Raw genomic sequence first — 57,671 nt, 5'->3', positions numbered from 1 at the left:
TTGCCGATGCCCTTCTTCGACAGCAGCTCCTCGAAGCCGGCCTGGTCGATGAAGTCACGGCGGACCGGGTCCTGGAGGTCCTTGGTCCAGTCGATCCGGACCGCGTTCTTGATGTGGTTCTTCTCGTACGCGGAGGTGTCCTCGTCGACCTCGACGATCGCGACCTGCGGGTCCTCGATGTGGGCCTCGACCCAGTCGGCGTCTACCAGGACGTCGCTACGGCTCATTGTGTTTCTCCTCCGGGGCAGTCTGCGGCGAGATGATGCGAATCGTGCGTGATGCGGATGTACGGGGCGCGGGCCGGGCCCGCGGGTACAGGCAACATGCGGGATGGCCCCGACGTGCGGTCGAAGGGCCTGGGGAATGCGGGAAACCGGACGTCCCGCTCAGACAGTGCGACAGAGCATGGCGGCGACGCGGCACAGGTCCACTGCCCGCCGCTTCGTGAGATCCGCCTGTCCCCGCTGCGGGAGACCGCTAATAGAGCACTGCATGGGACCGATCGTAGGGACGTACGGGCGGACATGTCACCGCCGTGTCGCATATTGAGACACGATCGTCCGTGATGTGGGATACGAGGCGGATGCACGCAGCTGCCGAGCCGCTCCCCGGGGCACGCCGAAGACCGGCCATCTGCGGACCGGACTCGGCCGTCTCACTATGTGGCGGGCCGCCGGGCGAGAGCCGCCGGCCGGCCCGGCGCGCCTGAGCCCTACCCGGCCACGGGCGGGATCATCCCGCGAGACGTACATCGGTACCCGTCACCGAGATCTCCAGGCCGTCGGAGGTCGGCTGGATCTTCTCCAGCTTCAGGCCGTTCGGCAGCCCGCCGACCTCGCGCTCGAAGTCGGTCTTCTCGCGGACGAGGCCCTCCAGGCCGGGTATGCCCTCGCCCGGCACCTTGTCCGCGCGGACGCGGACGGTGTGGCCGTCGACCAGGGTGACGGAGGACAGGACGCTGCGCGACATCGTGCGCCCCAGGATGTTGACCGCGCCGGTCACCTTCACCTTGCCCTTGCCGCCGTACTCGACGGCGACGCCGTCGCTGGCGGCCTTGGTCAGGTCCTCGTACGAGATGACGGCGGTGCCGGTCGCGTGGGCGGCGGTGGCGCCCGAGAAGCCGTCGGTCAGCCGCACCTCGTGCAGCTCGGCGTTCATCGTGGAGATCCGCAGGGTGCGGCCGGCGGCGGTCGTCTCGATCCCGGTGATCTTCACGTCCACCTCGTCGAGTTCCGATCCGGCGACCTGGGTCAGAAACGGGAAACCCTTGATGGAGATGTCGGTGGAGCCGATCCGCGCCCCGTCCACCTTCACCCGGTCCTCGGCCTGCGACTCGGCGACGTACACCGCCACCCGGTCCACGGCGACGAACACCCCCGCCAGAATCACCAGGACGACGAGTGTCGTTCGCAGTGCACGCATGCCTGTCCTTCCCCCCGCCTGCCCGTCCGTCCGGGCGCTCGGCGCCCGTGAGCCTCCTGCGACCGCACGGCACGTCTCCGCGTGATCGACGTGCGAAAGCCCCCCAACGGTTCCCCGTGGAGGGCTTCGCCATGCGGCTGGGACGGCACCGGTTCCGGTCGCGGCGGCCGCCGTACGGATTTACGCCAGCACCCGGCCGAGCAGATAGACGGCCGGGGCAGCCGCGGTGAGCGGCAGGGCCACACCCGCGGTCATGTGCACGAATCGTGACGGATAGTCATAGCTCGCCACCCGCAGCCCGATCAGCGCGCAGGCCCCGGCGGCGAGGCCGAGCAGCGCGCCCTTCGTGCCCAGGTCGGTGACGGCGCCGGCGGCCGCGCCCGCCCCCGCCGCGACGACCAGCGCCGCCACGACCGAGACCGGTCCGGGCAGCGGCAGCGCCCGGACGAGCACCGCCACGGCCACGGCGACCGCGCCCACCGTCACGGCGTCCGGGACGGCCGCGAGGTGCCCGGCCGCGAGGACCGCGAGCGCGGCGGACGCGACGGTGGCCATCAGCCCCTGCATCCGCTCGTCGGCCCCGGCCCGGCTGCGCAGCTGGAGGACGACGGTGAGCAGCACCCAGACGCCCAGCGTGCCGATGATCGCGGCCGGACCGTTCTCCCGGCCCGCCGCGAGCAGCGCCACATCGGCGACCAGCCCGCCCGCGAACGCGAGCGCGATGCCCTGCCGGGCCGGCCACATTCCGTTGAGCCGGAACCAGCCCGCCGCCGTCACCGCCTGGAGCAGCACCAGCGGTACGGCCAGGGCGTACGAGCCGATGGCCGCGCCGAGCGCGAGCAGCAGCCCGAGCGCGGCCGTGATCGCGGCCGGCTGGATTCCCGGCGCGATGATCGGGGAACGCCCCTCGGCCCGGGCGCGCTGCGCGTCGGTGATGCGCGCGTTGCCCAGCGTGGTGGGCGCGCTGTAGCCGTCGTCAGGGGCCGCCCCGGCGGGGGCGGGGGCGGGCGTGGCCCGCACCTCGGGGGGCAGCGGGTACGAGCCGGTCCCGCCGGGTGCGGAGGCGTGCCGCGGAGGCAGGGGGGCGGGGTCCACGGGCGGCACCGGGGCGGGCCGGTCCGGGGACGGGACGGCCGGCTGGTACTGGGTGTCCCAGGTCTGCCCCTCCCAGGTCTGCGCGGCACCGTGCTCCGGCGACCCGGCCGAGGCATCCGCGTACCCCTGGCCTGTGTGTCCCTGGTCGGCGTATCCCTGACCCGCGTATCCCTGACCCGCGTGCGACGGATCGCCGTACGCCTGCTGGTCGTAGGACTGCCGGCCATAGGGCTGTTGCGGGTGCTGAGGCTGCTGCGGGTGCTGCTGCTGTGCGTGGGAGTACTGCTGCGGCTCCTGCCCGTACGGGTACTGGGGCTGGGCCTGATGCGGGTACGGGTCCGGGTACTGGGGCGGCTGCTCCGGGCCCGGGTAGTACGGCTGCTGCTGATCGCTGTTGCTCATGTTCTGCGGTTCACCCTCCTGCGAACGGCGGGAGCACCTCGACCGTGCCGCCCTCGGCAAGGCGTACGGTCTCATGGCTCCGGGTCCCGACGGGGTCGCCGTCGATGAGGAACGAGCACCTGCGCAGCACGCTGCTCAGCTCGCCGGGGTGCCGCGCGCGCACCGCGTCGAGCGCCTCCTTGAGGGTCGCGGCGGCATACGGCTCCTCCGCGGTCCCGGCCGCGGCCTTGGCTGCTGCCCAGTAGCGGATCGTTCCCGCAGGCATGGCGGCGCTCCTTTCGTTCCGTTCGTCGTGTGCCGGTCGGGGCATCGGCTGCCCATCATGGTTCACCGCCGCACCGCCCATTCGGCGATGCGGGTGAGCAAGGTCTCGTCCGCCGCGTTCTCCGCGTGCCCCATGCCGCGCTCCAGCCACAGGTCCGCCGCCTCGCCCGCGGCGGCGGCGAGCATGCGCGGGTGGTCGAGCGGGAAGTACGGGTCCCGGTCGCCGTGCACGATCAGCAGGGGTGCCGGGGCGATCAGGGCCGCCGCGGCGACCGGGGAGAGCGGGACCGGGTCCCACTCGTCGTGGTGGATGCGCGTACGGAAGCCGTAGCGCCCGACCAGCCGGCCGGTGGGGCGGGTGACCATCCAGTGCAGGCGGCGCATCGGGGCCGTCCCCCGGTAGTACCAACGCGCCGGGGCGCTCACGGACACCACCGCGTCGGCGTACGCCCCCGTACACGCCTCTGTGCGCCCCTCGCGCTCCGCGACGGGCCGGCCGCCCTCGCCGTCCGCCGCCGGGTCCGCGTACAGCGCGCCGTGCCGCAGCACCACCGAGCCGCCCATCGAGAAGCCGACCGTCACCACCCGCCCGTACCCGAGCGAGCGCGCCCAGGACACCGCCGCCGCCAGGTCCAGCACCTCGCGGTCGCCGACCGTGGAAAGGCCGCCGGACCCGCCGTGGCCACGGAAGGAGAAGCTGACCACGGCCGCGTACCGGGAGAACGTCCGCACGGCCCGCCGGACCGCCGGACGGTCGGCCGAACCGGTGAACCCGTGCGCGACGACGATCACCGTGCCCGGGTCCCCGGCCCCGGCGTCATCCGCCGTACACGGGTCGTACACCGCCTCGATCCCGACCCCGTCATCCGCCCGCAACGCGGCTCTCAGCGGGCCGCGCGTGATCGAGCGAACAGAGGAATCCGGAATTCTCCCCTCGGACACAGAACTCATGTGGGTTATTCTCCTGTGAAGAGGATCCGGGCAAAGCAGCCCCCGGGTCCTTTTGTGCTTTCCGGACGTTGTTACGACGACGTTTCGACAAGCTCAGCGGAACACCAGCGTACGAAGCAGAGCCGCATACTCCCCCGGGTCCCACCCGGGAGTGCCCCTCTCGCAGGGAACTGAGGAGGACCGACGTCATGGGCGAGCCAACCGTGCACGATCAGCGACCGATGAACCGAGCAGGTGGGCGGCGATGAGTTCCCTTCTGCTCCTGACGAATGCCCTCCAGCCGTCGACGGAGGTGCTCCCCGCCCTCGGCCTCCTGCTGCACAGCGTGCGGGTGGCCCCCGCCGAGGGCCCCGCCCTCGTGGACACCCCCGGGGCCGACGTCATCCTCGTGGACGGACGCCGTGACCTGCCCCAGGTCCGCTCGCTCTGTCAGCTGCTGCGGTCCACCGGACCCGGCTGTCCGCTGATCCTCGTCGTCACGGAGGGCGGGCTCGCGGCCGTCACCGCGGACTGGGGCGTCGACGACGTCCTGCTGGACACGGCGGGCCCCGCCGAGGTCGAGGCACGGCTGCGGCTGGCCACCGGCCGGCAGCAGATCACTTCCGACGACTCCCCGATGGAGATCCGCAACGGTGATCTCTCGGTGGACGAGGCGACGTACAGCGCGAAACTCAAGGGCCGGGTCCTGGACCTGACCTTCAAGGAATTCGAACTGCTCAAATATCTGGCCCAGCACCCGGGCCGGGTCTTCACCCGCGCACAACTGCTCCAGGAGGTCTGGGGCTACGACTACTTCGGCGGTACGCGCACGGTCGACGTCCACGTACGGCGGCTGCGCGCCAAGCTCGGCCCCGAGCACGAGTCGCTCATCGGCACCGTCCGCAACGTGGGCTACCGGTTCGTCGCGCCCGAGAAGGTGGAGCGGGCGGCCGAGGAGGCCAAGGCGGCCGCGCGCGCCGTCACCCACTCGGAGCAGCCCGGCGTTGCCGAGGTCACGGAAGAACCCCCGGTCCGGCCTGCCAAGAGGTAGGTCCATCCGCGTAGACTGCCGCGCGTGGCCAAGGTGACGCGGGACGATGTGGCGAGACTGGCGGGTACGTCGACCGCCGTGGTCAGTTACGTCATCAACAACGGACCCCGGCCGGTCGCCCCGGCCACGCGCGAGCGGGTGCTCGCCGCGATCAAAGAGCTGGGTTACCGGCCGGACCGGGTCGCCCAGGCGATGGCCTCGCGGCGGACCGACCTCATAGGCATGATCGTGCCGGACGCCCGGCAGCCCTTCTTCGCCGAAATGGCGCACGCGGTCGAACAGGCCGCCGCCGAGCGCGGGAAAATGGTGCTCGTCGGCAACTCCGACTACCGCGACGAGCGCGAGGTCCACTATCTGCGGGCCTTCCTCGGCATGCGGGTCTCCGGCCTGATCCTGGTCAGCCAGGGCCCCAGCGAGCGCGCGGCGGCGGAGATCGAGGCCTGGGACGCCCGGGTCGTCCTGCTGCACGAGCGGCCCGAGGCCATCGACGACGTCGCGGTCGTCACCGACGACGTCGGCGGCGCCCAGCTCGCCACCCGCCACCTCCTCGAACACGGCAACGCGTACGTGGCGTGCCTCGGCGGCGTGGACTCCACCCCGGCGGTCGGCGACCCGGTCGCCGACCACATCGAGGGCTGGCGCCGGGCCATGCACGAGTCGGGCCGCTCCACGGAGGGCCGCCTCTTCCAGGCTCCGTACAACCGCTACGACGCCTACCAGGTGGCGCTGGAGCTGCTCGCGGGCCCCGACCGGCCCCCGGCCATCTTCTGCGCGACGGACGACCAGGCCATCGGCGTACTGCGGGCGGCGCGCGAGCTGCGCATCGACGTGCCGGGCGAGCTGGCGGTCGCGGGCTTCGACGACGTGAAGGAAGCCGGGCTGACCGATCCGCCGCTGACGACGGTCTTCTCGGACCGCCCCGCGATGGCGCGGGCCGCCGTGGACCTGGTGCTCGACGACTCGTTGCGGGTGTCGGGGTCGCGGCGGGAGCGGCTGAAGCAGTTCCCCTCCGCACTGGTGGTCCGCCGCTCCTGCGGCTGCGGGGAGCCCCCGGCGGCGGACCGGCCGCCCCGGTCCTGAGGCTCGCGCCGACGAGCACCGGGCGGCCTCGACCGGGCGGCCTTTATATCGGGCATACGCGGTTCTGCCGGGCTTCTCAGGGCGTACTCACGGTCCTCTCATCTTGGCCGGACAGTCTCATAGACATGACAGAGAGCCAGCGCCCGAGCGGCGAGTACCCGACGTACCCCTCGTACGGCAACGGCGACGCGGCCTACCCGCCGCCGCCGTCATACCAGCCCGTCCAGCCGGTCCCGATGGGCCCCGGAACCACCGTGTGGCCCGCGCCGGCCCCGGCCGACGGGCACTCGGGCGGCGGTGACCAGGGCGGCGGCCTGTACGGTCACGGCCTGCCGCAGCCCGCCCCCGAGCCCCCGGCCCGGCGCCGGGTCCGCAAGCCGGTCGCGCTCCTCGCGGCCGTGGCCATCGCGGCGGCGATCGTGGGCGGCGGCACGGCGACAGTGATCGGCAAGCTCACCGACAACGGCACCGTCACCGCCGCCGGGAGCGGCGTCGTCCCCGGCACCACCGTCTCGCAGAGCAGCAAGGGCACGGTCGCCGGAGTGGCCGCGGCCCTCTCGCCGACGATCGTGGAGATCGGCGCGACGTCGACGGCCGGCCAGTCGACCGGTTCCGGCGTGGTCATCACCGCCGACGGCGAGATCGTCACCAACAACCACGTCGTCGCGGGCGCCTCGGCCATCAAGGTCACGCTGAGCACCGGCAGGACGTACACCGCCGACGTCGTCGGCACCGACGCCGACAAGGACCTCGCGCTGATCAAGCTCCAGGGCGCGAGCGGGCTGAAGACCGCCACGCTCGGCGACTCCTCCCAGGTCGCCGTCGGCGACGAGGTCGTCGCGATCGGCTCGCCCGAGGGCCTGACCGGCACGGTCACCAGCGGCATCGTCTCCGCGCTCGACCGTGACGTCACGGTCGCCAAGGACGGCGACAGCGGCCAGGACCAGAGCCAGGGGCAGGAACAGCAGGGCGGCGGCCGCCAGTGGCCGTTCCAGTTCGGCGGACAGCAGTTCAACGGCGACACCGGCGAGTCCACCACCACGTACAAGGCCATCCAGACCGACGCCTCGCTCAACCCGGGCAACTCCGGCGGCGCGCTGATCAACATGAACGGCGAGATCATCGGCATCAACTCCGCCATGTACTCGGCGAGCTCCGCCGCCGGCTCGGGCAGCTCCGCCGCGGGCAGCGTCGGCCTCGGCTTCGCGATCCCGGTGAACACCCTGAAGGCCGACCTCGACACCCTGCGGGCGGGCAACGGCTCCTGACCGGTCCGGCGCCGGCGGCCGTGCGAGGCTGAGAAGCTGGTGCACGCGCCCCGGCCCGTACCGAACGAGAAGAGGACGAAGCAGCGATGAGCCCCGCCGATGACGATCCGCAGCGCATCCTGATCGTCGACGACGAGCCCGCCGTGCGCGAGGCCCTGCAACGCAGCCTCGCCTTCGAGGGATACGGCACCGAGGTCGCCGTGGACGGCCTCGACGCGCTCGCCAAGGCGGAGTCGTACGCCCCCGACCTCATCGTCCTGGACATCCAGATGCCGCGCATGGACGGCCTGACCGCCGCCCGCCGCATCCGCTCCACCGGCACCACCACGCCCATCCTGATGCTCACGGCCCGGGACACCGTCGGCGACCGCGTCACCGGACTCGACGCGGGCGCCGACGACTACCTCGTCAAGCCCTTCGAGCTGGACGAACTCTTCGCCCGCATCCGCGCCCTGCTGCGCCGCAGCTCGTACGCGGTCGCGGCGGGCGGCCCCGTCCCCGACGACAACGTGCTGTCCTTCGCCGACCTGAAGATGGACCTCGCCACCCGCGAGGTCACCCGCGGCACCCGGCGCGTGGAGCTGACCCGTACCGAATTCACCCTCCTGGAGATGTTCCTCGCGCACCCGCGCCAGGTGCTGACCCGCGAGCAGATCCTCAAGGCGGTCTGGGGCTTCGACTTCGAGCCCAGCTCCAACTCCCTGGACGTGTACGTGATGTACCTGCGCCGCAAGACCGAGGCCGGCGGCGAACCGCGCCTGGTCCACACGGTCCGGGGCGTGGGCTACGCGCTGCGCTCCGGCGGGGGCGAGGGGTGACGGGGCCCCTGCACCGCTTCCGCGCCCTGCCGCTGCGCTCCCGGCTGGCCCTGCTGGTCGCGACGGCGGTCGCGGTGGCCGTCGCGGCGGTGGCGGTGGCCTGCTGGTTCGTCACGCGGGCGCAGCTGGAGGAGCGGCAGGACGAGACGCTGCGGGGGACGCGGGTCGACCAGGACTACCTGGTCGACCTGTACCGGTACTGCAAGCAAGCCACCAAACTGCCGCCCACGCCGTACAGCGGCTTCACCGTCCAGCTCATCGACGGCCAGGGGAACGCTTGCGTGGCCCCCGGCTCACCCGAACTCCCGGTGACCGGTTCGGACCTCTCGGTGATCGGCAGCGACCGCACCGGTCCCCTGCACACGGAGACCGCCTCCGACGGTACGAAGATGCGCGTCTTCACCTACCCGGTGACGGCGACGCGCGTACCGGGACCCGACCAGCCACGCATCGACCTGGGCGTCTCCATCGCCCGCCCCCTGAGCGAGATCGACAAACCCCTCTCCACCCTCGCCTGGGTCCTCCTCCTCGTCTCCGGTATCGGCGTGGTCGGCGCCGGCGCCGCCGGGCTCTGGGTGGCCCGTTCCGGGCTGCGCCCCGTCGACGAGCTGACCGAGGCCGTCGAGCACGTCGCCCGTACCGAGGACCTGACCGTCCGCATCCCGGTCGATGGCGAGGACGAGATCGCCCGCCTGTCCCGGTCGTTCAACTCGATGACCGCCTCGCTGGCCACCTCCCGGGACCGGCAGGCCCAGCTCATCGCGGACGCCGGTCACGAGCTGCGCACCCCGCTGACCTCGCTCCGCACCAACGTCGAACTCCTCGCCCGCAGCGACGAGACGGGCCGCGCGATCCCGCCGGACGACCGCAAGGCGCTGATGTCCTCGGTGAAGGCGCAGATGACGGAGCTGGCCTCGCTCATCGGCGACCTCCAGGAACTGGCCCGCCCGGACGCCGCCAGGACCGGCCCGCTCCAGGTGGTGGCCCTGCACGACATCACCCGTACCGCCCTGCAACGGGCCCGGCTGCGCGGCCCCGAGCTGACGATCACGGCCGAACTGGCCCCCTGGTACGTGCGCGCCGAACCCGCGGCGCTGGAGCGGGCGATCGTCAACGTCCTGGACAACGCCGTGAAGTTCAGCCCGCCCGGCTCCACGATCGACGTGGAGCTGCACCGGGGCCGGCTGACGGTACGGGACCACGGCCCCGGCATCCCCGCCGACGAACTCCCCCACGTCTTCGAACGCTTCTGGCGCTCCCCGTCCGCCCGCCAGCTCCCGGGCTCGGGCCTCGGCCTGTCGATCGTGGCCCGTACGGTCCAGCAGTCGGGCGGCGACATCGCCCTGAGCCCGGCCCCGGGCGGGGGCACGGAAGCCGTGATCAGCCTCCCGGGGGCGCCGACGCCGCCGCCGGACGGGGTGCCGGAGTAGCGCCACCCTCCACGTGACGTTCCACACAGGGAAAGCGTACGGACCGAGAGCAACTGCACTCTTTGCCGATATCTGTCCGCACCCACCGGTCGCGCTTCGTCCGGGATCTGCGGAAAACGCTTTCGTCCGGCTCCCAGGAGCCTCATACGATCTTCACAGCCGCCCGCGTGAGCGAACCGCTGTGGCCGGCGTTCTTTCAGAATTTCTCCGCTTTCCCCCATTTCCGATCCGGACCCCAAGGGCACATGTGAAGATTCGTCGCACTCTCGCCACCGCCGTGGCCGTCGCCATCACCACCCCCGCCGTTCTCCTCTCCGTCACCCCGGCCTTCGCCGACTCCAAGCCGGCCGCGGAATCGCGGGCCAAGCCGACGATCGAGGAACTCGAAAAGGCCGCGGCCGAGGCCCAGAAGGCCTACGACAAGGCCCTCGCCGCGAAGGACGCCGGCTACGAGGAGCTGAAGACCGCCCTCTCCGACAAGGCGCCCCTCGCCGTGGCGGCCGCTGCCGCCCGTAAGGCAGCCACCGAGGCCGCTGCCGCCAAGACCGCCGCCGACCAGGCTGTCACCGACGCCCGGGCGGCCCTCGCCGACCTGCCCGACACCGCGACCGACGCCGAGCGGACCGCCGCCGAGAAGGCCGTCACCGACGCCGAGACCGCCGCCGCCACCGCGGCCACCGCCAAGACCGAGGCCGACACCGAGGCCACCGAGGCCGGCACCGCGTCCGACGACGCCCGGGTCGCCGCCGCCCGCGCCTACTCCGTCCTGCAGAACGCCCTGGCCGACGCCCTCGCCGCCAAGACCGCGGCGGACGAGGCGCTGACCAAGGCCCGGGACGAGGAGAAGGGCGGCCAGGACTGCGTGGGCGCCGACCTGAGGGCCGCCGTGACCGGCATGCCCGCCTCGGTCACCGCCGGCACGACCACCACCTTCTCGCTCCGCGTCGGCAACGGCACGAAGCAGACCCTCGACGCGGTCACCACGTACGCCAACGTGCACACCACCGACACGACCGGCCTCAAGACCACCGACGGGTCCATGCACCTCCAGTGGTCCACCGCCGCCTCCCCGAAATGGCGCGCCGTCCCCGCCGACCACCTCATCAGCGGCCTCGGTCCGCTGAAGGCCGGCGCGCACACCGACGTCAAGCTCCGCCTCACGGCTGACGCCAAGGCCCCGGCCGGCAACGGCGTCGTCCTCACCTCGGCCGACTACGTCAACAAGGACGGCTCCTGCGGCGGCGGCGCCGGCATGGACACGTACGCCTTCACGGTCAAGGCGGCGGGGTCCAAGACCGGGACGACCGGCGGCACGGGCGACGGTGCCGGCACCGGCACCGGTTCCGGCACCGCGGGCACGACCGGCTCCACCGGCGGGTCCGGGCAGCAGGCCCAGGGCTCGGCGTCCGACGACTCGGTGACCGCCGGGGGCGGCCTCGCCTCCACGGGTGCCTCCGACGCCACCGTCCCGCTCGGGCTCGCCGGCGGCGCGGCCGTGGTCCTCGGCGGGGCGGCCGTGCTCGTCGTCCGCCGCCGCCGGGCCGGCGCGGAAGCCTGAGCAGGGCCCATAAAAAAGAGGGAGGGGCTGCGGGCCGGGTGACCGGTCCGCAGCCCCTCCCCCGTTTCGGGTGCTACTGGATGACCGTGATCCGGTCCGTCGCCGGCGGGGCCAGCGGGGCCGAGGCCGTGGAGTGCGCGGCCAGGTAGTCGTTGAACAGGTCCAGGTCGGAGGCACCGACGAGCTTGTTGGTGCCCTCGCCGAGCGCCGCGAAGCCGTCACCGCCGCCCGCGAGGAACTCGTTCATCGCGACGCGGTACGTCTTGCCCGCGTCGATCGCCTCGCCGTTCAGCTTGATGGTGTCGGTGACCACGCGGTCCGCGCCGGACTTCGTCATGTCCAGCGTGTAGGTGAGGCCCTCGGACACCTGGAGGATCTTCGGGCTGGCCTCGTTCGAGCCGCTGACCTGCTGCTGGAGGGCGCTGACGAGCTGCGCACCGGTCAGGTCGACGACGTTCATCATGTTGGTGAAGGGCTGCACGGTGAACGACTCCCCGTACGTGACGACCCCGTCGCCCTCACTGCCCGACGCCTTGTGGACCAGGTCGGCGCGGATGCCGCCCGGGTTCATGAAGGCGACGACCGCACCACCCTTGTCCGCCGGGGCCAGGCCCTCCAGCTGCGCGTCCGCGATCAGGTTGCCGAGCGGCTTCTCCGGGGCCGTGGAGCCGCGGCCGTTGATGTCGGCCGAGATGTAGCCCTGCGGCCGGTTCGAGATCGGCGCCGCGAGGGTGTTCCAGCGGGCGATCAGGTCCGTCATGTCCTTGGCCGGCGTCTGGTCCCGGCTGACGATGTGGTTCGCCGAGACCGGGTTCGACGGGGCGGGGGTGTGGTGCTTGGAACCCTTCTTGGCCGAGCCCTTCACCGCCGTGCGCACGATGTCGTTGGTGCGGCGGTCGTAGGTCAGCGTCGTGTCCGTGTACAGCTTGCCGAACGACGCGGCCGACGTGACCAGGCGCGGGTTGCCCGCCGGGTCCGGGATCGTGCACACGTACGCCTGGTGCGTGTGGCCCGTCACCAGCGCGTCGACCTTCGGCGTGATGCCCTTGGCGATGTCGGTGATCGGCCCGGAGATGCCGTCACCCGCGCCGGGGCTGTCGCAGTCGTAGTCGTACGCCGCGGAGGCGGGCGCGCCGCCCTCGTGGATCAGGGCGACGATGGACTTGACGCCCTGCCGGTCCAGCTCCTTGGCGTACTTGTTGATCGTCTCGATCTCGTCGTGGAACTTCAGGCCCTTGACGCCGTTGGCCGTCACGATGTCCGGCGTGCCCTCCAGGGTCACCCCGATGAAGCCGATCTTGACGCCGTTCTTCTTCCACACGGTGTACGGGCGGAGGATCGGCTTGCCCGTCTTCTCGTCCGTCACATTGGCGGCCAGGTACGGGAAGTCGGCCCCCTTGAACTTCTTGCCCTTCTCGTAGCAGCCCTCGACCGGGTGGCAGCCGCCGTTCTGGAGACGGGCCAGCTCGGTGGCGCCCTCGTCGAACTCGTGGTTGCCGACGCTCGTCACATCGAGGTCGATCTTGTTGAGCGCCTCGATGGTCGGCTCGTCGTGGAACAGCCCCGAGAGCAGCGGGCTCGCCCCGACCATGTCGCCGCCGGCCGCGGTGATGGAGTACGGGTGGCCCTTGCGGGCGGTGCGCAGCGAGGAGGCGAGGTACTCCACGCCGCCGGCCGGGACGGCCTCCGTCGTGCCGTCGGCCTTCGTCTCGGTGACCGTACCGGCGGAGCCCTCCGGGGGCTCCAGGTTGCCGTGCAGGTCGTTGAAGGACAGCAACTGCACGTCGACGGTCCGGGCCGGCGTCTGGTGGCCGTGGCCCTTGCCGTGCCCGTTGCCGTGGCCGTGCCCATTGCCGTGCCCATTGCCGTGCCCGTGACCGTGGGCGCCGGCCGGCGTGGCGGCGACGAGGACGCCCACGGTGACCAGACCGGCCGCGGCGGCGAGCACCCGCCGGGACGCACGTTTCTTCTGCGGTGTCGCTGACATCGGTCCCCTTGTGAGTTCAGCGGGTGGTTCGAGTACGCGTCCGAGGACGCGAGCCGCAGCCTAGAGTCAACGCGCGTAGCGCGACAGATGTTTGCGGTTACGAACTGGTTGCCGCCCGATCGGAACGGGGCCATCCACCCATATGGGTGCGGGGGTGCGCCTCCACCCGGTGGGTGGGGGCGGGGTCCCTCCGGGCAGACTCCTCAAAAATGGCGTGTTCACCCGACGACGCGATGAACCCCGGTCGTACGCCATTTTCTGCGGGGACTCCCCTGCACGCCCCCACCCACGTCCACCTGCGTCTGCACGCCGGTGGTACGTCTGCCGCAGACGCATGACGGCCGGTCCGGGGGCGTGCAGGGGAGTCCCCGCAGGACGACGAACGGATACCCGGGCACGGCTGCGTACCCGCCGAACGTTCGTCGTCTGAGGAGACGCCCCGGAGGGACCCCGGACCCCACCCAGGGCGCACAGGCGTGCTTTCAAGCCCGTCCGGCGATTGAGGACGGAACCCTCCGCCCCGGGACGGGGCAACCGACACCCCCACCCCCGGGCCGGAGGCCCTTACGCTCGTACGCATGACGACTGACGTACCCCTCCCCGCCCCCGGCCGCGAGATCCAGACGCTCGACACCCTCTCCCCCGACCAGTCCGCAGCCGTCCTGGACCTGCTCGCCGAGGCCGCGCGGGCCGACGGCAGGCAGGCCGTCTCCGAGCAGGGGCGGCTGCAACTGCGCGGCGGGGAGCGGGAAGGCGTACGGCACTTCCTGCTGTCCGCCGGGGGCGTGCTCGCCGGGTACGCGCAGCTGGAGGACACCGACCCCGTCGAGGCGCCCGCCGCCGAGCTCGTCGTCCACCCCTCGCACCGGGGACACGGGCACGGGCGGGCCCTCGGGGCCGCACTGCTCGCCGCCACCGGCAAGCGGCTGCGGGTGTGGGCACACGGCGGCAAGGCCTCGGCCCGCCACCTCGCCCAGGTCCTCGGCCTCTCCCTGTTCCGGGAACTGCGCCAGCTGCGCCGCCCGTTGAGCCCACTGAACCTCGCCGAGCCGGCCCTGCCCCCGGGTGTCACCGTCCGCACCTTCGTCCCGGGCGAGGACGACGCAGCCTGGCTCGCCGTGAACAGCGCGGCGTTCGCCCACCACCCCGAGCAGGGCTCCCTGACGCAGCGCGATCTGGACGACCGCAAGGCCGAGCCCTGGTTCGACCCGAAGGGCTTCTTCCTGGCCGAGCGCGAGGACGGCACCGGCGGCACCGAGCTGATCGGCTTCCACTGGACGAAGGTGCACGCCGACGATCGGCTCGGCGAGGTGTATGTGGTCGGCATCCGGCCCGACGCCCAGGGCGGCGGCCTCGGCAAGGCGCTCACCGCGATCGGGCTGCGCCACCTGGCCGCCGAGGGGCTGCCGACGGCGATGCTCTACGTGGACGCGGACAACCCGGCGGCCCTCGCCGTGTACGAGCGGATGGGCTTCGTCACGCACGAGGTCGACCTGATGTACCGCACGGAGTCCTGAGGTCCACGACTCCCCCGGGGGCGGCGTCGCTTGACGCCGCCCCCTTCTTACGCCACCCTTTCACTACTCAATTAGTGAAAGGGTGAAGATGCCCGGGTCCGCAGCAGTCGAGTTCCGCATCGACCGGCGCAGCGGCGTCGCCACGTACCTCCAGATCGTCCAGCAGACCAAGCAGGCCCTGCGCCTGGGACTGCTGGAGCCGGGCGACCGGCTGCCGACCGCGCGGGAGGTGGTCGAGGCGACCGCGATCAACCCGAACACCGTGCTGAAGGCGTACCGGGAGCTGGAACGCGAGGGGCTCGTCGAGGCCCGCCGCGGCCTCGGCACCTTCGTCACCCGCACGCTCGGCAGCGCGGCGGCGGCCGACGACGACTCCCCGCTGCGCGCCGAACTCGCCGGCTGGGCCGGCCGCGCGCGGGCCGCCGGTCTCGACCGGGACGACGTGAGCGCGCTCTTCACCGCCGTACTGGACAGCACATTCGAGGGGGACCAGGACCGATGACAGGTACAGCGCTGGAGGCCGACGGCCTCGGCATGAGGTATCGCGGCAGGGGAGGCGGCTGGGCGCTGCGGAACTGCGGTTTCCGGCTCCCGGCCGGTTCCGTCTGCGCGCTCGTCGGGCCCAACGGTGCCGGAAAGTCGACCCTGCTCGCCCTCGCGGCGGGCTTCCTGCGGCCGCCCGAGGGAACGGTACGGGTGCTGGGCTCGGCGCCCGGCGAGGCCCGGAGCCGGATGGGCTATGTGGCCCAGGACAAGCCGCTGTACCCGCAGTTGACGGTCACCGAGACCCTGTGGGCGGGCGCCGAGCTGAACCCCGCGACCTGGGACCAGGACACCGCACAGCGCATCGCCGAACCGCTCCCGGCCGACGCGAAGGTCCGCACCCTGTCCGGCGGGCAGCGCACCCGCCTCGCCCTGGCCCTGGTACTGGGCAAACGGCCCGAGATCCTGCTGCTGGACGAGCCGATGGCCGACCTCGACCCGCTCGCCCGGCACCAGCTGATGGGAGCCCTGATGGCGGAGGCCGCCGAGCACGGCACCACCATCGTGATGTCGTCGCACATCCTCAGCGAGCTGGAGGGCGCCTGCGACTACCTGCTCCTGGTCGACGGCGGCCGCATCCGCCTCGGCGGCGAGACGGACGACCTGATCAACGCACACGCCCTGCTCACCGGCCCCGTACAGGACCTCGCGCCGCACACGGTGGTCGAGTCCCGCACCACGGGGCGGGTCCGGACCGCGCTGGTCCGAAGGGAGGGCCCCGTGGACCCCGCCGTCTGGCAGACCGCCGAACCGTCCCTGGAGGAACTGTTGCTGGCCCACCTGCGCTCCCCCGAGGCCCCCGCGCTGCTCACCCCGAGCGCGACGGCCCGTCAGGCGGTGGCCGCGTGAGCACGCTCCAGCTGCGCGGCCCGGCACGCGTCGTCGTACGGCAGCAGCGCGGCGCCCTGTGGGCGGCCTGCGCGCTGGTGGTCCTGGGCATCGCCTTCGTGATCGGGCTCCGGATCTGGGTCGCCACCACGCCCGAGAACTGCGCCGACGGCGACACCACGCGCTGCGGCGACAGTACCTACCTGCCCACCTACGCCCGCAGCGCGTCCCAGACCTACCTGGCGGGCGGTGGCACCGCCCTCCTGGTGCTCTCCGTGCTGATCGGGGTCTTCGTCGCGGGCCCGCTGATCGCCCGCGAGCTGGAGAACGGAACGTTCCGCTTCGCCTGGGCCCAGTCGGTCCCGCCCGCCCGGTGGCTGGCGGCCCGGCTCGCCCTGCCCGCTGTCCTGTCGACCGCTGCCATGACCGTGCTGCTGCTCGTCTACCGGTGGGGCCGGACGGGTGTCCAGGGCGACTCGCCCCACGAGCTGCACTGGTCCCAACGCGGGGTCTTCCCCGCCCTCGGCCCGGTCGTCGTCGCCTACGCCCTGTTCGCCGTGGCCGTCGGCGCCCTGTGCGCCGTGCTCGTACGCCGCACCCTGCCGGCCATGGGCCTCACCGCGGTAGTCCTGACCGTGGTCATGTACGGCTTCGGCAAGCGCCGCTACGAGCTCTGGCCCACGGTCCGCGGCCTCGACGAAAAGGGCTGGAGCGACAGTTCCTGGCCCATCGAATCCGGCATGCTCACCCCGTCCGGCAAGGAGCTCTACTGGAAGGACTGCTTCACGCGGGGCAACCCCGGCCCGGACTGCCTGAGGGACCAGGGCGGGGTCACCAACTTCGTCGACCACCATCCCCTCTCCCATTTCTGGCCCCTCCAGCTCGTGGAGACCGGCATCCTGCTCGCCCTCGCGGCCGGAGCCGTCGCGCTCGCCTTCCGTATCCTGCGCCGCCACCACGCCTGAGGCGCGCCCGGACCCGCCCGGGGCCTCCCGCCCCGGGCGGACCGCCACACACGGCCACCCACCGCTTCCTGCATGTCATGTCGTCGTTACCGGGCATTCAGACGCCCTTGCGACCCTCTCAGGATGCAGCCAGCCCTGCCGACCCCCCGCAGCGGGCGGAATCCCGGCGGAATGCGCCCCGCCCGCGCCTCCTCCGCGATCTCGTCCTCCTCCGACGCGCCCCCGGAGCGCTCCGCGCGGAACAATGGGCTCATGAGCCAGCAGCCCAGCTCCGAGGTTCCGGTCCAGCCCGCCGCCCAACCCTCCGTCGGCTCGCTCGCCGCGCACCGGCCGCATGCCGTCGCCTCCTCCTCGTCCCGGGAGAGCCTGTCCACCGCTGCGGATCTCGATCCCGACATCGACGCGGACGCCGACGCGTACGAGCCCGACGCGGACGGGGACGAGCTGCCCCAGGGGCGGTTCCTGGACCGCGAACGCAGTTGGCTCGCATTCAACGAACGTGTTCTGGAACTCGCCGAGGACCCCGCCACACCCCTACTCGAACGGGCTAATTTCCTCGCCATCTTCGCGTCGAATCTGGACGAGTTCTTCATGGTCCGGGTGGCCGGCCTCAAGCGCCGTATCGCGACCGGGGTCGCCACGCGCTCCGCGTCCGGCCTCCAGCCCCGCGAGGTCCTGGACCTGATCTGGACCCGCTCGCGCGAACTCATGGCCCGGCACGCCGCCTGCTACCAGCAGGACGTCGCCCCCGCCCTGACCGACGAGGGCATCCAGCTGATCCGCTGGCCGGAGCTGACCGAGAAGGAGCAGGCCCGCCTGTTCACCTTCTTCCGCCAGCGCGTCTTCCCCGTCCTCACCCCCCTCGCCGTGGACCCGGCGCACCCCTTCCCGTACATCTCCGGCCTCTCGCTCAACCTCGCCGTCGTCGTACGCAACCCGGTCAGCGGCCACCGCCACTTCGCCCGGGTCAAGGTGCCGCCGCTGCTGACCCGCTTCCTGGAGGCGTCGCCGCAGCGCTACGTGCCCATAGAGGACGTCATCGCGGCCCACCTGGAGGAGCTGTTCCCGGGCATGGAGGTGCTGGCGCACCACATGTTCCGGGTCACCAGGAACGAGGACCTGGAGGTCGAGGAGGACGACGCGGAGAACCTCCTCAAGGCCCTGGAGAAGGAGCTGATGCGGCGCCGCTTCGGCCCGCCGGTCCGGCTGGAGGTCGAGGAGTCCATCGACCCGTACGTGCTGGACCTGCTGGTCCGCGAGCTGAAGGTGTCCGACGCCGAGGTCTACCCGCTGCCCGGACCGCTCGACCTGACCGGACTGTTCGGCATAGCGTCGCTGGACCGGCCCGAGCTGAAGTTCCCCAAGTTCATCGCCGGCACCCACCGCGACCTCGCCGAGGTGGAGTCCGCGTCCGCCCCCGACATCTTCGCCGCCCTGCGCGAGCGCGACGTGCTGCTGCACCACCCGTACGACTCCTTCTCCACCTCCGTCCAGGCCTTCCTGGAACAGGCGGCGGGCGACCCGGACGTCCTCGCGATCAAGCAGACCCTGTACCGGACCTCGGGCGACTCCCCGATAGTGGACGCCCTCATCGACGCCGCCGAGTCCGGCAAGCAGGTCCTCGTCCTCGTCGAGATCAAGGCCCGCTTCGACGAGCAGGCCAACATCAAGTGGGCGCGCAAGCTGGAGGAGGCGGGCTGCCATGTCGTCTACGGTCTCGTCGGCCTGAAGACCCACTGCAAGCTGTCCCTCGTCGTCCGGCAGGAGGGCGACACCCTGCGCCGCTACTCGCACGTCGGCACCGGCAACTACCACCCCAAGACGGCCCGGCTGTACGAGGACCTCGGCCTGCTCACCGCCGACCCGCAGGTCGGCGCGGACCTCTCCGACCTCTTCAACCGGCTCTCCGGCTACTCCCGCCGCGAGACCTACCGCCGCCTCCTCGTCGCCCCCAAGTCGCTGCGCGACGGCCTGATCGCCCGGATCGCCAAGGAGGTGACGCACCATCGGGCCGGACTGCCCGCCTACGTACGGATCAAGGTCAACTCGATGGTCGACGAAGCGGTCATAGACGCCTGCTACCGGGCCGCGCAGGCCGGTGTCCCGGTCGACATCTGGGTGCGCGGCATCTGCGCCATCCGCCCCGGCGTCGCCGGCCTGTCCGAGAACATCCGGGTCCGCTCGGTCCTCGGCCGCTTCCTCGAACACTCCCGGGTCTTCTCGTTCGGCAACGGCGGCGAGCCCGAAGTCTGGTTCGGCAGCGCCGACATGATGCACCGCAACCTCGACCGCCGCATCGAGGCCCTGGTCCGGGTCACCGACCCCGCCCACCGGGCCGCGCTCAGCCGCCTCCTGGAGACCGGCATGTCCGACACCACCTCGTCCTGGCACCTGGGCCCCGACGGGAACTGGACCCGGCACTCCGTGGACGCGGACGGCAGGCCCCTGCGGCACGTACAGGAAATGCTCATTGACGCCCGGAGGCGCCGGCGTGCGACGCCCTGACCACCAGACCCAGGCCGGCCCGACCGGCGCGGCCGGTACCACCGGCGTGAGCGCCGGCGCGGTGCTCGGCCCGTATCTGCGCACCCAGGCCGCGGACTTTCTGCGCAGCCTGCGCCTGCACCGCGAGAACACCGCCCCCGCGGACACCGGTTCGCGCTCCGCCGAGCAGGCCGCGGCGGCGCTGCGCCGCTCCTCCCGCCGGATCGGCTCCGCCCTGCGCACCTTCCGCACGGCGCTCGACCCCCTCTGGGCCGAGCAACTCCGTACCGAACTGGCCTGGCTGTCCGGCACGCTGGCCCGCGAGCACGCCTACGCGGACCGGCTGACCCGGCTCCTCGAAGCGCTGCACGGGCTGTCCGGCGCCCCCGCCCTCCCCGCCGCCCGCACCTCGGGGGAGCCCGCGGACAAGGGGCGCCCCGTCCTCGGCGTCGGGGCGGCGCGCGCCGGCGCACTCCTGGAACGGCAGCTGACCCTCGCCCGGACCCGCGCCCACTCCGCCGCCCTCCAGGCCCTCGGCTCCTCCCGCTTCCACGCGGTGGCCGACGCCGTCGCCCTGCTCGCCTCCGACGTCCCGTTCGCCGCCGCCGCGGCCGGCCCCGCCGGCGAGCTGCTGAGCGGCCCCGCGGACCTGGCGGAGCAGCGGCTGCTCGGCGCGGTGGCGGCGCTGCCCCCGGACGAGCCGGCGAAGCCGTACAACGAGGCGCACGACGCGCCCTGGCACCAGACCCGGCTGCTGCTGCGGCTGCACCGGTACGCCCACGAGGTGGTGAGCGGCGCCCCCGATCCGGTCCTGGCCGCCGCCGGGCACGCGCTCGATCTGCACCGGGACGCGGTGGAGGCGGCCGGAGCGGCCGCCGCTGCCGCCCGTACGCCGAGGATCGCCCCCGCGACCGCGTACGCCCTCGGTGTCCTGCACGCCGACCAGCGCCACGAGGTGGAGGCGGCGCGCACGGTGTTCCGCGCGAGCTGGCCGTACGCGGCGACGGGCGCGGCGCGGTCGTGAACGGCACGGTGCGGGCGGCGGGCTGCGTGCTGTGGCGCCGCCCGCCCGCACCCGCTACGGGCGTGGAGCTGTGCCTCGTGCACCGGCCGCGTTACGACGACTGGTCGTTCCCCAAGGGCAAGCTGAAGCGCGGCGAGTCCCTGCGGGACGCGGCGGTCCGCGAGGTCCTGGAGGAGACGGGCCACCACTGTGTGCCGGGGGCCGTGCTGCCCATGGTCCGGTACGTCGCGAACGGCCGCCCGAAGGAGGTCACGTACTGGTCCGCCCAGGCCACGGCGGGCTCCTTCGTCCCGAACCGCGAGGTGGACGGCGTGCTGTGGCTCCCGCCCGCCGCCGCCCGCACCCGCCTGACGCAGCCCCGCGACCGCGACGTGCTGGACGCGGCGCTCAGGACGCTGCCGGGCGCGTAGCGCCGCCGCGCGGTCCCGTCCGGCCCGTGCGTACGGGGCCGGACGGGCCCGGAACCAGGCCGCCCGCCACGGTTCACCCTCCGTTCACCCACCCCCGCAAACCGCTTCACCTGTTCTGCCTAATTTCGGCAGTGCACGGTGCGAGGCACACACCGCACCGGCCCCGACTTCCGCAGTACCCATCCACCACATCGCACGCCGTCGTCGGACGAGAGAACACCTCGGCGGCTTCTGGAAGGAACACCCGAAAGTGAAGCTTCAGCGCATGAACCGGCTTCGTGCCACCGCGCTCGGTGCCCTCGCCGTCTCCGGCGCCCTGGTCCTCACGGCGTGCGGTTCGGACGACAACAGCGGCGACACCTCCACCACCGGCGGCGCCCAGACGAAGGCCGCGTCCAACGTCTCGTGCGACGGCGCCAAGGGGCAGCTGCGCGCCTCCGGCTCCAGCGCGCAGAAGAACGCCATGGACCTCTGGGTCAAGGAGTACATGGCGGCCTGCTCCGGCGTGGAGATCAACTACAACTCCTCCTCGTCCGGCGAGGGCATCGTCGCCTTCAACCAGGGCACCGTCGGCTTCGCCGGCTCCGACTCGGCGCTGAAGCCCGAGGAGGTCGCCGACTCCAAGAAGATCTGCAAGACCGGCCAGGGCATCAACCTGCCGATGGTCGGCGGCCCGATCGCGGTCGGCTTCCACCTCGAGGGCGTCGACAGCCTGACGCTGGACGCCCCCACCCTCGCCAAGATCTTCGACACGAAGATCAAGAAGTGGAACGACGAGGCGATCGCCAAGCTCAACCCCGACGCCAAGCTGCCGGACAAGGCGATCCAGCCCTTCCACCGCTCCGAGGACTCCGGCACCACGCAGAACCTCGGCAAGTACCTGGGCGCCGCGGCCCCGTCCGACTGGAAGTACGAGGCCGAGAAGAAGTGGCCGGCCCCCGGTGGCCAGGCCGCGTCCGGCTCCTCCGGCGTCGCCACCCAGGTCAAGCAGGTCGACGGCTCGATCGGCTACTTCGAGCTGTCCTACGCCACCTCGCAGCAGATCAGCACGGTCGACATCGAGACCGGCGGCTCCGCCCCGGTCAAGGCGTCCTCCGAGAACGCCTCGAAGGCCATCGCCGCCGCCAAGGTCAAGGGCACCGGCAAGGACCTGGCGCTCGACCTCGACTACACCACCAAGGCCGAGGGCGCCTACCCGCTGGTCCTGGTCACCTACGAGGTCGTCTGCGACACCGGCAACAAGGCCGACACCCTCGGCACGGTCAAGTCCTTCCTGACCTACACCGCCTCCGCGGACGGCCAGAAGCTCCTCACCGAGGCCGGCTACGCCCCGATCCCCGAGGAGATCAACGCCAAGGTCCGCGAGACCGTCGCCGGCCTCTCGTAACGAGAACACCCGCGCCACCCGTACGAAGCGACCGGCGGCCGGTCCGGAACACCCCTCCGGACCGGCCCGCCACCCCCAGCCCCATCCGGTGCACCGCCGCACGGGGAGCCCCCCGCTCCCCCACACAGACCGGAAAGACCATGGCTTCCACCACACAGACAGAAACCCCACCGGCCCCGCCGGCCGGGCGGTCCCGCCCCCGGTCCACGGGCCGCGCCGGGGACCGGATCTTCCTCGGCCTCTCCCGCGGCTCCGGCATCCTGCTCCTGGTGATCATGGCGTCGATCGCCGTGTTCCTCAGCTACCGCGCCGCGGTCGCCATCTCCAAGGACGAGGGCAACTTCCTCACCACCTTCGACTGGAACCCGGCCGGTGACCCGCCCGTCTTCGGCATCGCCGTCCTGCTCTTCGGGACCGTCGTCAGCTCCGTCATCGCGATGCTCATCGCGGTCCCGGTCGCCGTCGGCATCGCCCTGTTCATCTCGCACTACGCCCCGCGCAAGCTGGCCGGCGTGATCGCGTACGTCATCGACCTGCTCGCCGCGGTGCCCAGCATCGTCTACGGCATCTGGGGCGCCCTCGTCCTCGTGCCGTACCTGGAGGGGCTGAACCTCTGGCTCGACCAGTTCTTCGGCTGGACGTACGTCTTCGAGAAGACCGAGATCGGCGTCGCCCGCTCGCTGTTCACCGTCGGCATCCTGCTCGCGGTCATGATCCTGCCGATCGTGACGAGCGTCAGCCGCGAGGTCTTCCTCCAGGTCCCGCGCATGAACGAGGAGGCCGCGCTCGCCCTCGGCGCGACGCGCTGGGAGGTCATCCGCCTCTCGGTGCTGCCGTTCGGCCGCTCCGGCGTGATCTCCGCCTCGATGCTGGGCCTGGGCCGCGCGCTCGGCGAGACGATGGCCGTCGCCACGGTCCTGTCGCCGAGCTTCCTCATCTCGCTGCACGTGCTCAACCCGGGCGGCGGGACGTTCGCCCAGAACATCGCCGCGAAGTTCGGCGAGGCCGACGCGTTCGGGCGGGACGCCCTGATCGCCTCCGGCCTGGTCCTCTTCGTCCTCACCCTGCTGGTCAACGGCGCCGCGCGGCTCATCATCGCCCGCCGCAAGGAGTACTCGGGGGCCAACGCATGAGCCACGCCACCACCACCGGCGTCCAGGAACGCCCGACGCCCACACCGCCCGCGCCGGCCGGCACCCTCAGCAGCCGGACCCTGCCCCGCCTCGCCCCGCTCGGCTTCGCCGCCGTCGCCATCGCCCTGGGCGTCGGCGTCAGCCTCGCCGCCGGCTGGCAGAGCCGCGTGCAGTGGGGCCTGATCTCCGCGCTGCTCTTCCTGGTGATCTCGTACGTCACCACCAGCGTCGTCGAGAACCAGCGCCAGGCCAGGGACCGCCTCGCCACCAGCCTGGTCTGGGTGTGCTTCCTGCTCGCCGTCGTCCCGCTCGCCTCGCTGCTCTGGACCACCATCAGCCGCGGCTCGGAGCGCCTGGACCTCTACTTCCTGACCCACTCCATGGCCGGTGTCCTCGGCCCCGAGGCCAGCGGCGGTGTCTACCACGCCCTGATCGGCACCCTGGAGCAGGTCGGCATCGCCACCCTGATCTCCGCCCCGCTCGGCCTGCTCACCGCGGTGTACCTGGTGGAGTACGGCAAGGGCGCGCTGGCCCGCGCCGTCACCTTCTTCGTGGACGTGATGACCGGCATCCCGTCCATCGTGGCCGGCCTGTTCATCCTGTCGATCATGCTGATCGCGGGCCTGGAACCGTCCGGTCTGATGGGCGCGCTCGCCCTGACGATCCTGATGATCCCGGTCGTGGTCCGCTCCACCGAGGAGATGCTCAAGCTCGTACCGAACGAGCTCCGCGAGGCGTCCCTCGCCCTCGGCATCCCGAAGTGGCGCACGATCCTGAAGGTGGTCCTGCCGACCGCGATCGGCGGCATCGCGACGGGCGTCATGCTCGCGGTCGCCCGTATCGCCGGCGAGACCGCCCCGATCATCCTGCTGGTCTTCGGCAGTCAGCTGATCAACACCAACCCCTTCGAAGGCGCCCAGTCGTCCCTGCCGTTCTACATCTACGAGCAGTACAAGATCGGTGAGGCCGCGTCCTACGACCGCGCCTGGGCAGCGGCCCTGGTCCTGATCGCCTTCGTCATGATCCTCAATCTGGTGGCCCGCGGCATAGCCCGCTGGAAGGCCCCGAAGACCGGCCGCTAGGCCCGGCGGAAAGCAGCAGTGATTCAGATGGCCAAGCGCATAGACGTCAGCGGACTGTCGGCCTACTACGGCAGCCACAAGGCGATCGACGACATCTCCATGACCGTGGAACCCCGCTCGGTGACCGCCTTCATCGGCCCCTCCGGCTGCGGCAAGTCCACCTTCCTGCGCACCCTGAACCGGATGCACGAGGTCACCCCCGGCGGCCGCGTCGAGGGCAAGGTGATGCTGGACGACGAGAACCTGTACGGGACGAACGTCGACCCGGTCACCGTGCGCCGCACGGTCGGCATGGTCTTCCAGCGCCCGAACCCCTTCCCCACCATGTCGATCTTCGACAACGTCGCGGCGGGCCTGCGGCTCAACGGCTCGTACCGCAAGAGCGCCCTCAACGACATCGTGGAGAAGTCGCTGCGCGGCGCGAACCTGTGGAACGAGGTCAAGGACCGGCTGAACAAGCCCGGCTCCGGTCTCTCCGGCGGTCAGCAGCAGCGCCTGTGCATCGCCCGCGCCATCGCGGTCGAGCCGGACGTCCTGCTGATGGACGAGCCGTGCTCCGCGCTCGACCCGATCTCCACCCTCGCCATCGAGGACCTGGTCGGGGAGTTGAAGGAACGGTTCACGATCGTCATCGTGACGCACAACATGCAGCAGGCGGCCCGGGTGTCGGACCGCACGGCGTTCTTCAACCTCGCGGCGGTCGGCAAGCCCGGCAAGCTCATCGAGATCGACGAGACGGAACGCATCTTCTCCAACCCGTCGGTCCAGGCCACGGAGGACTACATCTCCGGCCGCTTCGGCTGAGCCCGGACCGCCTCCCATGAACGGCCTTGAGGTGCTGCATGGCGGTGTCACCACAAGGCGAAGGGTCCGCCCCGCTCTCCGTGAGGAGCGCGGGGCGGACCCACACGATCAGGCACGTGTCCGGCTCAGCCGAACAGCAGGAAGACGACCCCGTAGCTCGCCGCGGCGACCAGCGCGGCCGCCGGCATCGTGATGAACCACCCGAGGATGATGTTCTTCGCGACGCCCCACCGCACCGCGTTCACCCGCTTCGTGGCGCCCACACCCATGATCGCCGAGGTGATCACATGCGTGGTCGAGATCGGGGCGTGGAAGAGAAACGCCGAACCGAACATGATCGACGCGCCCGTCGTCTCGGCGGCGAAGCCCTGCGGCGGGTCCAGCTCGATGATCTTCCGGCCGAGCGTACGCATGATGCGCCAGCCACCCGCGTACGTACCGAGCGACAGCATCAGCGCGCAGACGAGCTTCACCCAGACCGGGATCGGGTCGCTCGGGGACTCCACATCGGCGATGACCAGGGCCATCACCACGATGCCCATCGTCTTCTGCGCGTCCTGGAGACCGTGCCCGAGCGCCATGCCGGCCGCCGAGACCGTCTGCGCGATACGGAAACCGCGCTTGGCCTTGTGCGGGTTGGACTTCCGGAACATCCACATGATGGCGACCATCACCAGATAACCGACCACCAGGCCGATCACCGGGGACACGAACATGGGGATGACGACCTTGTCGAGCACCCCGTCCCAGTGCACCATCGTCCCGCCGGCCAGCGCCGCGCCGACCATGCCGCCGAACAGGGCGTGCGAGGACGACGAGGGCAGCCCGAAGTACCAGGTGATGAGGTTCCAGATGACGGCGCCGACGAGCGCGGCGAAGAGGATGCCCATCCCCTTGTGGCCCTCGGGCGTCGCGATCAGGCCCTCGCTGACGGTCTTGGCGACCCCGCTGCCCAGGAACGCGCCTGCGAGGTTCATCACGGCCGCCATCGCCAGGGCCGCACGCGGGGTCAGGGCCCGGGTGGAGACCGAGGTCGCGATGGCGTTCGCGGAGTCGTGGAAGCCGTTGGTGTACGTGAAGCCGAGCGCGACGCCGATGGTCACGATCAGTACAAAGGTGTCCACGTGGTTCAGGACTCCTTGACCGCGATGGTCTCCACCGTGTTCGCGACGTGCTCGAACGCGTCGGCAGCCTCTTCCAGCACATCCACGATCTGCTTCAGCTTCAGCACCTCTATGGCGTCGTACTTGCCGTTGAAGAGGTGGGCGAGCAGCTTGCGGTGGATCTGGTCGGCCTGGTTCTCCAGACGGTTGACCTCGATCCAGTACTCGGTGAGGTTGTCCATCGTGCGCAGACCAGGCATGGCCTCGGCGGTCAGTTCGGCCGCCCGCGCCAGCACCTCGATCTGCTGCTCCACACCCTTGGGAAGCTCATCGATCTGGTAGAGCACAACCAGATCGACGGCCTCCTCCATGAAGTCCATGATGTCGTCGAGCGACGACGCGAGGTTGTAAATGTCCTCACGGTCGAAGGGCGTAATGAAGGAGGAGTTCAGCTGGTGGAAGATCGCGTGGGTCGCGTCGTCCCCCGCGTGCTCCGCTGCCCGCATACGCTCCGCGATCTCGACTCGGGAGGCAGAATCCGCCCCGAGCAGTTCCATCAGGAGTTTCGAGCCCGTGACGATGTTGTCCGCGGATGCGGAGAACATGTCGTAGAAGCTCGTCTCCCTGGGGGTCAGACGAAAGCGCACGTGGGGTCCTCGGGGTGCTTTGGATTCGGTCAGGCTGATGCTAGGCGCATCATCCGGCCACGGCTAACCGGCATTCTTCAGTGTCGCGCATCGGGCACAGTGATCAGCACGGGGCCCCGGTCACGTTTCAGCTGAATTCGTTAAGATATACCCACCAGGGGTATATAAACGGCAGGGTAAAGGGAAACGGGAGGCAGCAATGACGACCACCGAGGCCACAGGGACACACCCCTCACGGGACGCGGCGTCCGGCACCGACCCGGCGGACACCACGGCCCCCGTGGAAGCGATCGTGACCGACCACGACCGCGGGATACACGGCTACCACCACCAGAAGACCGAACACCTCAAACGCCTGCGCCGCATCGAGGGCCAGATCCGCGGCCTCCAGCGCATGGTCGACGAGGACGTCTACTGCATCGACATACTCACCCAGGTCTCGGCGTCCACCAAGGCGCTCCAGTCCTTCGCGCTCCAGCTCCTCGAAGAGCACCTGCGCCACTGCGTGGCCGACGCGGCGGTCAAGGGCGGCGAGGAGATCGACGCGAAGGTCGAGGAGGCCACCAAGGCCATCGCCCGCCTGCTGCGCACCTGATCCCGGGGGCCGCCGCTCCTGATCCCGGGGGCCGCCGCCCGCTCTCCGCGAAAGCCCCGTCAGCCCCGGTGCTCGCCCTGCCGGGGGACGGTGGTGCGGTCGGTGCTCACCTTCACGTCGAGCACCTCATCGATACGATCCGCGCTGAGCCGTTCCCCGATCGCCGCCGAGGCCGCGATCATCAGTTCCCCGCACAGCTCGATCTCGGCGAGCGCCACATGGTCGGATACGGTCGGGGCGCTGAGCGTCACCACGTCACTCACCTCTCACTGCCGTCACCGGCTTCCTAGGGTAGAGAGCCCGATACGCGCCGCGCATGGCACGGACGGACCATTTCGATGCCACCGGATGGCTAGGGGCCCTCGTCCGGATCGGGCCGGGCCCGCCCCGGCTCGATCTCGCCGGTGTAGATGTCCCGCTCGTCCGGCAGCGTCACGGTGACCGGCACGCCGAACCCGTACAGCAGCGTGGTCGACACGACCTCCGCCGCCGGGCCCTCGCCGGTCAGGCTGAAGCGGTGGCGCACCTTGCGCAGCCGCCCCTGTCCGTCGAGATAGGCGTCGAACGGAACCTCGACCGTGCGGAACCCTTTCGCCGCCGCCACCAGCGACGCCCGCGACGGGGCCGCCGCCAGCCGTGCGGCCCGGCCGATGTCGGCGGTCCCCCGGTAGTGCCGTACGGTCACCCCGGCCAGGTCCGTCTCGCCGACGTACGTCACGGTCCCCGCGCCGCGCAGCAGTTCGGCGGCGGCCATCGGGTCGGTGACCCCGCCGGTGACCAGGTTGCCGTCCTCCAGCGCCGTCGTGTCGATCCGCACCCATTTGTCCGCGGGCACCCCGGCACCCCGGTTCATCATGTAAAGGGCGCCCGGGGCCAGCAGCTCCGTGATGGGGCGGTGCTCCTCCTCGCCCGCGGCGTCCGGCGGCAGCACGACCGTGAGCCGGCCGGACCCGGCACGGAAGTCGTACGCCCCCTTGCCCCTGATCGTGACCCGGGTACCGCCGGAGGCCGTCTCCATCGACGTACTCACCTCGGCGCTCACGACGCCCTCCCCGGCGAGGACCGCGGCCGCCCGCCGCACCACCTCGACCGCCCCGTCCCGGGCGTCGGCGGCCGTGGCCCGGTCCCCGCCGCCGTCACCGGTGCACCCGGCGGCCGCCGCCATCACGACCGCCACGGCAAGGGCGCGCACACCGCGCACCCCGCCTCCGGACCTGTGCCGCTGCACCACCATCGCCCGCCAACCCTCAACGACATACCGCTTGCCCGAGGCTCTGCCCGCCTCGCATAACGACAGCCCCTGTCGCATGTAACGTCTTCGGCCCCGATTGGCGCCACATGGTGGGCCTCGCGGCCCGTACCCCCGCCGGCACACCCCTCCCGACCGGGCCACCCCGCCCAGTACCGTGGTCGCGTGTACGACCAACACGCCGCCGAGGTCTCCCGGGACCGGCCCGTCCATGAGCCCACCACCGTCGAACGCGGGTCCTTCTGCACCGCCCGCTGCACCTGCGGCTGGTCGGGGCCGGCCCGCCGGTCCCGCGACCGGGCCCGCACGGACGCCGAGGAACACCGCACCACGGCCTGAGCACCGGCCCTCCCCCCACCTCTCCCCCCACTCCGGAGGTCCGATGACCCAGCCGAACCGGCGCACCCTCCTCGCCGCGGGCGCCGCCGCCGTCCTCACCGGCGCCACCGCCACCGCGTGCGAGGGCACGGAGCCCTCCGCCCCCGCCGCCGGCCCCACCCCGGCCTCGTCCGGCGCCCCTTCCCCCACGAAGTCCGCCTCCCCCTCCCCCTCCTCCGTACCGGCGGACTGGTCCGCGCTGGCCAAGAGCCTGGAGGGACCGCTGATCCGGCCCGGTGACACGGCGTACCCGACCGCCCGTCAGCTCTACAACACCCGCTTCGACGACCAGAAACCGGCCGCCGTCGCGTACGTCTCCCACGAGGACGACATCCGCGAGTGCCTGGCCTTCGCCCGCCGCACCTCCGTGCCCGTCGCGATCCGCAGCGGCGGCCACTCGTACGCGGGCTGGTCGAGCGGCAACGGACGTCTCGTCGTTGACGTCTCGTCACTCTCCCGCGTCGACCGGGACGGCACGATCGGCGCGGGCGCCAAGCTCCTCGACGTCTACCAGGGGCTCGCCGCGCACGGCCTGACGATCCCCGGCGGGTCCTGCCCCACGGTCGGCATCTCCGGCCTGACCCTCGGCGGCGGCCACGGCGTCGCCGCCCGCGCCTACGGCCTGACCTGCGACAACCTCACCGCGGCGACACTCGTCACCGCCGACGGCACCACGGTCACCGCCGACGCCAAACGCAACCCGAACCTCTTCTGGGCGCTGCGCGGCGCGGGCAACGGCAACTTCGGCGTCGTCACCGAACTCCGCTTCCGCACCCGGCCGGCCCCGCAGACCGTCACCGCGTACATGTCCTGGCCCTGGTCACGCGCCCGCGCCGTCGTCACGGCCTGGCAGGAGTGGGGCCCCGACCAGCCGGACGAGATCTGGTCCGCCGCCCACCTCGCGGCCGGCCCCGGCGGCATCAACCCGACGGTCACGGTCTCGGCGTTCAGCCTCGGTACGTACGGGGACCTGCAGAACGCCGTCGACCGCCTCGCCGACCGCATCGGCGCCTCCGCCACCTCCGTATCGCTGCGCCGCCGCAGTTACCAGGAGGCGATGCTCGTGTACGCGGGCTGCTCGGGCATCACGGACGCGCAGTGCCACCTGCCGGGCACCACACCCGGCCGCACCACGCAGGGCACCCTCCAGCGCGAGACGTACGCCGCGGCCTCCGACTTCTACGACCGCTCGCTGCCCCCGGCGGGCGTATCGGCCCTGCTCACCGCGGTCGAGGCGTTCACCCGGCTCGACACGGGCCAGGGCGGCGGCGGTTCGGTCGCGCTGACCGCGCTGGGTGGCGCGGTGAACCGCGTCGACCCGCAGGCCACGGCGTTCGTCCACCGCCGCTCCCGGATGCTCGCCCAGTACATCGGCGCCTGGCGCCCCGGCACGGCGGGCACCGCCCAGCAGAACTGGCTGAAAGACACCCACACGGCGATGCGCCCGTACGCCTCGGGCGCGGCGTACCAGAACTACTCGGACCCGGCCCTGACGGACTGGCGACAGGCGTACTACGGCACGGCGACGAAGCGTCTGGCAGAGGTGAAGAAGCAGTACGACCCGGAGGGGCTGTTCTCGTACCCGCAGGGGGTCTGACCTCGTACCCGCGGGGGGTCTGACCTCGTACCCGCGGGGGGTCTGACCTCGTACCCGCGGGGGGTCTGACCTCGTACCCGCGGGGGGTCTGACCTCGTACCCGCAGAGGGTCTGTTCTCGTACCCACAGGGGGTCCGAGGGAGTCCGACGACGGGGTTCGGGGGTCGCGGTGGCGGGTTCTACTGATCCCCGCCCCGCCCTGCCCCGCCCTGCCCCGCCTCAGGCGGCGAGGCCCTTCTCTCCCTCGGAGCCGCCGCCCGATCCGGGCCGGGGCTCGGGGATCCCGAGCGACTCGTCGTCCCGGCCGTCGGACTCCGCCGCCCGGGGCCGGCGCGACCGGACGAGCGGGCCGAGGCGGGCGGAGCGGGAGACCGCAGCCACCAGGGGCGTCAACAGCATCATGGCGAGGGGCGCGAGGAGCAGCGCGACGGCCGTACCGAGGGCGAATCCGCCGATGACGTCGGTGGGGTAGTGGACGCCCATGTAGATCCGGCAGAAGCCCTCCAGCAGGGCGAGCCCGATGGCGGCGATGCCGAACTTGCGGTGGGCGACGAAGAGGCCGACGCCGAGGGCCATCGCCATGGTGGCGTGGTCGCTGACGAAGGAGAAGTCGTTCTTGCCGTCGACCAGGACGTCGAGCCCCTGATGGTCCTTGAACGGCCGGGGCCGTTCGACGAATCCACGGATCGGGATGTTGATGAGCAACGCGATCCCGGCGGCGAGCGGCGCCCAGACGAGCCCGGCCACCGAGGACACCGATTCCTCGGCCGTGCCGCGCCGGCGGACGCTCCACCAGCACCACAGGACCACGAGGACCATGCCGAGCATGATCCCGTACTCACCGACGAACTCCATGACCCGGTCGAACCAGGTGGGAGCGGCCTTGGCGAGCCCGTTGATGTCGTAGAGCAGGCTGACGTCGGGGTTCGACCCATCCAGTGCGAGTCCAGCCATCTGCCGCGGCCCCTTGCCTTGTCTGCTGCTGCGGCGCACGTCCCTGTGCGCCGCGCTTACGAACCCCCGTATTCGGTTCGTCCACATCGGTCGATCACACGCCCAGCCAGAGAACGACGCGCTCCGCGCGTACGTTCCACTCTCCACCGAATGATCACCATGACGTTATCGAAGAGTGACACATCGTCGCTGCTCAGGGGCTGGGCTTCACGGAGAGTTCCGGCCACCGGCCCGCGGCGGTCAGGCCGCGGGCTCCGTGCTCGGCAGGGCCGCGGCGCCGTCCTTGGTCACGCGGGTGGCGCCGAAGTAGTCGGGTGTGTCGATCTTGTCGAACCGGATGACCGCCCCAGTGTACGGAGCGTTGATCATGTATCCGCCCCCGACGTACAGGCCGACATGGTGAATGGCGCGCGAATTGGTCAGATCGTCGGAGAAGAACACGAGGTCGCCGGGGAGCAGTTCGTCACGGGCCGGGTGCGGCCCGGCGTTGTACTGGTCGTTCGCCACGCGGGGCAGCTCGATGTCCACGGTGCGGTACGCGGCCTGGGTCAGCCCGGAACAGTCGAACCGCCCGCCCTGCTCGGGCGTGCCGTTGCCGCCCCACAGGTACTTCGTGCCGAGCTTCTTCTGCGCGAAGTAGATGGCACCGGCCGCCTGCTGGGAGGGCTGGACGCGGCCGACGGGCTTGGCGAAGCTCTTCTCCAGGGAGCGGATGATCTTGACGTAGTTCCGCGTCTCGGAGATGTCCGGTACGCCGCCGGCCTTGATCACGCGGTAGGCGCCGGCGTTGTAGGCGGCGAGCATGTTGTCGGTGGCGTCGCCCGGGACCTTCTTCACGTACCCGGCGAGCTCGCAGTCGTAGGAGGCGGCGGAGGGGATGGCGTCGGCGGGATCCCACACGTCCCGGTCCCCGTCCCCGTCCCCGTCGATACCGTGCCCGGCCCAGGTCCCGGGGATGAACTGCGCGATGCCCTGCGCGGCGGCGGGACTCTCGGCGCGCGGATTCCAGCCGCTCTCCTGGTAGAGCTGGGCGGCGAGGAGGGCGGGGTTGATGGCCGGGCAGAGATCACCCCACTTCTGCACGAGCCCCTGATACTTGGCCGGCACGGCCCCCTTGGCCAGCGCAACGGCACCCCCGCCGCCACCCCCGAGACCGGCGGCGGCGGAGTAGGTACCGACGACGAGCAACGCCACGAAGCACATGGCGGCACCGACGCCGATCCCTGCCGCCAACCAGAATTTACGCACCCCTCAACCATCCCCCATCGGGGGCGGGTTCGCGGGCGTTTTCGACGGTGTGTACGAGTCACGGGGGCGCACGAACCGGCGTTCAGGAGGCGCCGGCGGACCAGAAGTCGGAGTGGATGTTGGGAGCAGGCACTGGCTCCCCCACGTGCTCCGCCCCGCCCGGGGGCGGGGCGGGCTTCGAGACCGAGGACCTTTCCACACAGGGCGTAGCCACCTCAAAGAAGGCCTGCCCTCGGCCCCCGATGAGCAGTCTCACCCGGAATCCATCCGGTGTCTCGAAGTAGGTCGCCGGGCTTCCCTCGCTGGCATTCACTCCGATCTGGCGATATCCAGCCTTTTGCCACTCGCGTTCAACTACACCTAGAAAACTACCTCTGCGCTTATCAGAGATCACAGTAATAACCGCCCTCCTACGCGAGACATCACAGCCTCCCTCCGTCGATTCACCATGCACCCACTCCACCGACGGCTTGATCCCGGAAAATGTTTCATCAAGGATCCCGTCCGCACGATCGGCAGCCTCTTGCATATTCACTCCGGTTCCCTCGCCCTCATTGACCGAACCTGCCACGCCACCCATCGAAGCACATCCCGAAATCAGCAGAGTGACGACAGCTACAGCAGTCAACTTAATCTTCACCTGGGCTGCCCTCTTTCGATGCCCCCCGACCTGTCGGCGACAATTCTCGCGATATTATCAGCGGACAATTGGTCCTTCGCCGGGTCAAAATAATTTGAGTGCGCCTCAGCGGGTCGGTGTCCTCGCTCCAACAGTCGAGGCCCATCGTCTACAGCAAAACGATTCGCACCGAAGTCCCGGTGCGCCGGGTCGGTTCCAAACCAGACGTCACTCTCCTCGGTTTGAGCATCTTGAGCCGCGTACCCCATCGAGCCACCTGCAATACCACCCACTGCACCGCCAATCACGGCCCCAACAGGCCCTCCAGTCATCCCCAGCGAAAACCCCATCGACGCACCGCCCACGATTCCCGTACCCAAGCCACTCGCTTCACGGCTGTTGGGCAACTTGGTCACGGGGTCATTCTCGGCAGCTCCCACAAAGACGTGATCCCTTCCAACCCCAAGCTCCTCTGCCGAGTGGGCACCCACCCCGGGGCTGCCCACCAGAACCACGTCATCAGCCCCTGGGATTCCGCCTCCCTGCTGAGCAGCGATCCCAACCGTCAACGAACCGTACGAATGACCGATCGCTGTTACATGCGGGTCGGCATTCTCATTCGTAGCAGAGATGCCGGCCATGAATTCGTTGTAGGCCGCAGCACCTTTCCTGGCACTCGACTCTCCCGCTACCTCCAAATCCCCCGCCAGGTCGTCAAGTGACGCTTGCGGCGCGTCGTAGCCGAGCCAAACAATTGAAGCGACAGTCGCATCGGGATTCATCTCTTTCGCACCGATAGCCGTATCCCTGGCCCGCTTGAGATCCCCCGTAGCAAACTCCTCATCCAACGCCGTATTCAACCCCGGCACATAAGCCGCAACATTCCGCGCCGTATCCGGGTTCCCGAACGACACGATCGCTCGCCCGTTCCCCTCATCGCCGATGCCGAGCAGGTACATCGGCGGCCGGCCGTCGCTCCTCAATTGGCGGTCGATCTCCCGCAGCCCCGCCAGCCGCACGTGTGACGTCTCGTCGTCCCGGCCCTCCAGCTTGCCGATCAGGAGTTGGAGGTTGTCGCGGTTCGCCGTGTCGCGGACGGTCGCCGGGATGCCGTCCAGGTTGCCGATCTGGTCCGGGTACACCGCGAGGTACTCCTCGCGTTGTTCGTCCGTCAGGTGGGCCCACCACTCGCCGCGGGCCGCGGGCGGCGCGTCGTGGGGGATGCGGGACTTCAGGTAGCCACGCGCCGCATCCCGTACCGCTGCCGCGTCGCCCGCCGCGTCGGTCCACGTACGGTCGGGGACCTTCAGGCCCTCCTCCGCCTTCAGGCGCCGCAGAACGCGGGTGAACCGCCAGTCGATCTCGGCGGCCGTGCGCACCGCCTTCGTCACCCGGTCCGCGATGTCCTGCGCCTTCGCGGCGTTCGGGTTCGGGGCGACCAGCCCCGACGGAGGGAGCAGGCCGGGCATGGTGTTCACCCGCGCCGTCCCGCCCGGCAACGGCTTGCCGTCGATCAGGCCCTCGCCCCCCTCCGGGTACGTCACCGAGCCGTCCGCGTGGACGGTGAACTTCAGTGACTCCGCGTCGTCCAGCGCGTTCCGCAGAACCTTCTGCTGGGCCCGCATCTCGTGCGCGAGGCTGTTCAGCGCGGTACGGACGAGGCCGCACTCCGTATAGACGTACTGCAGGTTCCGCCCCATCTGCCGCAGCCTGCTCACCGCCGCATCCGCCGCCGCGCCCTGCTGGGTCTCACGCAGGCCCGTCAGGAGCTGCTTCTCGATGCGGTCCCGCCCTGCGTCGGCGCGGTTGCTCGCCTTGCCCCAGCCGTCCGCCGCCTCCTCCAGCTCGGCGCACTTCAGGTCGCGCAACTGCGCCCACGTCAGCGTGGAGGACGGCACCGTCATCGCTCGACCCCGTGTGTCACCCGGGCCACGGGTGCGAAGGACGACCGCACGGACTCGTTCGTCTCGCCCTGCGCCCGCGCCACGGCCCGCAGGTTCCCCGCCAGTGCCCCGCACTCGTAGCGCGCGCACTCGATACGGCGTACCCAGGACTCCCGTACCGCTCCCAGCTCGGCCAGCGCGCTCAGGCCGACGGTGCCCGCGAGGACGCCCTCGTGCGCCGTCGCCAGTTCCGTACGCACCGGGCCGAGGTGCGCACCCATACCCTCCGCGCCCCCGGCGGCCCGCAGCCACGCCCCGTCGCTGTGGCGCAACCGGTCCCCAGCGGAGAATCCGCCACCGGCCCCGCCCCCGGCCCCGTCGGCAGCCCCGTCGCCGGCCGAATCGCTCAGCCTCAGCCGCGTACCGCGCACGCCGCTCACACCGCTCACCCCGTTCCTTGATCGTGGAGCGGCACTGTGCCAAAAGCGGCAACCGCGACACGCCGCACGCCAAGGCGCCGGGGAGCGGGCGTCACCCCGTTCCCCGGCGTTCCCAACGCCTCGCCCCCGCCCACGGATCACCCGAACGGTGGACCGGTGCCGGGATCGGCTAGACGGTCCTCGGATCGACCGTGGCCAGCCGGTGCAGCGCGGCCGCCGCGCGGTCCTCCGATGGGGTGCCGTCATCCGGCATGCGCCACAGGAACTGCCCGGGGGAGCCGTCCTCGGTGTCGTACATGAGGCTCAGCAGCGTCTCGTCGGGGTTCCGGAAGTCCGTACCGGACCAGCCGAAGCGCAGGCCCCAGCGGGTGAGGAGGTCCGGGCGGGCGCGCACCCCGGCGGCGATCAGCCGGGCCGCCCGGCGGGCCGGCCAGGCCCAGCCGGTGTCGCCCTCCGCCCGAGCGATCTCAGCGTCGTACGCAGCCGCATCGAACCGGAGTTCGGGCAGTTCTCGTACGACCGGCGGATCGAACGGCAGCCCCGGCGGGGGCGGGCACCGCCAGTCCGCCCAGACCACCTCGTCGCCGTCCCGCCGGATGGTGACGTACAGCGCACCGCAGCACCCCTCGGTGCAGTACGCCTCCGCGAGCCGCACCTCGCGGGGCTCGGCCCCGGCCCGCAGGAGGCCACGGTCCAGCAGGTCTTCCGGTGCGTCCGCGGGCCCCCGCCCGAAGAGCTCCGGCACCAGCGGGCGGCCGTCGACCAGGATGCGGACCTCGATCGTGCCCCGGTCGACGGGGTCGCGCTCGAACACCTCCACCCGCAACCGCTCGGTGGGGACGCGCGGGTCGCGCAACGCCTGCGCCCGCGCACGCCGTGCCCACCCGGCCCGCCACCGCACGCCCGGGTCTTCCGCGTCCCGGTCGTCCGGCACCGCCCGCCACTCGGGCCGGTTCAGAACGGCCGTCAGCCGCGCCAGCACCGCCTCCCGGCGACCGGGGCCCCAGCCATGCAGGGCCCCGGAGCCCGTACGGAGTTCCTGAACGGCCGAGAGCAGGAGGCCGTAGTGGTCGAGCGTGGGCGCGAGGAGACCGGCACCCCGCGCGAGCGCCTCGTACGCGGGCACGGCGTCCGGGTAGGAGACGATTTCCGCGACGTAGTCCCGCACGCTGGTCATGCGGAACAGCAAGCGTGCCGTCTGCGCGAGCAGCTCGGCGGCCTGCGGGTCGGAAGGAGTCCCACCTTCCGGTACGGCCCGCAGGCCGGGAGTACCACCCTCCGGCACGGCCCGCGGGCCCGAAGCCCCGCCCTCCGGCACGGCCCGCAGGGCAGGCGTCCCACGCTCCGGCACCACGGCCGACAGCAGCTCCGTCATACGGGCGGCCTCGGCCACCCTGCGCGCCACATCGGGCGACACATCCCCCGGCAGCGCGATCAGCCGGCTCCGAACGGCAGCCTCGTCATGGGCCGTCAGTGCCGTGATCAACGCGGCCAGTTCGGGCGACACCTCCTGGTTGCGGAGGGCGAGGAGAGCCGCGGCCGGTCTGTCGAGGACGTCGAGGGCGCGGATGACAGGGCGTACGAGGGCCCGGAGCAGGCTGAGCGTCTTGAGGCCCGGGGTGTCCCGGGGTTCACCGAGCCGGGCCAGCAGCGCGATTCCGACGCTGACGGTCAGACAACTGGCCCCCGTACGCACCAAGCACCGCGCAAGGGCGCGTGCCCGTGCCTCGTTCTCCAACGGCAGCACCTGTACGAACACGTGGACGTACCGGTGCCGGAGCGGCGGGTCCATGGCGTCCAGTCGCCGGCCGGCCTCCGCAGCGGCCTCGGCGGCGTCCGGAGCGATCAGCAGCGGGCCGAGCAGAAGGGTCAGTTCGTCCTTGGTCTCCGCCCAGCTCCTGCTCGCCCTGTCGCCCCTGCGGGGCCGGCGTTCGGGAGGGGACGCGTGCTCCCGCGACCACGGCCCCTCGGGCTCGGCGTGCTGGACGCGAAGCGCGCAGTCGTACAAGGACGAGGGCGAGGAGGAAGACGAAGACGAGTGCCTGGGAGTGAGCGCTCCGCGCTCTTCCGGGGCGCTCAACGGGCGGGGTGGTTCTCGATTCCATAAGTCATGGCCGGAGTGTGGCAGGGCCGCATCCCCGCGTGCCAGTGGTTTTCCCGTCCGGGCGCGGCCTCCTCGCCTTACCCCGCTCAGCGGGAAGAATGCGCCCCCATGAGTTCTTCATCCCCCGTCCCCAGCTTCTGGCACCGGCCCATGGTGGCCCGCCGCGCCGACGAACAGCACCGCGCCTCGACGATGCTGGAGCTGTTCTTCGACCTGTGCTTCGTCGCAGCCGTCGCCCAGGCCGCGTCCGCGTTCGAGCACGAACTCGCCGCGGGCCGCATCGGCCACGGTGTTCTCGGGTACGCGATGGTGTTCTTCGCGATCTGGTGGGCGTGGATGAACTTCACGTGGTTCGCCTCGGCGTACGACACCGACGACGTGCCGTACCGGCTGCTGACGCTCCTACAGATCACCGGTGCGCTCGTCCTCGCGGCGGGGGCAGCGGACGCGCTGGAGCACGAGGACTTCACTGTCATCACCTGGGGTTATGTGATCATGCGGCTCGCCATGGTCACACAGTGGCTGCGCGCCGCCCGCTCCGACCCGGGGAGGCGCCGTACCTGCCTGAACTACGCCGCCGGGATCTTCCTGGTGCAGATCGGCTGGGTCGTACGGCTGGCCCTGCCCGGGAGCCTCGGGCTCGTCACGTTCGCGGTCCTCGTGCTCGCCGAAATCGCCGTTCCCGCCCTGGCGGAACGCAAAACCACCACCACCTGGCATCCGCACCACATCGCCGAGCGGTACGGACTGTTCACGCTGATCGTGCTGGGCGAGTCGATCACGGCCGCCACCGGAGCCGTACGCACCGCCCTGGACACCCACGCGGAACTCGGTGACCTCGCCGCCCTGGTCGTGGGAGGCATCCTGACGGTGTTCGCCCTGTGGTGGCTCTACTTCGCGCAGAACGCCCCCCAGCTGCTCACGAGCCTGCGCACGGCGCTGCTGTGGGGCTACGGGCACTACTTCGTCTTCGCGTCGGCGGCCGCCGTCGGCGCAGGGCTCGCGCTCAACGTCGCCCATACCGCCGGGCACGGCCACATCTCCGACCGCACGGCGGCCGCGGCCTACACCGTCCCGGTCGCCGTGTTCCTCACCCTCGTCCGCCTCCTGCACCACCGCTCCGCGTCTCTCGGCCGGGCCGCGAACATCCTCCACCCGGCCGCGGTCCTCGCCGTCCTGGCAGCCACGTTCACCCCGTCACCGATCCTGACGACGGGCATCATCACCGCCCTCCTCATCGCCACCACCCTCCTCCTGACCGCCCGCGACGCCGCCGCACACGAGACCGGCTTGTCCGACGGCTCCGGCGAGCCCGCGAGCTGAACCGGGGGCGGTGACGCGGCTTCACGTACTCGTAGTGAGGGGGGCAGGGCGGGTACGCCGCAGCCCCGCACCACAAGGCCCCCATCCGTCAGCGCCTGCCGCGCGCCGCCTGGCCGGGCAGGACGATCCCCTGCGCGTGGGCGGTCTTCCCCGGCCGCAGGGTCCACGGCACCGGGGAGGTGTCCGTCAGCCAGCCCTCGGCGAGGAGGCTGCCGACCACGATGCCGCGCAGCGCCCGCGAGAGCTTCTTCCAGCCCAGGCCCTTGCAGAGCTGGCTGTACGAAGGGCCGTGGCCATGCTCCGTACGGAACGCCACGGTGAACAGGGCGGCCTCGCGCCCGCAGTCGGGGTGCGCGTCCCGCCAGGTGCCGTAGGCGTCGAGGACGGTACGGGGGGCGGGCACGGAGGAGGGCGCGGACAGGAACGCGTTTGCGACCCGGTCGAAGGGGAAGCGGCACAGCGCGCACTGCTCCACCGCCTCCACGTGCCGCAGCAACGCCGGGCTGGTCCCCGACTTCCACTCCGCCCAGCGCTCCGGAGTCGCCTCCTCCGGCTGGAGGGCCTCAGCCGCCTCCCGTGCCGCGCGCCGCTCCGCCTCCTTCTGTGCGAGAGCGGCCAGCTCCTCCGGCGTACGGAACCTGCCGGCGAGGTGTCCCACCACCTCGCCGAGCCGGTAGGTCTGCCCGGACACCTCGGCGAGGAACCCCTTCTCCAGGAGCGTGGGCACCGCCCCGTAACAGGCGACGGGCAGCTCGGCGGGCGCATGGCCGACCAGCTCGGAGGAGCAGTGGGCCGCCAGGAAAAGGGCGGCGAGCCGGACCGCCGACGAGCCCTTACGTACGGGCTTGGCCAGCCGCGTACGCATGGACCAGCCCGAGACCCGCGACCGCGCGTCCTTGCCGAGGGGCAGCACATGGCCGGGCCCTGGGGTCATGGCAGGGACGAGGATGCCGACCGGCTTGTCCGGCTCCCCGCCGATCAGCGGACCCGGCACCTCCCAGCCGGCGGCGATCAGGTCGGCCACGGCACCCTCGGGGTCGTCCAGGCGCAACGACCGCAGATCGGTCCCGGTCAGGTTGCCGGCCCCGGTACGCGCGGCCCGGATCGCCACGACGACGGCGAGGAGCTGGGCGTCGGCCGAGGTCAACGGCAGGGAGACCACATACGACAAGAGGGTGCGAGCGGCCTCGCCCTGGCTGTGCGTCAGCAGGAAGGGCAGCGGCGCGGGCGGAGCGGCGACGGCCTCGGCGGCGCCGGCGGGAACTGTGGAAACGGCAGGCTTGGGCACATCACATCTAACGGTGATCAGACCGCCGAAGTCACGCGTGACCTAGCCCACGTTCCAAGGGCGTGAGCGGGACGTCAGGGAGGCGTTAGCAGGACATGAGCGCGGGGCGGGAGGCTTCCTGTGTCAGACGGTCAGGAGGGGGAGCGGTTCGCCGCGAGTTCCGGGCCCGTCTGCAGCGAACCGACCACCGCACCGCCACAGACTTCGGGGAACCACATGCGCACGAACCGCAACCGCAAGCACACCGCCGCCCTCGGTGCCGCCCTCACCGCCGTGCTCGCTCTCGCCCTGACCGCGTGCGGCGGCGACGACGAGGGTACGAAGTCGGCCGGCCCGGCGGACACCTCCGCGTCGGCCGACGCCACCACGAACGCCGACAACGCCAAGGACAAGGGCGCCGCGAAGACCGACGGCGCGACAACGGCCGGCGGCTCCACGGACACGGCCGGCACCAACACCTCCAAGACCGGCGCCACGAAGTCCGGCGGCTCCACGGGCTCCGCCTCGGGCGGCGACACCAGCGACAGCTACGCCTTCAAGCACCCCTGCGAGAGCGGCGACCTGTCGGTGCGCGTGTACGCCCGTGAGGGTTCGTCCACCCAGCACGTCATCGAGGTCAACAATGTCGGCGCGAACTCCTGCGGCCTGAGCTACTTCCCGCGCGTCAGCCTCGGCGCCGCGAACGCCTCGGACCACAGCGGCGACATCAGGCCGCTGGTCCCGGGCGGCCTGGGCGGGGCCCCGGCGTACCCGGTCAAGCCGAAGACCGCCGCGATCGCGGTGATCGACCTGAATCCGAGCGGCAGCGCCAACGCCCTGACCTGGATCAACGAGCTGAACGTCCTGGCCGACGGCGACCACATGCCCAACGCCGACCAGCTCAACTTCGCGCTCGGCCCGAACGTCAAGGTGCACGACCCGAAGCTCGGCCTGTACGAGAGCTCGATCGCGGACGCGGTGAGCTCCATGAAGCAGGCGAACACCAAGTCCTGAACCGCCACCGGGCCACGACGGAGCCCTCGGACGGACCATCACAGTCCGCCCGGGGGCTCCGCCTTCGTAGGTACGCTCCGAACGCCGGGGCGCGCGTACCGCTGTACCGCTCGGCGTCGATTCCGTGGACGTTGCCGCAGACGCCGCCTCAGACGTGTCCGGAGACCGACCGGCGGGCATGATCAATTGCATGAAAAAGGACAAGAGGGGCAGCGTAAACGGCAGTCAGGGCCAGATCCTGCACTGGAACTTCTTCATAGGCGGCCACCTGAGCGCCTCCGTTCCCGTACGTCTCGTCGAACGCACGGACGCCGGCCAGCTGGTGTGGATGGAGTCGGGCACCCCGATGTGGCACGCCGCTCTTCCACGGGGCGTCACCCACTTGCGGGACATCGATCCGCACGAGCGCCCAGCCGGAGGCTTCCCCGTCGTCGCGGGCCGCTGGCCGATGGGCGACGCCCTCTTCTACCAGCCGACGGGGGCCGCGCACTCGGTGCTGTGGCTCTTCGGCCGCAGACACACGTTCCGCGGCTGGTACGTGAACCTCGAACGCCGGGTGCACCACGGCGACGACATCGACATCACGGACCACGAACTGGACATCAATGTGGCGCCGGACCGGTCCTGGAGATGGAAGGACGAGCAGTCCTTCGCGGAGAAGACCGGCCACCCCGCGTACTGGACCGCCGAGGAAGCCGTCGCAATCCGGTCCGAAGGGGCGACGGTCGCACAGCTCGCCGAGGCCGGAACCTTTCCCTTCGACGGCTCCTGGTGCGACTTCCAGCCACCTTCGTGGTGGAAAACCCCGTCCCGCCCGCCGCGCCCCCGCCACCCGCTCCTGCGCCCGCTGGACGAGCCGACCTCGCACCCGGCGCCCTGAGCCCGGAACAGCACGGCCCGGCCCCCACGAACCATCCCGGCCAGGATGGCGTGATGACGATCATTGCTCGACGTCACTCTCCGTGATACACAGAGTAACCATACGTATTTCGCCCACACACCGATTCGATCCGCAGGTCAGGGCGGCCAGACCGGTCAAATGTGCGAGATCCGGGTAAAGAGAGCCGTCAAGCCGTCGTGCGAAAGCAGTTTCATCAGCGAAGATAGAGAGTGACCCGTGCCATGCGGTCCGGGCGCCGAACTACCCAACAGGGGCGGTGACTTACATGATCCTGGCAGCTGAAAAGGGCGACATCACCACCATCATCGGCGGAATCGCCCCAAACTGGGGCCCGTTCGGGACCCTGGGCAACGAGGCCCGCGTAATGATCGAGGTGGTGATGGCGATCGCCATCCTGCTGTGTCTCGGCATCGCGGTCTGGGGAGCGGCCAAGCAGCGGATCGGCGCGACGGCTCTGCGCGACACGTTCAGCGCGGAACAGGGCAAGGGGCTGATCGTGGCGGGCCTGACCGGTGTGTTCATCATCGGATCACTGGGGACCCTGTTCACCATTGTCTACGGGATGGCCGTCTGACCGGCTGTCATCCCCCGCCCCGGGGCCGTCCGGCCCCACCCCTCCCATCCGTCCGTCGTGCCCAACGGCAGAGGTTGCGTCTCCCTGATGTCGAGTCACCACACCGCGTCCGCGCGGAGAGCAGCACGGCTACCGTCGTACTACGACGCGGTTCGAGCAACGGTTGAGGGGGCGTACCCGGCATGAGTCCCGGCGACGAGGACGGCTACGGCAACGACGCGGGACGCGGCGACGCCTACAGCACCATCGGCGGCACGCGCCAGACCCGCACCCGCCTCCCCGACGGCCCGGCCGGCGACGCCTACGGCCCCCGCCGCCCACCCCGCAGCTCCCGCTCCCTCATCACGGTCATCGGCGTCGTGGTCCTGCTGCTGGGCGCCATCGCCTTCGCCAACATGGGCGGAGGCGACAGCGGGAACGGCGGCACGTCCAAGAACAACGGCAACAACAAGACCGGCGCCGCCCCGACCGCGGCCACGGGAACGAAGCCGGTAACGGGAAAGAACGGCACCATCCCTTCGGGCTTCGCCCATGACGAACAGGGGGCGGAGAGCGCGGCATCCAACTTCGCCGTGGCGCTGGGGTCCGTTGGCATGTTCAAGAGGGCCGATCGGCACGCGATCGTGGACAGCGTCTATACATCTGATGCGGGGCGAAAGCTCAAAGGCCCACAGGACGCCGCGTACTCTGCCGACTTCCTCGACAGGCTCGGGCTCGACGCCGACGGGAATGCTCCACAAGGCAGCATTTTCGTCTCCCGAACGGTTCCTGTCGGCACCAAGGTGGAGTCTTTCGGCGGCGACACCGCCAAGGTCTCGGTCTGGTACATGGGTCTCATCGGCATGTCCGGCCCAGGGTCTACCGACCCGGTCCGCACTTCGTGGAAGACCTGGACCGTGGAGCTCACCTGGGCAGACAACGACTGGAAGGCCGTCAGTGATTCGCAGAAGGATGGGCCAGCCCCTGTCCCTGGGGACGTAGCAGCCTCCAGCTCAGACGAAATCAGTAAGGCCGTCGAGGAGTACGGGGGCTTCACTTATGCGCGGTAGCCTTCGGCGCCAGGCCTCCACTGTCGTCGCCACACTGGCCGCGTTTCAAGCGGCAATTGTCCTCCTCTCTGCGAGGGCCATCGCGGCACCTGATCCCTCTCCTTCTCCCTCAACAAGCCCGGCCAACAAGGCTTGCGACCTCCTCATTGGGCCTGCCAAGCAGTACTGCGAGGATGGCGACGCTTCCCCCAAGTCCACCCCGCCCGCCAGCACCGACCCCGCTCTCGATCCGCTCACCTCGCTCGGCCGGGGCTGCGCCGATGCCGCGGCCTGGATCGTGGGCAAGCTCAGCGACGCAGTCAAAAGCACCGCCAACGTCGACTTCACGAACACCCGCTTCCTCCAGCAGTACGCCATCGTCTTCGCCGCCTCCACCGTCCTGACGCTCGTCCTGTGGCTCCTCGCCGTCGCCAAGCGCGCGATCCGCGGCGTACCGCTCACCACCGCGATCTCCGAGGCCATCGGCTTCCTCTGGCTCACCGTCCTCGCCTCCGCGTTCACCCCGCTGATCCTCTACACGATCGTCTCCGCGACGGACGGCGTCACCGACGTCATCGCCTCGTCGTCCGGCGGGCAGACCGACGTCTTCTTCGGCTCCTTCGCCGAGGCACTCAAGAAGGACGCCGACATCGGCGGCGGCCCGATCATGCTGATCGTCGTCTCGCTCGTGTCGATCCTCGCCGCCGGCATCCTCTGGCTGGAGCTCGTCATCCGCGCCGCCCTCCTCTACGTCGGCGCCCTCCTGGGAACCGCCGTGTACGCCGGGCTCGTCGACAAGAACATGTGGGGCCACGTACGCCGCTGGGCGGGCATCATGGTCGCGGTGATCATGGTCAAGCCCGTCATCGTCGTCGTCCTCGGCCTGGCCGGCGCGCTGTCCTCCGACGACGGCCCCGACGCGTTCTCCGCCGTCGTGTCCGGCCTCGCCATCATCCTCCTGGCCATCTTCGCCTCCGGAATGATCTACCGCTTCGTCCCCGGCTTCGGCGACGAGATCCAGGGCGCCCGTACCAACCGCAAGCAGGCCACCGACGGCTCCCAGGCCGCCGCGATGATCAGCTCCCCCGCCGCCCTCGTCTCCCAGGGCATCAAGACCCACAGCAGCCGCGGCGGCCAGAACGGCGGCGACACCAGCAGCGGCGGCGGCCGGCCCGCCAACCCGGTCAGCGGCGGAGTCGCCGCCCACAGCTCCCGCAACTCCGGGAGCGGAGTCGGCGGCGGATCTGTCCCCTCCGCCGCACCTCCGCCCCGCAGCGGTTCGGGCCCCACCTCCGGCACCCCGCACAGCAGCCGCGGCTCACGCGGCGGACCGGGCAGTTCAGGCAGCACAGGTAACAACCGCACAGGAGGTGGCGGGCGTTGAGCACTCAGTCCCATCCGATCACGCCCCGCCGTACGTATCTCATCGGCCGCGCCAGGCCGAACGCGATCGTCGGCAAGAACCGCGAGACGGGCGAGATCGCCCTGATCATCGCCGGCGCGTTCCTCGGCATGATGAGCGGCCTGCTCGTCCCGGTCCTCTCCCTGCGCATCGTGCTGCTCACCGGCTTCCCCCTCCTCGCCCTGGCCATGGTCTACGTCCCGTACAAGCACCGGACGTTCTACAAGTGGTTCGAGATCAACCGCAGCTACAAGCGCTCCCTGCGCCGCGGCACCACCTACCGCTCCGTCGCCATGGAGGCGGGCACCAGCGCCGACGGGCTGGAGGTCGAGATCGGGCCTCCCCCGGCATCGGCCGGATCAACTGGATGGCCGCCCCCTTCGGCCCGGACGAGATCGCGGTCCTGCTGCACGCCGACCGGCGCACCGTCACCGCGGCCATCGAGATCGAGGGCCCCGGCGTCGGCCTGCGCGACAGCGAGGACCAGGAAGCGCTCGTCGACCGGTTCGGCACCCTGCTCAAGCACGTCGCCAACGGGGACGGCTTCGTCACACGCCTCCAGATGCTGGCCCGTACGCTCCCCGCCGACCCCGACGCCCACGCCAAGGACGTCGCCCAGCGCGGCGACCACGCCTCACCCCGCTGGCTCCAGGACTCCTACGACCAGCTCCAGTCCATGGTCTCCACCTCCAGCGAGCAGCACCGCGCGTACCTCGTCGCCTGCATGCACTTCAACCGCGAGCTCGCCGCCGAGGCCAACGCCATGGCCCGCGCCGCCCGCCCGCACGGAGGCCGCAAGCTCGACCGGGACGCCGGCCTCGCCGTCGTCATGGCACGCGAGCTCACCGACATCTGCGCCCGCCTCGCCGAGGCCGACATCCGGGTCCGCCAGCCCCTCGGCCAGAGCCGGCTGGCCTCCCTCGTGCACTCCATGTACGACCCCGACCACCCCATCGACCACATCCAGGCCATGACCAAGCGCAACGCCTGGCCGGCCGAGCTGGACGCGGTCGAGCCGACGTTCCTCCAGGCCAAGACCCGCGAGTCGTCCACCCGTGCCCCCTGGTGCCACTCCACGGCCTGGGTGAAGGAGTGGCCGATGACGCCCGTCGGCGTCAACTTCCTCGCCCCGCTCCTCGTCCACACCCCCGACGTCATCCGTACGGTCGCCGTCTGCATGGACCTCGAACCCACCGAGATCGCCATCGAGCGAATGCTCACGGAGAAGACCAACGACGACGCCGAGGCCAGCCGCCAGGCCAAGATGAACCGGACCGTCGACCCGCGCGACATCGCGGCCCACGGCCGGCTCGACCAGCGGGGTGAAGATCTCGCCAGCGGCGCCGCCGGGATCAACCTGGTGGGGTACATCACCGTGTCGTCGCGTTCCCCCGAAGCCCTCGCCCGCGACAAGCGGACGATCCGCGCCTCCGCCGGAAAGTCGTATCTGAAGCTGGAGTGGTGCGACCGCGAGCACCACCGCGCCTTCGTGAACACCCTGCCGTTCGCCACCGGCATCCGCCACTAGCCCCACAGCCCCCGCAAACCCCACGAGCCCGCAACCCCGCAACCCCGCAACAGCACACCGCGCACCACGCACCACGCACCACGCACCGAGCACCGAGCACCGAGAGACGAAAGGGAGGTCGGTCACGCCATGCGAGATCCGCTGTCCGCGTTGTCGGACGCCTTTACCGCCTTCCTCTTCGGGAAGGTGGAGACGACCCGGCTGCCCGTACGCACCTCGACCGGGCAGGCCCAGGCCGTCTACCTGCCCACCGCCGCTCCCGGCCTCGGCGACTCCGGCGTGATCATCGGCCGCGAGGTGTACTCCGGCAAGGGCTACATCTACGACCCCTTCCAGCTCTACGGCCAGCAGCTCCCCGCCCCGCACTGGCTGGTCCTCGGCGAGTCCGGGAACGGCAAGTCCGCGCTGGAGAAGACATACGTGCTGCGCCAGCTCCGCTTCCGCGACCGCCAGGTCGTCGTCCTGGACGCCCAGGGCGAGGACGGCGTCGGTGAGTGGAACCTCATCGCGCAGGAGCTGGGCCTCACCCCCATCCGCCTCGACCCCACCTCCGCCCTCAACGGCGGCATCCGGCTCAACCCGCTCGACCCGGCGATCACCACGACCGGCCAGCTCGCCCTGCTGCGCACCATCATCGAAGTCGCCATGGGCCACGGCCTCGACGAGCGCTCCGGCTTCGCGCTCAAGGTCGCACACGCCTATGTGAACGAGACGACGACCGACCGCCAGCCCGTGCTGATGGACATCGTCGATCAGCTCCGCCACCCCGAACCGGAATCCGCCCGAGCGATGAACGTCGACATAGACGACGTACGCGCCTGGGGCCTGGACGTCGCACTCGTCCTGGACCGGCTCGTCGACGGCGACCTGCGCGGCATGTTCGACGGCCCGACGTCCTTCGGTATCGACCTGGACGCCCCGCTGATCGTCTTCGACCTCTCGCACATCGACCGCAACTCGATCGCCATGCCGATCCTGATGGCGATCGTCGGCGTCTGGCTGGAACACACCTGGATCAGGCCCGACCGCAAGAAGCGCATCTTCCTGGTCGAAGAGGCCTGGCACATCATCAACTCGCCCTTCGTCGCCCAGCTCTTCCAGCGCCTGCTGAAGTTCGGCCGACGGCTCGGCCTCTCGTTCGTCGCCGTCGTCCACCACCTCAGCGACGTGGTCGACGGCGCCGCGGCGCGAGAAGCGGCGGCCATCCTGAAGATGGCGTCGACGCGCACGATCTACGCCCAGAAGGCCGACGAGGCGAGAGCCACCGGCCGGGTACTCGGGCTGCCCCGATGGGCGGTCGAGATCATCCCCACCCTCACCCCCGGCATCGCGGTCTGGGACGTCAACGGCAACGTACAGGTCGTCAAACACCTGATCACCGAGGCCGAACGCCCGCTCGTCTTCACCGACCGCGCCATGACCGAGTCGTCCGCGGTCGACCTACTCCCGGACGACGTACGGGCCGCCGACCTCGAAGCGGAACAGCGCGCGGCCAGAATCGAGAACCAGCAACGGCTGAACGAGTCGTCCGAGTCAACGGTGGCATGACATGGCGGGGAGCAACGGCGGGGCACGGTCCGGTGGCGGCCGAGGGGGCGGCATCCCCGACGGCCTGCTCCTCGGGCTGCTGGCCTTCCTCCTCGGCTTCACCCTGCTGGTCTGGGCGGCCACCGGACTCGCCGGACTCCTCGCACACGGGGCATGGCCCGACGGCGTCACGCTGACCGAGACCCCGCTGGCGCTGCGCCGGCTCATGGCCGCCCCGCACGATCTGCCCGCCGCCTGGCCGAACACACCACCGGGCGAGCTCTCCGGGTACGGGCTGTTCTGGGGTCTGCTCATCGGCGAACTGATGGTGCTGGTGGTCCTGGTGGTGTTCGTGCTGGGCGTCGTCACCCGCTGGCGCGCCGTACGCGCCCGCCAGCGGGACGAACGGCTGGAGCAGCAGGAGCAGCTGCGCCGGGCAGAGCGGTCCCAGCGCCGGGAGCGGCAGCCGAAGGGGACGGCGCGCGTCCGGCGGGGCCGGCGGGAGGAGTACGCGCACGAGGCGGCGCTCCCCGAGCCCGGACCGGCCCAGGCGCCCGCGCCCGCCACCTCCCGGAAGCCCGCGCCCACAGTCCCCGGCCCCACCGTGCCCCCCTCCCCGACGGAGTACGCCCCCGCAGCGGAGACAGAGACGGAGGCGGACACGGAGACGGACAGAAAGTCGGACAGGAAGTCGGACAGAGAGACGGAATCAGTCACTCCACATCCGCTCCCCGACAGCCTCGCCGCCCTCGTCCCGACCGCCGCCCCCACGCCGGTCGCCGTCCCCTCCCCGCGCACCCCGCTCGTCGTCTACGGCCCCGCCGCCACCCGCCGGTCGGCCGCCGTCCAGGCCATCCGCGAAGCCGACGGACCCGTGCTCGTCGTGACCTCCGACCCCAGCGTCTGGGCCGAGACGAAGGACGCCCGCGCCAAACTGGGCCCGGTCCTCGTCTACGACCCCGGCCACTTCTGCGACACCCCCGCCCGGCTGCACTGGGCGCCCACCGCCGGATGCGAGCAGCCCGACCGGGCAGCCGCCCGCGCCACCGCGCTGCTCGCCCCCGTGCGGCCGCAGGCCCGTATCGACGCGGCGACGGCCGACACCGCAGAGACCCTGCTGCGCTGCTGGCTGCATGCCGCCGCCATCGACGGCCGCCCCTTCCGCCAGGTCCACCGCTGGGCCCTCGGCGGCAGCGCCCACGAGCCGGTCCGCCTGCTCCGCACCCACCCCAAGGCGGCGCCCGGACTCGCCGGACTGCTGGAGTCCGCGCTCACCGGCCACCCCGAACGCCGCGAGATGGCACAGGAACTGAACGTACGGGCCTTCGGCGCCCTCTCCTCCGTCCACGTCCGGGACGCCTGCACACCAAATCGAGCAGATGCGCTCGCACTGGATTCCTTTGCGAACGAAGGGGGCAGCCTCTATGTGGTGGGCGAACCCATCGAGACCCCGCGCTCCGGCCCGGGGGCCATGCCCCTGCTCACCGCGCTCGCCTCAGACGTGGTCGAGCACGGCCGTCGCATGGCCGCACGGTCATCCGACGGCCGGCTCGACCCACCAATGACGCTCGTCCTCGATGACGTCGCGGCCGTCGCGCCCCTGCCCCGGCTGCCGGAGCTGCTGGCGACCGGCCAGGCCCAGGGCCTGTCGACCATCGCGCTGCTCCGCTCCCCCGAACAGGCCCGCTCCCAGTGGCCGCAGCAGCTCACGACACCCACGCCCCTCTGAAGGACAGGTCCTCGAAGGGCAGGCCCTCCGACGGGCCGTACACCCCTACGACCGCGCCACCGCGTACTCCAGCTCACGGGCCGTCGGGTCGCCCGGCATGGGCACCGTCTCCCCGGTCGGCGCGAAGCCGATCCGGCGGTAGAAGGCCGCGGCCCGCGGATTGTCCTCGTGGACGTACAGCCGTACGCGCTCCAGGCGCGGCTCGTCCAGCGACCACGACCACTCCAGAGCGGCCCGGAACAGCTCTTCGGCCACACCCGTGCCCCGCGCCTCGGGCCGTACGAACACACCGACCGCGTGGCCCTGGTCGACCGGGGCCGCGTCACCGAACCGCGCCTCGTCGTCGGGCCGTTCGACGAGAACGCTCACCGTGCCCGCCCAGCGGCCGTCCGGGCCCTCGGCGATGAACTGCCGCACCGCACCCGCACCGTCCTCGGACGCGGCGACCGTCCGCTCCCGCCAGGCGTCGTCGGACCGCTTCAAGCCCTGCTCGTACGTCTCCAGGAACGCCACCGGGGCGACCGGGTCCTGCAAGGCGGCCAGCCGGAGTTCCCTCACCGACTGCCACTCGTCGGCGCGCACCGGCCGTATCACGTAGTCCATGCAGTGATCCTGACCCGCGCTCCGGTGACCGCGCAAACGCATTCGCCCCCGGCGGCCGCGTCGTACCCCGGTACTACGCCGGGCCCGCACATCCCGTCCCCGGTCCGACGCCCAACGCCCTGCCGCTCCGTAGCGTCACCCGCATGATCAGGGCCTACGCACTCACCAAACGCTACGGGGACGCCACCGTCGTCCAGGACCTCGACTTCACCGTCCGACCCGGCACGGTCACCGGCTTACTCGGGCCGAACGGCGCCGGAAAGTCCACGACCATGCGCATGCTGCTCGGTCTGGACACCCCCACCCGGGGCCGCTCCACGATCGGCGGCCGCGCCTACGCCACCCACAGCGCGCCCCTCACCGAGGTCGGAGCCCTCCTGGAGGCCCGGTCCATCCACCCGGGCCGCACCGCCTTCCACCACCTGATGGCGCTCGCGCACACCCACGGCATCCCGCGCAGCCGCGTCGAGCACGTCCTGGGCCTCGCCGGGCTGAACTCCGTCGCCGGGAAACGGGTCAAGGGGTTCTCGCTCGGCATGGGCCAGCGCCTCGGCATCGCCGCCGCCCTCCTCGGCGACCCGGCGGCCCTGATCCTGGACGAACCGGTCAACGGCCTCGACCCGGAGGGCGTCCTCTGGATCCGCAACCTCCTCAGGTCCCTCGCCGCCGAGGGCCGCACGGTGCTGGTCTCGTCGCACCTGATGAGCGAGATGGCCCTCACCGCCGACCATCTGGTCGTCATCGGACGCGGCTGTCTGCTCGCCGACACCACGGTCAGCGCGTTCACGACCGCGGCCGGCGGCGGATCGGTCACCGTCCTCACCCCGCGGACCACAGCCCTCCGCGACCTCCTGCGCGGCCCCGACATCGAGATCACCGCCACGCCCGGCTCGGACCGGCTGGAGGTCCGCGGCACGGACGCCGAACACATCGGCCGCACCGCCGCCGCCCACGCCATCCCCCTGTACGAACTCACCCCGCACACCGCGTCCCTGGAACAGGCCTTCATGGACCTCACCCAGGAATCCGTCGACTACCGGATCAACGCGCCCGAACCGACCGGAGCCCCCGCATGACCACCACCACGGCCCTTCCCCGCCCCTACCGCATTACTCCCGCCCGGGTACTGCGCTCCGAGTGGCACAAGCTGCGGTCACTGCGCTCCAGCTGGATCACCCTGGGCACGGCCGCCGCACTGGTCCTCGGCGTCGGCATCGTCATGGGTACGACGTACACGTCCGACGGCGGAGACTCGGACGTCGATACCGTCGTCCTCGTCCTCTACGGCTCCGTCCTGGGCACGCTCTGCACGGTCGTCCTGGGCATCCTCGTCACCGCGGGCGAGTACTCCTCGGGAATGATCCGCGCCTCCCTGACCGCCGTCCCGCGCCGGCTCCCGGTCCTGTGGGCAAAGGCCGCCGTCTTCACCGCCACCGTCTTCACCGCCATGCTCGCCACCACACTCATCACGTTCCTCGTCGCCCAGATCTTCCTCGGCGACACGGATCAGGCCGCGTCCCTCAACGACCCCGGTGTACTGCGCGCCGTGGCGGGGAACGCCGCCGGAACCACCCTCCTCAGCCTCATCGCCCTGGGCCTCGGCGCACTCCTGCGCTCGGTCCCGGGAGCGATCGGCGCGTTCATCGGAGGCGTGATGATCCTCCCCGAGGTGCTCACCATGCTCCCGTACGACGCGGTGGAGACGGCAGTCCGCTACTTCCCCACCCAGGCCTCGGGCGTCCTGGGCTCCGCGACCCCGCTCCCCGACGCCGCGTCCCCGGGGACCGCCCTGCTCGCCCTCACCTTGTGGGCCTCGGCCACACTGGTCGCGGCAGCGGTGCTCCTGCGCCGTCGCGACGCATGAGCCGGACGGCGCCGGACGCGAGGATGTACGGGTGACGCACGAGGACACCGACCGGGCCCCGGCACCGCCCCGATCACCGGGGCCCGCGGCGGACCCCAATCCGCTCACCGGGCACATACAGCGCGCCCTTCAGCACGTCCGCGCGTTCGACCGCCGCCGTCCGGCCGTCTGGGACGGCGTCCTCGCCACATTCTGGGTTCTGTTCGCCGCGCTCGACATCTCCTCCGGCGGCTGGCGCACGGTCGCCGTCGACCCGCACGTGCCTGCGCCGCTGGTGCTCGCGATGAGCGTGGCGTTCTCCGCCCCACTGCTGTGGCGCCGGGCCCGCCCGCAGGCGGTACTGGCGTTCATGGCCCCGTTCTCGCTGGTCGACGTCTGGACGGGGGCGATGATCCAGGCCTCGTTCCTTCAGGAGATCGTGGTCTTCAACATCGCGGTACGCCTGCCGATGCGCGCCCTGGCCCGGTCGGGCGCGCTGGTGGCCGGCCCGCTGGTGTTCGCCTCCTTCCGCTTCCCGGACGGCTGGGACCGGCTGTTCCTCCCGCACGTGTGGGCCTTCGCGTTCGCGGCCCTCGCCGGCATCGTGGTGCGTACGCGCAAGGAGTACACGGAGGCCCTCGTCGACCGGGCCGACCGGCTGGAGCGCGAGCGCGACCAGCAGGCCCGCCTCGCGGCCGCCGCCGAACGGGCCCGGATCGCCAGGGAGATGCACGACATCATCGGTCACAACCTCTCCGTCATCACGGGCCTGGCGGACGGCGGCTCGTACGCGGCGGCCAGGAACCCGGAACTCGCGGCCCATGCCCTGGACGCCATCGGCACCACCAGCCGCCAGGCCCTCGCGGAACTCCGCCGCCTGCTCGGTGTGTTGCGCGACCGGCCGGAGGACGCCGAGCGCACCCCGCAGCCCACACTGGACGACATGGACGCGCTGCTGGAGGGCGTACGCCGGGCCGGTCTCGCTGTACGTCTACGGATGGCCGGTACGCCACCGCCGGTTCCGCCCACCGCGGGACGCCAGCTGACGGTCTACCGGGTGGTGCAGGAGTCCCTGACCAACACCCTGAAGCACACCGGCCGTTCCTCCGCGCTCACGGCTGACGTCTCACTGACCTACCACCCGCGTGAGCTGGAGGCCGTGATCACGGACAATGGCTCCCCGCGCCCCTCCGACCGGGCCGCCGCCGGCACCGGTCAGGGCATCACCGGGATGCGCGCCCGCGCCTCCCTCTACGACGGCACGCTCGAAGCCGGCCCGACCGCCACGACCGGTTGGCGGGTACGGCTCCGACTCCCCCTGGAGGACTCCCCCTCGTGACGACCGTGCTCATCGCGGACGACCAGCCGATGCAGCGCTTCGGCTTCCGCATGCTGCTGGAGAGCCAGGACGACATGACGGTCGTCGGCGAGGCCGGCAACGGCCACGAAGCGCTCCAGCTCGTCGCCCGGCACCAGCCGGACGTAGCCCTGATGGACATCCGCATGCCGCTCCTGGACGGCATCGAGGCAACCCGCCGCGTCATCAGGGCCGGCTCACGCACACGCGTCCTGATCGTCACAACGTTCGACCTCGACCGGTACGCGTACGACGGGCTGCGCGCGGGCGCCAGTGGTTTCCTGATCAAGGACGCGCTCCCCGAGGAGCTGCTCTCCGGCATCCGCGCCGTGGCCGCCGGCGACGCGGTGGTCGCCCCGAGCCTGACCCGCCGTCTCCTGGACGCGTACGTAGAGCACTTGCCGCTCGCCCCCGGTGAACCGGCTCCCCACGATCCGCGTATCGCCGGCCTCACCGGACGCGAGCGGGAGATCCTTACGGTCATCGGCCAGGGGTGGACGAATGCGGAGATCTCCGAGCGCCTCCATCTCGCCGAGTCGACGGTGAAGACACATGTCTCCCGCATTCTTGCGAAGACGGGCGCCAGGGATCGCGTCCAGGCGGTGATCCTGGCGTACGACACACGCCTGGTCACCCCGGGGTGAGTCCCCTCCCCCGTTCCCCCCGTAAACGCAGAAAAGCCCCGTGCCAGAGGCACGGGGCTTTCCCACAATAATTGTTCGGCGGCGTCCTACTCTCCCACAGGGTCCCCCCTGCAGTACCATCGGCGCTGAAAGGCTTAGCTTCCGGGTTCGGAATGTAACCGGGCGTTTCCCTAACGCAATGACCACCGAAACACTATGAAATAAACAACACCGGACGCTGTGTTTAATTAAACACAGTCACGGCAGTTCGTTATTTCAGAACCAACACAGTGGACGCGAGCAACTGAGGACAAGCCCTCGGCCTATTAGTACCAGTCAGCTCCACCCGTTACCGGGCTTCCACATCTGGCCTATCAACCCAGTCGTCTACTGGGAGCCTTAACCAATCAAGTTGGTGGGAATACTCATCTCGAAGCAGGCTTCCCGCTTAGATGCTTTCAGCGGTTATCCTTTCCGAACGTAGCCAACCAGCCATGCCCTTGGCAGGACAACTGGCACACCAGAGGTTCGTCCGTCCCGGTCCTCTCGTACTAGGGACAGCCCTTCTCAATATTCCTACGCGCACAGCGGATAGGGACCGAACTGTCTCACGACGTTCTAAACCCAGCTCGCGTACCGCTTTAATGGGCGAACAGCCCAACCCTTGGGACCGACTCCAGCCCCAGGATGCGACGAGCCGACATCGAGGTGCCAAACCATCCCGTCGATATGGACTCTTGGGGAAGATCAGCCTGTTATCCCCGGGGTACCTTTTATCCGTTGAGCGACAGCGCTTCCACAAGCCACTGCCGGATCACTAGTCCCGACTTTCGTCCCTGCTCGACCCGTCGGTCTCACAGTCAAGCTCCCTTGTGCACTTACACTCAACACCTGATTGCCAACCAGGCTGAGGGAACCTTTGGGCGCCTCCGTTACTCTTTAGGAGGCAACCGCCCCAGTTAAACTACCCATCAGACACTGTCCCTGATCCGGATCACGGACCCAGGTTAGACATCCAGCACGACCAGAGTGGTATTTCAACGGCGACTCCACAACCACTGGCGTGGCCGCTTCAAAGTCTCCCACCTATCCTACACAAGCCGAACCGAACACCAATATCAAACTATAGTAAAGGTCCCGGGGTCTTTCCGTCCTGCTGCGCGAAACGAGCATCTTTACTCGTAGTGCAATTTCACCGGGCCTATGGTTGAGACAGTCGAGAAGTCGTTACGCCATTCGTGCAGGTCGGAACTTACCCGACAAGGAATTTCGCTACCTTAGGATGGTTATAGTTACCACCGCCGTTTACTGGCGCTTAAGTTCTCAGCTTCGCCACCCCGAAAGGCAGCTAACCGGTCCCCTTAACGTTCCAGCACCGGGCAGGCGTCAGTCCGTATACATCGCCTTACGGCTTCGCACGGACCTGTGTTTTTAGTAAACAGTCGCTTCTCGCTGGTCTCTGCGGCCACCCCCAGCTCAGGAAGCAAGTTCCCTCACCAGTGATGGCCCCCCTTCTCCCGAAGTTACGGGGGCATTTTGCCGAGTTCCTTAACCATAGTTCACCCGAACGCCTCGGTATTCTCTACCTGACCACCTGAGTCGGTTTAGGGTACGGGCCGCCATGAAACTCGCTAGAGGCTTTTCTCGACAGCATAGGATCATCCACTTCACCACAATCGGCTCGGCATCAGGTCTCAGCCTCAATGTGTGACGGATTTACCTACCACACGGCCTACACCCTTACCCCGGGACAACCACCGCCCGGGCTGGACTACCTTCCTGCGTCACCCCATCGCTTACCTACTACAAGTCTGGTTCATCGGCTCCACCACTACCCTCAACTCCGAAGAGATCGGGCCGGCTTCACGGACTTAGCATCGCCTGATTCAGTACTGGGCGTTTCAAAGCGGGTACCGGAATATCAACCGGTTGTCCATCGACTACGCCTGTCGGCCTCGCCTTAGGTCCCGACTTACCCTGGGCAGATCAGCTTGACCCAGGAACCCTTAGTCAATCGGCGCACACGTTTCTCACGTGTGTATCGCTACTCATGCCTGCATTCTCACTCGTGAACCGTCCACAACTCGCTTCCGCGGCTGCTTCACCCGGCACACGACGCTCCCCTACCCATCCCAGCGGGCGTTGGCCCTCATGCTGGAATGACACGACTTCGGCGGTACGCTTGAGCCCCGCTACATTGTCGGCGCGGAATCACTTGACCAGTGAGCTATTACGCACTCTTTCAAGGGTGGCTGCTTCTAAGCCAACCTCCTGGTTGTCTCTGCGACTCCACATCCTTTCCCACTTAGCGTACGCTTAGGGGCCTTAGTCGATGCTCTGGGCTGTTTCCCTCTCGACCATGGAGCTTATCCCCCACAGTCTCACTGCCGCGCTCTCACTTACCGGCATTCGGAGTTTGGCTAAGGTCAGTAACCCGGTAGGGCCCATCGCCTATCCAGTGCTCTACCTCCGGCAAGAAACACACGACGCTGCACCTAAATGCATTTCGGGGAGAACCAGCTATCACGGAGTTTGATTGGCCTTTCACCCCTAACCACAGGTCATCCCCCAGGTTTTCAACCCTGGTGGGTTCGGTCCTCCACGAAGTCTTACCTCCGCTTCAACCTGCCCATGGCTAGATCACTCCGCTTCG

At 70.5% G+C, this 57,671-nt stretch carries 51 protein-coding genes, 2 rRNA genes and 1 pseudogene (2 of these 54 cut by a window edge); 33 read left to right on the top strand and 21 right to left on the bottom strand.

Features of this window, described 5'->3' with window-relative positions; genetic code table 11:
* The 6 genes from P8A18_RS18380 to P8A18_RS18360 form a co-directional block, all read right to left on the bottom strand.
* A protein-coding gene (locus P8A18_RS18380) for a sulfurtransferase (RefSeq protein WP_306055923.1) crosses the window boundary here: on the bottom strand, positions 1-227 show its 5' end (the start). It extends 619 nt beyond the left edge of the window; the window shows 227 of its 846 coding nt (coding positions 1-227); it begins with the start codon at positions 225-227; its stop codon lies off the left edge, out of view.
* 159 nt (positions 228-386) lie between these two features.
* Positions 387-494, bottom strand: a complete 108-nt coding sequence (locus P8A18_RS34320; protein WP_353961645.1) for a putative leader peptide — start codon at positions 492-494, stop codon at positions 387-389.
* Positions 495-732: 238 nt separating this feature from the next.
* Positions 733-1,422 (bottom strand): LmeA family phospholipid-binding protein, encoded by a 690-nt coding sequence (locus tag P8A18_RS18375; RefSeq protein WP_306055921.1) that lies wholly within the window; start codon positions 1,420-1,422, stop codon positions 733-735.
* Positions 1,423-1,602: 180 nt separating this feature from the next.
* The gene (locus P8A18_RS18370; RefSeq protein WP_306055920.1) at positions 1,603-2,919 is read right to left on the bottom strand and encodes a hypothetical protein; all 1,317 of its coding nucleotides are present in this window, start codon (positions 2,917-2,919) and stop codon (positions 1,603-1,605) included.
* Positions 2,920-2,929: 10 nt separating this feature from the next.
* Positions 2,930-3,184 carry a MoaD/ThiS family protein gene (locus tag P8A18_RS18365; protein WP_018554916.1) on the bottom strand — a complete coding sequence of 85 codons (255 nt, stop codon included), beginning with the start codon at positions 3,182-3,184 and terminating at the stop codon, positions 2,930-2,932.
* Between the two features lie 62 nt (positions 3,185-3,246).
* A complete protein-coding gene (locus P8A18_RS18360) occupies positions 3,247-4,134 on the bottom strand; it encodes an alpha/beta hydrolase family protein (protein ID WP_306055919.1) in 888 nt (295 codons plus the stop codon).
* Positions 4,135-4,378: 244 nt separating this feature from the next.
* Here P8A18_RS18360 and P8A18_RS18355 point away from each other — a divergent pair, with 244 nt between their 5' ends.
* The 6 genes from P8A18_RS18355 to P8A18_RS18330 all read left to right on the top strand — a co-directional run bounded on the left by P8A18_RS18355 (position 4,379) and on the right by P8A18_RS18330 (position 11,318).
* A complete protein-coding gene (locus tag P8A18_RS18355) occupies positions 4,379-5,164 on the top strand; it encodes a response regulator transcription factor (RefSeq protein WP_018554918.1) in 786 nt (261 codons plus the stop codon).
* Between the two features lie 24 nt (positions 5,165-5,188).
* Complete coding sequence (locus P8A18_RS18350; protein ID WP_306055918.1) at positions 5,189-6,244, top strand: LacI family DNA-binding transcriptional regulator; 1,056 nt, start codon at positions 5,189-5,191, stop codon at positions 6,242-6,244.
* Between the two features lie 125 nt (positions 6,245-6,369).
* The gene (locus P8A18_RS18345; protein WP_306055916.1) at positions 6,370-7,512 is read left to right on the top strand and encodes a S1C family serine protease; all 1,143 of its coding nucleotides are present in this window, start codon (positions 6,370-6,372) and stop codon (positions 7,510-7,512) included.
* Positions 7,513-7,598: 86 nt separating this feature from the next.
* Entirely contained in the window at positions 7,599-8,330 is a 732-nt protein-coding gene (locus P8A18_RS18340) for a response regulator transcription factor (protein WP_018554921.1), read from the top strand.
* Positions 8,327-9,760, top strand: coding sequence for a sensor histidine kinase (locus P8A18_RS18335; protein ID WP_306055915.1), 1,434 nt, complete (start codon positions 8,327-8,329; stop codon positions 9,758-9,760). Before P8A18_RS18340 ends, P8A18_RS18335 begins: the two co-directional genes overlap by 4 nt.
* Before the next feature lie 247 nt (positions 9,761-10,007).
* The gene (locus P8A18_RS18330) at positions 10,008-11,318 is read left to right on the top strand and encodes an LPXTG cell wall anchor domain-containing protein (RefSeq protein ID WP_306055913.1); all 1,311 of its coding nucleotides are present in this window, start codon (positions 10,008-10,010) and stop codon (positions 11,316-11,318) included.
* A 73-nt stretch (positions 11,319-11,391) separates the two neighbouring features.
* On the opposite strand, the gene P8A18_RS18325 is transcribed toward P8A18_RS18330, so the two are convergent.
* On the bottom strand, positions 11,392-13,305 hold the full coding sequence (locus P8A18_RS18325; RefSeq protein WP_306055912.1) for a bifunctional metallophosphatase/5'-nucleotidase: 1,914 nt from the start codon (positions 13,303-13,305) through the stop codon (positions 11,392-11,394).
* 578 nt (positions 13,306-13,883) lie between these two features.
* Here P8A18_RS18325 and mshD point away from each other — a divergent pair.
* The 11 genes from mshD to pstB all read left to right on the top strand — a co-directional run bounded on the left by mshD (position 13,884) and on the right by pstB (position 25,482).
* A complete protein-coding gene (gene mshD / locus P8A18_RS18320) occupies positions 13,884-14,822 on the top strand; it encodes a mycothiol synthase (RefSeq protein ID WP_306055911.1) in 939 nt (312 codons plus the stop codon).
* An 88-nt stretch (positions 14,823-14,910) separates the two neighbouring features.
* Positions 14,911-15,324, top strand: coding sequence for a GntR family transcriptional regulator (locus P8A18_RS18315; protein WP_026250159.1), 414 nt, complete (start codon positions 14,911-14,913; stop codon positions 15,322-15,324).
* Entirely contained in the window at positions 15,321-16,214 is an 894-nt protein-coding gene (locus P8A18_RS18310) for an ABC transporter ATP-binding protein (protein WP_306055909.1), read from the top strand. Before P8A18_RS18315 ends, P8A18_RS18310 begins: the two co-directional genes overlap by 4 nt.
* A complete protein-coding gene (locus P8A18_RS18305) occupies positions 16,211-17,158 on the top strand; it encodes an ABC-2 membrane transporter-related protein (RefSeq protein ID WP_306055908.1) in 948 nt (315 codons plus the stop codon). The genes P8A18_RS18310 and P8A18_RS18305 overlap by 4 nt, the downstream gene beginning before the upstream one ends.
* 252 nt (positions 17,159-17,410) lie before the next feature.
* Entirely contained in the window at positions 17,411-19,663 is a 2,253-nt protein-coding gene (locus tag P8A18_RS18300; protein ID WP_306055907.1) for an RNA degradosome polyphosphate kinase, read from the top strand.
* Positions 19,650-20,666: a CHAD domain-containing protein gene (locus tag P8A18_RS18295; protein ID WP_306055906.1), complete on the top strand. Its 1,017-nt coding sequence runs from the start codon at positions 19,650-19,652 to the stop codon at positions 20,664-20,666. The genes P8A18_RS18300 and P8A18_RS18295 overlap by 14 nt, the downstream gene beginning before the upstream one ends.
* Positions 20,663-21,076: an NUDIX hydrolase gene (locus tag P8A18_RS18290; RefSeq protein WP_306055905.1), complete on the top strand. Its 414-nt coding sequence runs from the start codon at positions 20,663-20,665 to the stop codon at positions 21,074-21,076. The genes P8A18_RS18295 and P8A18_RS18290 overlap by 4 nt, the downstream gene beginning before the upstream one ends.
* A gap of 250 nt (positions 21,077-21,326) precedes the next feature.
* A complete protein-coding gene (pstS, locus tag P8A18_RS18285) occupies positions 21,327-22,463 on the top strand; it encodes a phosphate ABC transporter substrate-binding protein PstS (RefSeq protein WP_306055904.1) in 1,137 nt (378 codons plus the stop codon).
* Positions 22,464-22,603: 140 nt separating this feature from the next.
* The gene (gene pstC, locus P8A18_RS18280; protein WP_018554437.1) at positions 22,604-23,596 is read left to right on the top strand and encodes a phosphate ABC transporter permease subunit PstC; all 993 of its coding nucleotides are present in this window, start codon (positions 22,604-22,606) and stop codon (positions 23,594-23,596) included.
* The gene (gene pstA / locus P8A18_RS18275; protein ID WP_306055903.1) at positions 23,593-24,678 is read left to right on the top strand and encodes a phosphate ABC transporter permease PstA; all 1,086 of its coding nucleotides are present in this window, start codon (positions 23,593-23,595) and stop codon (positions 24,676-24,678) included. The genes pstC and pstA overlap by 4 nt, the downstream gene beginning before the upstream one ends.
* Before the next feature lie 27 nt (positions 24,679-24,705).
* Positions 24,706-25,482 (top strand): phosphate ABC transporter ATP-binding protein PstB, encoded by a 777-nt coding sequence (gene pstB, locus P8A18_RS18270; protein ID WP_018554435.1) that lies wholly within the window; start codon positions 24,706-24,708, stop codon positions 25,480-25,482.
* 125 nt (positions 25,483-25,607) lie between these two features.
* Here the strand turns inward: pstB and P8A18_RS18265 are convergent, their stop codons facing one another.
* A complete protein-coding gene (locus P8A18_RS18265) occupies positions 25,608-26,606 on the bottom strand; it encodes an inorganic phosphate transporter (RefSeq protein WP_018554434.1) in 999 nt (332 codons plus the stop codon).
* Between the two features lie 5 nt (positions 26,607-26,611).
* Positions 26,612-27,232, bottom strand: coding sequence for a DUF47 domain-containing protein (locus tag P8A18_RS18260; RefSeq protein WP_026250158.1), 621 nt, complete (start codon positions 27,230-27,232; stop codon positions 26,612-26,614).
* A gap of 199 nt (positions 27,233-27,431) precedes the next feature.
* Here P8A18_RS18260 and P8A18_RS18255 point away from each other — a divergent pair, with 199 nt between their 5' ends.
* Entirely contained in the window at positions 27,432-27,827 is a 396-nt protein-coding gene (locus tag P8A18_RS18255) for a metal-sensitive transcriptional regulator (protein ID WP_306055902.1), read from the top strand.
* A 59-nt stretch (positions 27,828-27,886) separates the two neighbouring features.
* Here P8A18_RS18255 and P8A18_RS18250 read toward each other — a convergent pair whose 3' ends face one another.
* Positions 27,887-28,081 (bottom strand): hypothetical protein, encoded by a 195-nt coding sequence (locus P8A18_RS18250; protein WP_018554431.1) that lies wholly within the window; start codon positions 28,079-28,081, stop codon positions 27,887-27,889.
* A 98-nt stretch (positions 28,082-28,179) separates the two neighbouring features.
* Positions 28,180-29,061, bottom strand: coding sequence for an SCO4651 family lipoprotein (locus P8A18_RS18245; protein ID WP_306055900.1), 882 nt, complete (start codon positions 29,059-29,061; stop codon positions 28,180-28,182).
* Between the two features lie 180 nt (positions 29,062-29,241).
* Between P8A18_RS18245 and P8A18_RS18240 the strand changes: the two genes are divergently transcribed.
* Together P8A18_RS18240 and P8A18_RS18235 are read left to right on the top strand one after the other, a co-directional pair.
* On the top strand, positions 29,242-29,415 hold the full coding sequence (locus tag P8A18_RS18240; RefSeq protein ID WP_306055899.1) for a hypothetical protein: 174 nt from the start codon (positions 29,242-29,244) through the stop codon (positions 29,413-29,415).
* Between the two features lie 43 nt (positions 29,416-29,458).
* Positions 29,459-31,051, top strand: a complete 1,593-nt coding sequence (locus P8A18_RS18235; protein ID WP_306055898.1) for an FAD-binding oxidoreductase — start codon at positions 29,459-29,461, stop codon at positions 31,049-31,051.
* Positions 31,052-31,270: 219 nt separating this feature from the next.
* On the opposite strand, the gene P8A18_RS18230 is transcribed toward P8A18_RS18235, so the two are convergent.
* The 6 genes from P8A18_RS18230 to P8A18_RS18205 all read right to left on the bottom strand — a co-directional run bounded on the left by P8A18_RS18230 (position 31,271) and on the right by P8A18_RS18205 (position 38,203).
* Entirely contained in the window at positions 31,271-32,005 is a 735-nt protein-coding gene (locus tag P8A18_RS18230; RefSeq protein ID WP_306055897.1) for a phosphatase PAP2 family protein, read from the bottom strand.
* Between the two features lie 240 nt (positions 32,006-32,245).
* Complete coding sequence (locus tag P8A18_RS18225; RefSeq protein WP_026250156.1) at positions 32,246-33,253, bottom strand: C40 family peptidase; 1,008 nt, start codon at positions 33,251-33,253, stop codon at positions 32,246-32,248.
* A gap of 82 nt (positions 33,254-33,335) precedes the next feature.
* On the bottom strand, positions 33,336-33,893 hold the full coding sequence (locus P8A18_RS18220; RefSeq protein ID WP_306055895.1) for a hypothetical protein: 558 nt from the start codon (positions 33,891-33,893) through the stop codon (positions 33,336-33,338).
* Complete coding sequence (locus P8A18_RS18215; RefSeq protein WP_306055894.1) at positions 33,890-35,776, bottom strand: alpha/beta hydrolase; 1,887 nt, start codon at positions 35,774-35,776, stop codon at positions 33,890-33,892. Before P8A18_RS18215 ends, P8A18_RS18220 begins: the two co-directional genes overlap by 4 nt.
* Positions 35,773-36,204, bottom strand: a complete 432-nt coding sequence (locus tag P8A18_RS18210) for a hypothetical protein (protein ID WP_371933688.1) — start codon at positions 36,202-36,204, stop codon at positions 35,773-35,775. The genes P8A18_RS18215 and P8A18_RS18210 overlap by 4 nt, the downstream gene beginning before the upstream one ends.
* 160 nt (positions 36,205-36,364) lie before the next feature.
* Positions 36,365-38,203: a hypothetical protein gene (locus tag P8A18_RS18205; RefSeq protein ID WP_306055892.1), complete on the bottom strand. Its 1,839-nt coding sequence runs from the start codon at positions 38,201-38,203 to the stop codon at positions 36,365-36,367.
* 204 nt (positions 38,204-38,407) lie between these two features.
* On the opposite strand from P8A18_RS18205, the gene P8A18_RS18200 reads away from it, so the two are divergent.
* The gene (locus P8A18_RS18200; RefSeq protein ID WP_306055890.1) at positions 38,408-39,622 is read left to right on the top strand and encodes a low temperature requirement protein A; all 1,215 of its coding nucleotides are present in this window, start codon (positions 38,408-38,410) and stop codon (positions 39,620-39,622) included.
* 88 nt (positions 39,623-39,710) lie between these two features.
* On the opposite strand, the gene P8A18_RS18195 is transcribed toward P8A18_RS18200, so the two are convergent.
* Positions 39,711-40,910, bottom strand: coding sequence for a hypothetical protein (locus P8A18_RS18195; protein ID WP_306055889.1), 1,200 nt, complete (start codon positions 40,908-40,910; stop codon positions 39,711-39,713).
* A gap of 216 nt (positions 40,911-41,126) precedes the next feature.
* Between P8A18_RS18195 and P8A18_RS18190 the strand changes: the two genes are divergently transcribed.
* The 8 genes and pseudogenes from P8A18_RS18190 to P8A18_RS18155 all read left to right on the top strand — a co-directional run bounded on the left by P8A18_RS18190 (position 41,127) and on the right by P8A18_RS18155 (position 50,592).
* A complete protein-coding gene (locus P8A18_RS18190) occupies positions 41,127-41,903 on the top strand; it encodes a DUF4232 domain-containing protein (protein ID WP_306055888.1) in 777 nt (258 codons plus the stop codon).
* Positions 41,904-42,093: 190 nt separating this feature from the next.
* Entirely contained in the window at positions 42,094-42,783 is a 690-nt protein-coding gene (locus P8A18_RS18185) for a ribonuclease FAU-1 family protein (protein ID WP_306055886.1), read from the top strand.
* Positions 42,784-43,069: 286 nt separating this feature from the next.
* A complete protein-coding gene (locus P8A18_RS18180; RefSeq protein ID WP_018101695.1) occupies positions 43,070-43,378 on the top strand; it encodes a DUF8827 family protein in 309 nt (102 codons plus the stop codon).
* 182 nt (positions 43,379-43,560) lie between these two features.
* Positions 43,561-44,427, top strand: coding sequence for a DUF8175 domain-containg protein (locus P8A18_RS18175; protein ID WP_306055885.1), 867 nt, complete (start codon positions 43,561-43,563; stop codon positions 44,425-44,427).
* Positions 44,417-45,790 carry a hypothetical protein gene (locus tag P8A18_RS18170; RefSeq protein WP_306055884.1) on the top strand — a complete coding sequence of 458 codons (1,374 nt, stop codon included), beginning with the start codon at positions 44,417-44,419 and terminating at the stop codon, positions 45,788-45,790. Before P8A18_RS18175 ends, P8A18_RS18170 begins: the two co-directional genes overlap by 11 nt.
* Positions 45,787-47,336, top strand: a pseudogene (locus P8A18_RS18165) (SCO6880 family protein). Before P8A18_RS18170 ends, P8A18_RS18165 begins: the two are co-directional and overlap by 4 nt.
* A gap of 129 nt (positions 47,337-47,465) precedes the next feature.
* Positions 47,466-48,884: an ATP-binding protein gene (locus tag P8A18_RS18160; RefSeq protein WP_026250152.1), complete on the top strand. Its 1,419-nt coding sequence runs from the start codon at positions 47,466-47,468 to the stop codon at positions 48,882-48,884.
* A gap of 1 nt (position 48,885) precedes the next feature.
* Positions 48,886-50,592 (top strand): type IV secretory system conjugative DNA transfer family protein, encoded by a 1,707-nt coding sequence (locus P8A18_RS18155; protein WP_306055882.1) that lies wholly within the window; start codon positions 48,886-48,888, stop codon positions 50,590-50,592.
* Between the two features lie 45 nt (positions 50,593-50,637).
* Here the strand turns inward: P8A18_RS18155 and P8A18_RS18150 are convergent, their stop codons facing one another.
* The gene (locus tag P8A18_RS18150; RefSeq protein WP_306055881.1) at positions 50,638-51,195 is read right to left on the bottom strand and encodes a GNAT family N-acetyltransferase; all 558 of its coding nucleotides are present in this window, start codon (positions 51,193-51,195) and stop codon (positions 50,638-50,640) included.
* A gap of 143 nt (positions 51,196-51,338) precedes the next feature.
* Here P8A18_RS18150 and P8A18_RS18145 point away from each other — a divergent pair, with 143 nt between their 5' ends.
* The 4 genes from P8A18_RS18145 to P8A18_RS18130 are packed head-to-tail and all read left to right on the top strand — an operon-like array spanning position 51,339 to position 55,039.
* Entirely contained in the window at positions 51,339-52,271 is a 933-nt protein-coding gene (locus tag P8A18_RS18145) for an ATP-binding cassette domain-containing protein (protein WP_306055880.1), read from the top strand.
* Positions 52,268-53,059 carry an ABC transporter permease gene (locus tag P8A18_RS18140; protein ID WP_306055879.1) on the top strand — a complete coding sequence of 264 codons (792 nt, stop codon included), beginning with the start codon at positions 52,268-52,270 and terminating at the stop codon, positions 53,057-53,059. The genes P8A18_RS18145 and P8A18_RS18140 overlap by 4 nt, the downstream gene beginning before the upstream one ends.
* A gap of 31 nt (positions 53,060-53,090) precedes the next feature.
* On the top strand, positions 53,091-54,377 hold the full coding sequence (locus P8A18_RS18135) for a sensor histidine kinase (RefSeq protein WP_371933687.1): 1,287 nt from the start codon (positions 53,091-53,093) through the stop codon (positions 54,375-54,377).
* A complete protein-coding gene (locus P8A18_RS18130; RefSeq protein WP_306055878.1) occupies positions 54,374-55,039 on the top strand; it encodes a response regulator in 666 nt (221 codons plus the stop codon). The genes P8A18_RS18135 and P8A18_RS18130 overlap by 4 nt, the downstream gene beginning before the upstream one ends.
* Before the next feature lie 73 nt (positions 55,040-55,112).
* Here the strand turns inward: P8A18_RS18130 and rrf are convergent.
* Positions 55,113-55,229: ribosomal RNA gene (gene rrf, locus P8A18_RS18125) — 5S ribosomal RNA — on the bottom strand.
* A gap of 95 nt (positions 55,230-55,324) precedes the next feature.
* Positions 55,325-57,671 (bottom strand): 23S ribosomal RNA (locus tag P8A18_RS18120); it runs 777 nt beyond the window's last position.

Origin of the sequence: Streptomyces sp. Mut1 (genome assembly GCF_030719295.1) — a bacterium.
Lineage (GTDB): Bacteria > Actinomycetota > Actinomycetes > Streptomycetales > Streptomycetaceae > Streptomyces > Streptomyces castrisilvae.
The sequence above is the reverse complement of the archived record's forward strand: the minus strand, read 5'-3'. Positions and strand labels throughout refer to the sequence as shown.

Bases quoted from the DNA above. Each gene is read 5' to 3' on its own strand.
- P8A18_RS34320 (WP_353961645.1), bottom strand. From the start codon at position 494: ATGCAGTGCTCTATTAGCGGTCTCCCGCAGCGGGGACAGGCGGATCTC.
- P8A18_RS18375 (WP_306055921.1), bottom strand. From the start codon at position 1,422: ATGCGTGCACTGCGAACGACACTCGTCGTCCTGGTGATTCTGGCGGGG.
- P8A18_RS18370 (WP_306055920.1), bottom strand. From the start codon at position 2,919: ATGAGCAACAGCGATCAGCAGCAGCCGTACTACCCGGGCCCGGAGCAG.
- P8A18_RS18365 (WP_018554916.1), bottom strand. From the start codon at position 3,184: ATGCCTGCGGGAACGATCCGCTACTGGGCAGCAGCCAAGGCCGCGGCC.
- P8A18_RS18360 (WP_306055919.1), bottom strand. From the start codon at position 4,134: ATGAGTTCTGTGTCCGAGGGGAGAATTCCGGATTCCTCTGTTCGCTCG.
- P8A18_RS18355 (WP_018554918.1), top strand. From the start codon at position 4,379: ATGAGTTCCCTTCTGCTCCTGACGAATGCCCTCCAGCCGTCGACGGAG.
- P8A18_RS18345 (WP_306055916.1), top strand. From the start codon at position 6,370: ATGACAGAGAGCCAGCGCCCGAGCGGCGAGTACCCGACGTACCCCTCG.
- P8A18_RS18340 (WP_018554921.1), top strand. From the start codon at position 7,599: ATGAGCCCCGCCGATGACGATCCGCAGCGCATCCTGATCGTCGACGAC.
- P8A18_RS18325 (WP_306055912.1), bottom strand. From the start codon at position 13,305: ATGTCAGCGACACCGCAGAAGAAACGTGCGTCCCGGCGGGTGCTCGCC.
- mshD (WP_306055911.1), top strand. From the start codon at position 13,884: ATGACGACTGACGTACCCCTCCCCGCCCCCGGCCGCGAGATCCAGACG.
- P8A18_RS18315 (WP_026250159.1), top strand. From the start codon at position 14,911: ATGCCCGGGTCCGCAGCAGTCGAGTTCCGCATCGACCGGCGCAGCGGC.
- P8A18_RS18310 (WP_306055909.1), top strand. From the start codon at position 15,321: ATGACAGGTACAGCGCTGGAGGCCGACGGCCTCGGCATGAGGTATCGC.
- P8A18_RS18300 (WP_306055907.1), top strand. From the start codon at position 17,411: ATGAGCCAGCAGCCCAGCTCCGAGGTTCCGGTCCAGCCCGCCGCCCAA.
- pstC (WP_018554437.1), top strand. From the start codon at position 22,604: ATGGCTTCCACCACACAGACAGAAACCCCACCGGCCCCGCCGGCCGGG.
- pstA (WP_306055903.1), top strand. From the start codon at position 23,593: ATGAGCCACGCCACCACCACCGGCGTCCAGGAACGCCCGACGCCCACA.
- pstB (WP_018554435.1), top strand. From the start codon at position 24,706: ATGGCCAAGCGCATAGACGTCAGCGGACTGTCGGCCTACTACGGCAGC.
- P8A18_RS18255 (WP_306055902.1), top strand. From the start codon at position 27,432: ATGACGACCACCGAGGCCACAGGGACACACCCCTCACGGGACGCGGCG.
- P8A18_RS18245 (WP_306055900.1), bottom strand. From the start codon at position 29,061: ATGGTGGTGCAGCGGCACAGGTCCGGAGGCGGGGTGCGCGGTGTGCGC.
- P8A18_RS18235 (WP_306055898.1), top strand. From the start codon at position 29,459: ATGACCCAGCCGAACCGGCGCACCCTCCTCGCCGCGGGCGCCGCCGCC.
- P8A18_RS18230 (WP_306055897.1), bottom strand. From the start codon at position 32,005: ATGGCTGGACTCGCACTGGATGGGTCGAACCCCGACGTCAGCCTGCTC.
- P8A18_RS18215 (WP_306055894.1), bottom strand. From the start codon at position 35,776: ATGACGGTGCCGTCCTCCACGCTGACGTGGGCGCAGTTGCGCGACCTG.
- P8A18_RS18200 (WP_306055890.1), top strand. From the start codon at position 38,408: ATGAGTTCTTCATCCCCCGTCCCCAGCTTCTGGCACCGGCCCATGGTG.
- P8A18_RS18190 (WP_306055888.1), top strand. From the start codon at position 41,127: ATGCGCACGAACCGCAACCGCAAGCACACCGCCGCCCTCGGTGCCGCC.
- P8A18_RS18185 (WP_306055886.1), top strand. From the start codon at position 42,094: ATGAAAAAGGACAAGAGGGGCAGCGTAAACGGCAGTCAGGGCCAGATC.
- P8A18_RS18180 (WP_018101695.1), top strand. From the start codon at position 43,070: ATGATCCTGGCAGCTGAAAAGGGCGACATCACCACCATCATCGGCGGA.
- P8A18_RS18175 (WP_306055885.1), top strand. From the start codon at position 43,561: ATGAGTCCCGGCGACGAGGACGGCTACGGCAACGACGCGGGACGCGGC.
- P8A18_RS18170 (WP_306055884.1), top strand. From the start codon at position 44,417: ATGCGCGGTAGCCTTCGGCGCCAGGCCTCCACTGTCGTCGCCACACTG.
- P8A18_RS18160 (WP_026250152.1), top strand. From the start codon at position 47,466: ATGCGAGATCCGCTGTCCGCGTTGTCGGACGCCTTTACCGCCTTCCTC.
- P8A18_RS18155 (WP_306055882.1), top strand. From the start codon at position 48,886: ATGGCGGGGAGCAACGGCGGGGCACGGTCCGGTGGCGGCCGAGGGGGC.
- P8A18_RS18150 (WP_306055881.1), bottom strand. From the start codon at position 51,195: ATGGACTACGTGATACGGCCGGTGCGCGCCGACGAGTGGCAGTCGGTG.
- P8A18_RS18145 (WP_306055880.1), top strand. From the start codon at position 51,339: ATGATCAGGGCCTACGCACTCACCAAACGCTACGGGGACGCCACCGTC.
- P8A18_RS18140 (WP_306055879.1), top strand. From the start codon at position 52,268: ATGACCACCACCACGGCCCTTCCCCGCCCCTACCGCATTACTCCCGCC.